This window comes from Lysinibacillus sp. GbtcB16 (assembly GCF_019091145.1).
In the GTDB taxonomy this organism is placed as follows: Bacteria; Bacillota; Bacilli; order Bacillales_A; family Planococcaceae; genus Lysinibacillus; species Lysinibacillus fusiformis.
Window position 1 is genome coordinate 1 of record NZ_JAGXJV010000003.1, and the last position, 57,671, is coordinate 57,671.

General features: G+C 38.2%; 59 protein-coding genes, 1 tRNA gene and 1 pseudogene (1 of these 61 running past the window's edge). 52 read left to right on the forward strand and 9 right to left on the reverse strand.

What is annotated here, in order from left to right; genetic code table 11:
* Both KVT27_RS14875 and KVT27_RS14880 read right to left on the reverse strand, forming a co-directional pair.
* Positions 1-1,459: pseudogene (locus KVT27_RS14875) on the reverse strand (collagen-like protein); the annotation flags it as partial.
* A 169-nt stretch (positions 1,460-1,628) separates the two neighbouring features.
* A complete protein-coding gene (locus tag KVT27_RS14880; protein WP_217581533.1) occupies positions 1,629-2,717 on the reverse strand; it encodes a glycosyltransferase family 2 protein in 1,089 nt (362 codons plus the stop codon).
* Between the two features lie 140 nt (positions 2,718-2,857).
* Here KVT27_RS14880 and KVT27_RS14885 point away from each other — a divergent pair, with 140 nt between their 5' ends.
* The 6 genes from KVT27_RS14885 (at position 2,858) to KVT27_RS14910 (ending at position 9,464) form a co-directional block, all read left to right on the forward strand.
* Complete coding sequence (locus KVT27_RS14885) at positions 2,858-3,853, forward strand: YncE family protein (protein ID WP_191967648.1); 996 nt, start codon at positions 2,858-2,860, stop codon at positions 3,851-3,853.
* Complete coding sequence (locus KVT27_RS14890; protein WP_008173305.1) at positions 3,850-4,533, forward strand: response regulator transcription factor; 684 nt, start codon at positions 3,850-3,852, stop codon at positions 4,531-4,533. The genes KVT27_RS14885 and KVT27_RS14890 overlap by 4 nt, the downstream gene beginning before the upstream one ends.
* A complete protein-coding gene (locus tag KVT27_RS14895; protein ID WP_008173302.1) occupies positions 4,530-5,918 on the forward strand; it encodes a sensor histidine kinase in 1,389 nt (462 codons plus the stop codon). Before KVT27_RS14890 ends, KVT27_RS14895 begins: the two co-directional genes overlap by 4 nt.
* Before the next feature lie 3 nt (positions 5,919-5,921).
* On the forward strand, positions 5,922-6,449 hold the full coding sequence (locus KVT27_RS14900) for a FixH family protein (protein WP_008173300.1): 528 nt from the start codon (positions 5,922-5,924) through the stop codon (positions 6,447-6,449).
* A gap of 121 nt (positions 6,450-6,570) precedes the next feature.
* Entirely contained in the window at positions 6,571-7,143 is a 573-nt protein-coding gene (locus KVT27_RS14905; protein ID WP_008173298.1) for a TetR/AcrR family transcriptional regulator, read from the forward strand.
* A gap of 131 nt (positions 7,144-7,274) precedes the next feature.
* Positions 7,275-9,464, forward strand: a complete 2,190-nt coding sequence (locus KVT27_RS14910; RefSeq protein ID WP_036120290.1) for a YhgE/Pip domain-containing protein — start codon at positions 7,275-7,277, stop codon at positions 9,462-9,464.
* Positions 9,465-9,661: 197 nt separating this feature from the next.
* Here the strand turns inward: KVT27_RS14910 and yhfH are convergent, their stop codons facing one another.
* Entirely contained in the window at positions 9,662-9,787 is a 126-nt protein-coding gene (yhfH, locus tag KVT27_RS14915; protein WP_008173294.1) for a protein YhfH, read from the reverse strand.
* A gap of 144 nt (positions 9,788-9,931) precedes the next feature.
* Between yhfH and lplA the strand changes: the two genes are divergently transcribed.
* The 15 genes from lplA (at position 9,932) to KVT27_RS14990 (ending at position 24,346) form a co-directional block, all read left to right on the forward strand.
* The gene (lplA, locus tag KVT27_RS14920) at positions 9,932-10,924 is read left to right on the forward strand and encodes a lipoate--protein ligase (protein ID WP_036145682.1); all 993 of its coding nucleotides are present in this window, start codon (positions 9,932-9,934) and stop codon (positions 10,922-10,924) included.
* 100 nt (positions 10,925-11,024) lie between these two features.
* Positions 11,025-11,729 (forward strand): response regulator transcription factor, encoded by a 705-nt coding sequence (locus KVT27_RS14925; protein WP_036120286.1) that lies wholly within the window; start codon positions 11,025-11,027, stop codon positions 11,727-11,729.
* Entirely contained in the window at positions 11,729-12,712 is a 984-nt protein-coding gene (locus KVT27_RS14930) for a sensor histidine kinase (RefSeq protein ID WP_036120285.1), read from the forward strand. Before KVT27_RS14925 ends, KVT27_RS14930 begins: the two co-directional genes overlap by 1 nt.
* 11 nt (positions 12,713-12,723) lie before the next feature.
* Complete coding sequence (locus KVT27_RS14935) at positions 12,724-13,149, forward strand: hypothetical protein (protein ID WP_208705211.1); 426 nt, start codon at positions 12,724-12,726, stop codon at positions 13,147-13,149.
* Between the two features lie 12 nt (positions 13,150-13,161).
* A complete protein-coding gene (locus KVT27_RS14940) occupies positions 13,162-13,938 on the forward strand; it encodes an ABC transporter ATP-binding protein (RefSeq protein ID WP_025116535.1) in 777 nt (258 codons plus the stop codon).
* The gene (locus tag KVT27_RS14945) at positions 13,910-15,844 is read left to right on the forward strand and encodes an FtsX-like permease family protein (protein ID WP_036120280.1); all 1,935 of its coding nucleotides are present in this window, start codon (positions 13,910-13,912) and stop codon (positions 15,842-15,844) included. The genes KVT27_RS14940 and KVT27_RS14945 overlap by 29 nt, the downstream gene beginning before the upstream one ends.
* 142 nt (positions 15,845-15,986) lie before the next feature.
* Positions 15,987-17,534: a fatty acid--CoA ligase family protein gene (locus KVT27_RS14950; protein ID WP_036145679.1), complete on the forward strand. Its 1,548-nt coding sequence runs from the start codon at positions 15,987-15,989 to the stop codon at positions 17,532-17,534.
* A gap of 255 nt (positions 17,535-17,789) precedes the next feature.
* Positions 17,790-18,434, forward strand: a complete 645-nt coding sequence (locus KVT27_RS14955) for a VTT domain-containing protein (protein WP_225316111.1) — start codon at positions 17,790-17,792, stop codon at positions 18,432-18,434.
* Between the two features lie 171 nt (positions 18,435-18,605).
* Entirely contained in the window at positions 18,606-19,835 is a 1,230-nt protein-coding gene (locus KVT27_RS14960) for an EAL and HDOD domain-containing protein (RefSeq protein WP_036120274.1), read from the forward strand.
* Positions 19,836-20,007: 172 nt separating this feature from the next.
* Positions 20,008-20,850, forward strand: coding sequence for a YitT family protein (locus KVT27_RS14965; protein WP_036120271.1), 843 nt, complete (start codon positions 20,008-20,010; stop codon positions 20,848-20,850).
* A 51-nt stretch (positions 20,851-20,901) separates the two neighbouring features.
* A complete protein-coding gene (cccB, locus tag KVT27_RS14970; RefSeq protein ID WP_008173280.1) occupies positions 20,902-21,219 on the forward strand; it encodes a cytochrome c551 in 318 nt (105 codons plus the stop codon).
* Between the two features lie 121 nt (positions 21,220-21,340).
* Entirely contained in the window at positions 21,341-22,276 is a 936-nt protein-coding gene (gene hprK / locus KVT27_RS14975) for an HPr(Ser) kinase/phosphatase (RefSeq protein WP_025116542.1), read from the forward strand.
* Between the two features lie 45 nt (positions 22,277-22,321).
* On the forward strand, positions 22,322-23,143 hold the full coding sequence (gene lgt / locus KVT27_RS14980; RefSeq protein WP_008173278.1) for a prolipoprotein diacylglyceryl transferase: 822 nt from the start codon (positions 22,322-22,324) through the stop codon (positions 23,141-23,143).
* A gap of 13 nt (positions 23,144-23,156) precedes the next feature.
* Positions 23,157-23,798, forward strand: a complete 642-nt coding sequence (ppaX, locus tag KVT27_RS14985; protein ID WP_150906913.1) for a pyrophosphatase PpaX — start codon at positions 23,157-23,159, stop codon at positions 23,796-23,798.
* A 5-nt stretch (positions 23,799-23,803) separates the two neighbouring features.
* A complete protein-coding gene (locus tag KVT27_RS14990; protein WP_036120261.1) occupies positions 23,804-24,346 on the forward strand; it encodes an acyltransferase in 543 nt (180 codons plus the stop codon).
* Between the two features lie 78 nt (positions 24,347-24,424).
* On the opposite strand, the gene KVT27_RS14995 is transcribed toward KVT27_RS14990, so the two are convergent.
* Positions 24,425-24,628 (reverse strand): hypothetical protein, encoded by a 204-nt coding sequence (locus tag KVT27_RS14995; RefSeq protein ID WP_036120258.1) that lies wholly within the window; start codon positions 24,626-24,628, stop codon positions 24,425-24,427.
* Between the two features lie 526 nt (positions 24,629-25,154).
* Between KVT27_RS14995 and KVT27_RS15000 the strand changes: the two genes are divergently transcribed.
* The 14 genes from KVT27_RS15000 (at position 25,155) to KVT27_RS15065 (ending at position 37,741) form a co-directional block, all read left to right on the forward strand.
* A complete protein-coding gene (locus KVT27_RS15000) occupies positions 25,155-26,327 on the forward strand; it encodes an ATP phosphoribosyltransferase regulatory subunit (protein ID WP_150906914.1) in 1,173 nt (390 codons plus the stop codon).
* The gene (gene hisG / locus KVT27_RS15005) at positions 26,320-26,949 is read left to right on the forward strand and encodes an ATP phosphoribosyltransferase (protein WP_036120252.1); all 630 of its coding nucleotides are present in this window, start codon (positions 26,320-26,322) and stop codon (positions 26,947-26,949) included. Before KVT27_RS15000 ends, hisG begins: the two co-directional genes overlap by 8 nt.
* Positions 26,950-26,996: 47 nt before the next feature.
* On the forward strand, positions 26,997-28,271 hold the full coding sequence (hisD, locus tag KVT27_RS15010; RefSeq protein WP_150906915.1) for a histidinol dehydrogenase: 1,275 nt from the start codon (positions 26,997-26,999) through the stop codon (positions 28,269-28,271).
* Positions 28,272-28,275: 4 nt separating this feature from the next.
* The gene (hisB, locus tag KVT27_RS15015; protein ID WP_150906916.1) at positions 28,276-28,875 is read left to right on the forward strand and encodes an imidazoleglycerol-phosphate dehydratase HisB; all 600 of its coding nucleotides are present in this window, start codon (positions 28,276-28,278) and stop codon (positions 28,873-28,875) included.
* On the forward strand, positions 28,872-29,504 hold the full coding sequence (gene hisH / locus KVT27_RS15020) for an imidazole glycerol phosphate synthase subunit HisH (RefSeq protein WP_036120240.1): 633 nt from the start codon (positions 28,872-28,874) through the stop codon (positions 29,502-29,504). Before hisB ends, hisH begins: the two co-directional genes overlap by 4 nt.
* Complete coding sequence (gene hisF, locus KVT27_RS15025; protein WP_036120237.1) at positions 29,498-30,259, forward strand: imidazole glycerol phosphate synthase subunit HisF; 762 nt, start codon at positions 29,498-29,500, stop codon at positions 30,257-30,259. The genes hisH and hisF overlap by 7 nt, the downstream gene beginning before the upstream one ends.
* On the forward strand, positions 30,256-30,873 hold the full coding sequence (gene hisIE, locus KVT27_RS15030) for a bifunctional phosphoribosyl-AMP cyclohydrolase/phosphoribosyl-ATP diphosphatase HisIE (RefSeq protein ID WP_036221127.1): 618 nt from the start codon (positions 30,256-30,258) through the stop codon (positions 30,871-30,873). Before hisF ends, hisIE begins: the two co-directional genes overlap by 4 nt.
* A 90-nt stretch (positions 30,874-30,963) precedes the next feature.
* Positions 30,964-32,487 (forward strand): tetratricopeptide repeat protein, encoded by a 1,524-nt coding sequence (locus KVT27_RS15035; protein WP_036120232.1) that lies wholly within the window; start codon positions 30,964-30,966, stop codon positions 32,485-32,487.
* Between the two features lie 231 nt (positions 32,488-32,718).
* The gene (trxB, locus tag KVT27_RS15040; protein ID WP_008173253.1) at positions 32,719-33,663 is read left to right on the forward strand and encodes a thioredoxin-disulfide reductase; all 945 of its coding nucleotides are present in this window, start codon (positions 32,719-32,721) and stop codon (positions 33,661-33,663) included.
* Between the two features lie 327 nt (positions 33,664-33,990).
* Positions 33,991-34,458 (forward strand): NUDIX hydrolase, encoded by a 468-nt coding sequence (locus KVT27_RS15045; RefSeq protein WP_036120228.1) that lies wholly within the window; start codon positions 33,991-33,993, stop codon positions 34,456-34,458.
* 9 nt (positions 34,459-34,467) lie between these two features.
* A complete protein-coding gene (gene rapZ, locus KVT27_RS15050) occupies positions 34,468-35,361 on the forward strand; it encodes an RNase adapter RapZ (RefSeq protein WP_029987075.1) in 894 nt (297 codons plus the stop codon).
* Between the two features lie 4 nt (positions 35,362-35,365).
* Positions 35,366-36,334, forward strand: a complete 969-nt coding sequence (locus tag KVT27_RS15055) for a gluconeogenesis factor YvcK family protein (protein WP_008173246.1) — start codon at positions 35,366-35,368, stop codon at positions 36,332-36,334.
* Between the two features lie 88 nt (positions 36,335-36,422).
* The gene (gene whiA, locus KVT27_RS15060) at positions 36,423-37,370 is read left to right on the forward strand and encodes a DNA-binding protein WhiA (protein ID WP_008173244.1); all 948 of its coding nucleotides are present in this window, start codon (positions 36,423-36,425) and stop codon (positions 37,368-37,370) included.
* Positions 37,371-37,483: 113 nt separating this feature from the next.
* Positions 37,484-37,741 (forward strand): HPr family phosphocarrier protein, encoded by a 258-nt coding sequence (locus tag KVT27_RS15065; RefSeq protein WP_004228023.1) that lies wholly within the window; start codon positions 37,484-37,486, stop codon positions 37,739-37,741.
* A 51-nt stretch (positions 37,742-37,792) separates the two neighbouring features.
* Here KVT27_RS15065 and clpP read toward each other — a convergent pair whose 3' ends face one another.
* On the reverse strand, positions 37,793-38,386 hold the full coding sequence (gene clpP / locus KVT27_RS15070; RefSeq protein ID WP_008173241.1) for an ATP-dependent Clp endopeptidase proteolytic subunit ClpP: 594 nt from the start codon (positions 38,384-38,386) through the stop codon (positions 37,793-37,795).
* Between the two features lie 317 nt (positions 38,387-38,703).
* On the opposite strand from clpP, the gene KVT27_RS15075 reads away from it, so the two are divergent.
* From KVT27_RS15075 to KVT27_RS15090, 4 genes are all read left to right on the forward strand, one after another.
* A tRNA-Arg gene (locus tag KVT27_RS15075) sits at positions 38,704-38,778 on the forward strand.
* A gap of 500 nt (positions 38,779-39,278) precedes the next feature.
* Positions 39,279-40,073 (forward strand): basic amino acid ABC transporter substrate-binding protein, encoded by a 795-nt coding sequence (locus tag KVT27_RS15080; RefSeq protein WP_036120222.1) that lies wholly within the window; start codon positions 39,279-39,281, stop codon positions 40,071-40,073.
* 80 nt (positions 40,074-40,153) lie between these two features.
* Positions 40,154-40,858, forward strand: coding sequence for an amino acid ABC transporter permease (locus tag KVT27_RS15085; protein WP_036120219.1), 705 nt, complete (start codon positions 40,154-40,156; stop codon positions 40,856-40,858).
* Complete coding sequence (locus tag KVT27_RS15090) at positions 40,855-41,577, forward strand: amino acid ABC transporter ATP-binding protein (protein WP_008173232.1); 723 nt, start codon at positions 40,855-40,857, stop codon at positions 41,575-41,577. Before KVT27_RS15085 ends, KVT27_RS15090 begins: the two co-directional genes overlap by 4 nt.
* A 54-nt stretch (positions 41,578-41,631) precedes the next feature.
* Here the strand turns inward: KVT27_RS15090 and KVT27_RS15095 are convergent, their stop codons facing one another.
* A complete protein-coding gene (locus KVT27_RS15095) occupies positions 41,632-42,249 on the reverse strand; it encodes a spore coat protein (RefSeq protein WP_008173231.1) in 618 nt (205 codons plus the stop codon).
* Positions 42,250-42,381: 132 nt separating this feature from the next.
* On the opposite strand from KVT27_RS15095, the gene KVT27_RS15100 reads away from it, so the two are divergent.
* The 13 genes from KVT27_RS15100 (at position 42,382) to KVT27_RS15155 (ending at position 55,841) form a co-directional block, all read left to right on the forward strand.
* Positions 42,382-42,963 (forward strand): LemA family protein, encoded by a 582-nt coding sequence (locus KVT27_RS15100; protein WP_036120214.1) that lies wholly within the window; start codon positions 42,382-42,384, stop codon positions 42,961-42,963.
* Positions 42,964-43,049: 86 nt separating this feature from the next.
* On the forward strand, positions 43,050-43,712 hold the full coding sequence (locus KVT27_RS15105) for a TPM domain-containing protein (protein ID WP_254636163.1): 663 nt from the start codon (positions 43,050-43,052) through the stop codon (positions 43,710-43,712).
* A 130-nt stretch (positions 43,713-43,842) separates the two neighbouring features.
* On the forward strand, positions 43,843-46,113 hold the full coding sequence (locus KVT27_RS15110; protein ID WP_036120208.1) for a S9 family peptidase: 2,271 nt from the start codon (positions 43,843-43,845) through the stop codon (positions 46,111-46,113).
* Between the two features lie 161 nt (positions 46,114-46,274).
* Entirely contained in the window at positions 46,275-46,508 is a 234-nt protein-coding gene (locus KVT27_RS15115; RefSeq protein WP_217581535.1) for a glutaredoxin family protein, read from the forward strand.
* Positions 46,509-46,764: 256 nt separating this feature from the next.
* On the forward strand, positions 46,765-46,887 hold the full coding sequence (locus tag KVT27_RS27090; protein WP_255250346.1) for a hypothetical protein: 123 nt from the start codon (positions 46,765-46,767) through the stop codon (positions 46,885-46,887).
* A 175-nt stretch (positions 46,888-47,062) separates the two neighbouring features.
* Positions 47,063-48,109 carry a sugar-binding transcriptional regulator gene (locus KVT27_RS15120; protein WP_036145657.1) on the forward strand — a complete coding sequence of 349 codons (1,047 nt, stop codon included), beginning with the start codon at positions 47,063-47,065 and terminating at the stop codon, positions 48,107-48,109.
* 128 nt (positions 48,110-48,237) lie between these two features.
* Positions 48,238-49,254 (forward strand): type I glyceraldehyde-3-phosphate dehydrogenase, encoded by a 1,017-nt coding sequence (gap, locus tag KVT27_RS15125; RefSeq protein ID WP_008173218.1) that lies wholly within the window; start codon positions 48,238-48,240, stop codon positions 49,252-49,254.
* A 518-nt stretch (positions 49,255-49,772) separates the two neighbouring features.
* Positions 49,773-50,957 (forward strand): phosphoglycerate kinase, encoded by a 1,185-nt coding sequence (locus tag KVT27_RS15130; protein WP_036221114.1) that lies wholly within the window; start codon positions 49,773-49,775, stop codon positions 50,955-50,957.
* Positions 50,958-50,984: 27 nt separating this feature from the next.
* Positions 50,985-51,746: a triose-phosphate isomerase gene (gene tpiA, locus KVT27_RS15135; RefSeq protein WP_217581536.1), complete on the forward strand. Its 762-nt coding sequence runs from the start codon at positions 50,985-50,987 to the stop codon at positions 51,744-51,746.
* The gene (gene gpmI / locus KVT27_RS15140) at positions 51,739-53,280 is read left to right on the forward strand and encodes a 2,3-bisphosphoglycerate-independent phosphoglycerate mutase (RefSeq protein ID WP_036145652.1); all 1,542 of its coding nucleotides are present in this window, start codon (positions 51,739-51,741) and stop codon (positions 53,278-53,280) included. The genes tpiA and gpmI overlap by 8 nt, the downstream gene beginning before the upstream one ends.
* Positions 53,281-53,282: 2 nt before the next feature.
* Positions 53,283-54,575, forward strand: coding sequence for a phosphopyruvate hydratase (gene eno / locus KVT27_RS15145; RefSeq protein ID WP_036145650.1), 1,293 nt, complete (start codon positions 53,283-53,285; stop codon positions 54,573-54,575).
* Positions 54,576-54,724: 149 nt separating this feature from the next.
* Entirely contained in the window at positions 54,725-55,336 is a 612-nt protein-coding gene (locus tag KVT27_RS15150) for a GNAT family N-acetyltransferase (protein WP_036120186.1), read from the forward strand.
* A complete protein-coding gene (locus KVT27_RS15155; protein ID WP_217581537.1) occupies positions 55,323-55,841 on the forward strand; it encodes a GNAT family N-acetyltransferase in 519 nt (172 codons plus the stop codon). Before KVT27_RS15150 ends, KVT27_RS15155 begins: the two co-directional genes overlap by 14 nt.
* 63 nt (positions 55,842-55,904) lie before the next feature.
* On the opposite strand, the gene dltD is transcribed toward KVT27_RS15155, so the two are convergent.
* The 3 genes in view from dltD to dltB are tightly spaced (at most 48 nt apart) and all read right to left on the reverse strand, a layout consistent with a single transcriptional unit that may run on beyond the window.
* On the reverse strand, positions 55,905-57,080 hold the full coding sequence (dltD, locus tag KVT27_RS15160) for a D-alanyl-lipoteichoic acid biosynthesis protein DltD (RefSeq protein ID WP_217581538.1): 1,176 nt from the start codon (positions 57,078-57,080) through the stop codon (positions 55,905-55,907).
* Positions 57,077-57,310: a D-alanine--poly(phosphoribitol) ligase subunit 2 gene (dltC, locus tag KVT27_RS15165; protein WP_217581539.1), complete on the reverse strand. Its 234-nt coding sequence runs from the start codon at positions 57,308-57,310 to the stop codon at positions 57,077-57,079. The genes dltD and dltC overlap by 4 nt, the downstream gene beginning before the upstream one ends.
* 48 nt (positions 57,311-57,358) lie before the next feature.
* A protein-coding gene (dltB, locus tag KVT27_RS15170; protein WP_036145642.1) for a D-alanyl-lipoteichoic acid biosynthesis protein DltB crosses the window boundary here: on the reverse strand, positions 57,359-57,671 show its final stretch. 851 nt of this gene lie beyond the right edge of the window; 313 of the gene's 1,164 nt are visible here — the last part of the coding sequence; the start codon falls outside the window, past its right edge — the gene reads right to left on this strand; it ends in the stop codon at positions 57,359-57,361.

The window sequence follows — 57,671 nt, forward strand, 5'->3', positions numbered from 1 at the left end:
TTCCAGTCACACCAGTAGTTCCAGTAGCCCCAGTCACACCAGTAGCTCCGGTAACGCCAGTAGAGCCAGTAGCTCCGATATCACCAGTAGCCCCAGTTACACCAGTAGTTCCAGTCACACCAGTCACACCAGTAGCCCCAGTTACACCAGTAGTTCCAGTAGCCCCAGTCACACCAGTAGTTCCAGTAGCTCCTGTAATACCTGTAGCGCCAGTTATACCCGTAGCGCCAGTAGAACCAGTAGCACCAGTAGTTCCAGTAACACCAGTCACACCAATAGTTCCAGTAGCCCCAGTTACACCAGTAGTTCCAGTAACACCCGTAGCTCCGGTAACGCCAGTAGAGCCAGTAGAACCGGTAGCCCCAGTTACACCAGTAGTTCCAGTAACACCCGTAGCTCCGGTAACGCCAGTAGAGCCAGTAGAGCCAGTAGAACCGGTAGCCCCAGTTACACCAGTAGTTCCAGTCACACCAGTAGCTCCGGTAACGCCAGTAGAGCCAGTAGCTCCGATATCACCAGTAGCGCCAGTCACACCAGTAGTTCCAGTAGCACCCGTAGCGCCAGTAGAACCGGTAGCCCCAGTAGAACCTGTGGTTCCAGTTACACCAGTAACACCCGTAGCCCCAGTAACACCCGTAGCGCCAGTAGAACCTGTGGTTCCAGTTACCCCCGTAGCGCCAGTAGAACCAGTAGTTCCAGTAACACCAGTAGCGCCAGTAGAACCAGTAGTTCCAGTAACACCAGTAGCGCCGATAGCCCCAGTAGTTCCAGTAGCACCAGTAGCTCCGGTAACGCCAGTAGAGCCAGTAGAGCCAGTAGCGCCGATGGCCCCAGTAACACCCGTAGCTCCAGTAGAGCCAGTAGCGCCGATGGCCCCAGTAACACCCGTAGCGCCAGTAGAACCAGTAGTTCCAGTAACACCCGTAGCCCCAGTAGAACCTGTGGTTCCAGTTACACCAGAAACACCCGTAGCGCCAGTAGCACCCGCAGTTCCAGTAGCCCCAGTAGAACCGGTAGCCCCAGAAACACCCGTAGCCCCAGTAGCACCAGTAGAACCAGTAGTTCCAGTAGCACCCGTAGCGCCAGTAGAACCTGTGGTTCCAGTTACACCAGAAACACCCGTAGCGCCAGTAGAACCGGTAGCCCCAGTAGAACCGGTAGCCCCAGAAACACCCGTAGCGCCAGTAGAACCAGTAGTTCCAGTAACACCCGTAGCTCCGGTAACACCAGTAGCGCCAGTAGCGCCAGTAGTGCCAGTAGCCCCAGTAACGCCTGTAGCGCCAGTAGAACCGGTAGTCCCAGTAACCCCCGTAGCGCCAGTAGCCCCAGTAATACCACCAGTAGTTCCGGTAGGTTTTACAGGCCAAACTGGACAACTTGGAATAGGCCCAGTTCTACAACAACAAGGAAAAGAATTACATTTACTACATACTCGTTTTAGATAATTTCCAAAATGCAAAGTCTCACCTCCTCTCTCAAATATCGTATTCCGAGAATTGATAGAGGAGGTAGACACATAACTATTTACTAATAGTAAATAGTAGGTTTGTTAATAAAGCTTGAAGATTCATAATGTCCTGCTAAATACTAATGGGTAATTTTTTGTCCTATTTATTCTAGCGATAGAATTACTGGCAATCAGTCTGATTAGACTTTAAGGTTTGCTCGAAATACTTTTTATTGTGTAAAACCTTTGCGTCGTTTGGGATAAAGGAGCCGGCTAATTCATTGTGTGCGTTTGCGAGTTCGTATTGTTGAAGACGGTCAAATAGAACACAAAGCTGTAGGTGAGGAAGCCAAGTTGAGAAGCTTTTATTTTGAAAAGGAGCGTTAGGATTTTGTTTAATGATAAGTGCTTGTTCGTACCAGAAAATAGCTTCATAATTCTTATATTGCTCCATGAAATGATAACCTAGTCGACAACAGGCCTCAGGGCGGGGTACATCATATTCAAAGCTTCTTAATATAGCACTAAAATTGTTTTCTGGATCATTTAAATTTGAATAGCAATCCGCTAATTTAAAGCAAGCACGAATATTATCTTCCACCCAGCCTAGCTTTGACGTTAAAAATAATTCGTAATAGTAAATGGCTTCTTCAAATTGACTATGATCTAGTAACTCATTGGCAAAATAAAATGTATCTCGTGGTGATAATGTTTCACCAGATTCAACTAATGTCTTATAAATCGTAATATTACGTGAATGGTCATGACTTAATGGTAAGTGACTAACCGCTATATCGCTATCGATTAATTCGCCACCTACTTCCAAATATTCGTGGACAGCACCAATCCATTGGAAGCTTTTTTCTTTCTTTACTAGTCGGTTTCTTCTTATTAAAGCATCTACATTTCCTTCACTATCGAAGCTAAGATTGTAATTCATTGAAACGGCATCAATAGTAGGGGAAAGAGAATTCTTTAACGCCTTAAATTTTTCTTGATCTTCTTCTAAAAAAACATCGTCTGCATCTAACCAAAGAATGTAATCCATCGTTGCTTGCTGAAAGGCATAGTTTCTGGCAGCGGCAAAATGATGGATCCATTCAAAATCAAAAATTCTATCTGTAAATTGAGCAACAATTTGTTTTGTTCGATCTGTTGAACCAGTATCTACAATATTGATTTCATCTACTAAACCTTTAACAGATTCAAGACATCTTCCGATGACATCTTCTTCATTTTTCACAATCATACATAAGCTGATGGAAACCACATTTTATTCCTCCTTACCATTATCCTTGTAATATATGTATAGAAGGAAGTATTGGCTGGATGAATACAATTGAATTGTGAAATGTATTTTTATGGTTTGTCATAAATTTACCTTTCAAGTTTCACCCGAATTTCACAATTGTGAAGTATAGTAAAGGGGCAGAGGTGATAACGTTGAAAAAATGGGCATTCTTCATTTTTTCTTTACTACAAATAGTTTGGTTAGCGGGTTGTACTGAAAAATCGTATGAATCGATTGAGCGTGATCGAAATTTTATAGCTTCATTAAATATTCAAGAGCCATCATTGGACTTTATTGATGAAAATGGGCATGTATTAGCGAAGTGGTTATTTGATAGAGCTTACTCAGGAGCAACATTGCTAGGGGATGATCAAGTTCTCTTATACGGACACCAATTAAATACCATCGACGTCTATACACTATCTACTGGAGAAAAGCTCTATTCTCAAAAAGTAGAGGTTGGTACAACGAATGTGTATTATGATGATAATATCAAGCAATTTTTTATAACGAATAGTAAAACTAATACAGTGACAAGCTTTGATCATGAAGGAAACGTGCTGGCCTCCAAGCGGGTAGGTAATTATCCTATGTCAATGGCATCGTATAAGGATAAGCTGTATGTGATAAATTTCAAAGATACAAAATTATCTGTTTTAAATATGAAGGATTTACAAATTGAACAGGAGTGGCCGATACAAAAATCTTCACATGGAATAGCCATTGTAGACGAGACTCATGAACTTTGGATAGGTGGCCATGGAGAAGGAAGTAAGCCAAATAGTTCGGTTAAAAAATATGATTTGAGCAGTGGTCAATTGCATGGTGAAATAAACATGCCATTGATGCCAGTAGGGTTAAAAAAAACAAAGGATGCTGTACTTGTTGTCAGTCATGGTCATAATGAGTTATATGTTGCTGACTTTGATGGTCATATAAAATGGCAACAGGAAGTAGGGGCAAACCCTTTTGTGGTCAATCAATTTAAAGACTATATTGTTGTCGCCGGCTATGACGATCACAAATTGCACTTTATAAAAGATGGCCAGAAGGAAAAAACAGTTGATGTCGGGAAAGGTGCTTTTCAGCTGTTAGTAAGGGAGGAAAAACAATGACAACTGTATTAATAGTTGATGATGAGCAAGATATGCGGAACCTAATAGAAATGATGCTCAATAACTCTGATATTGAAACATTTACTGCTGCGAGTGGTACTGAGGCATACGATATAATTGTACGTGAGAAAATTGATTTAGTGCTGCTTGATGTAATGATGCCGCATGAGGATGGCTTTGTTGTGTGTCAAAGTATACGGGCTATGTCCAATGTTCCGATTATATTCCTGACAGCACGTGACGCCAATGATGACAAAGTGAAGGGTCTTACACTTGGTGGTGATGATTATATTGTTAAACCATTTACACATGATGAACTAGTCGCTAGAATTTACGCAGTATTAAGAAGAAGTGGTGCAAATATTGCAGAGCTACAGCAAAAATATGTTGTATTTGGCCCCATTAAAATAGATGAAATAGCACGTAAAGTATCGGTCGATGGAAAAAGTATCCCCCTTACTTTAAAAGAATTTGAACTACTCCATTTATTTATGAAAAATCCGGGAAATGCCTATACACGTGAGCAATTATTAGAACGCATTTGGGATATTGATTATGTAGGTGGGACTCGAACTGTCGACACTCATATAAAAACCTTACGCATCAAGCTTGGAAAGGAAGCGGCTGCACATATTCAAACGGTCTGGGGAGTCGGCTACCGCTTTGATCCTGGCGAATGAAAAAGATAGCCACACGTATTTGGTTGTTAATTTTTGCATTTTTAATTATTACTGTTGTTTTTATGTATGTCCTCACGAATTTTTTATACCAACGCTTATATGTACAAGATACCGAAGATACAATGGTTGAGGTTGGCCTAAAGCTACAGACAATGTATAACAATGGAAAGGTAACGGATGAATTTATTGCAGACATTGAACGTTTTAACGATTATTCAAATTTAAATATATTTGCGGTAAGAAATCCACGTGAATTAAGTGCCTGTGTTCCATTTGATATAGATTATGAAACATTAATTGGACCTGAAGAAAGACAGAAATTACTTTCTGGTAGTTATGTGCAAAAAATAGGCTATGAACCTCGTTTCGATCGACAGCTAATTTCTGTCGTCTTGCCCCTTGTCGATCAAAATAGATTAGAAGGAATCATTTACATTTATTTCCCTCTAGCCAAAATTAGTGAATTAGCTAATAGTGGGGTGATTCTGTTATTTATTAGTGCTTTCATTTTTTTAGTGGTTGTAAGCTATTTAATTTATAAAGGTATTCGGCATATTATGCGACCATTAAACGATTTGCAACTTGCGGTGGAACAGATGTCCTACGGGAATTATGAGACACGTGTACCTGTAAATTCGCGAGATGAAATCGGTAAATTATCAAGCACCTTTAATAAAATGGCAGAGGCAATCCAGCAAGAGGATGAAGCACAAAAAACATTTTTAGCGACTGTTTCTCATGAGTTACGAACACCAATTAGCTATGTAAAGGGCTATAGTGAAGCAATGCAAAATGGCATCATCACAGAAAATCAAAAAGAGGAAACGATTCAGCTTATTGTTCGTGAGGCTAATCGAATGGAGAGGTTGACGAACGAATTACTTCAACTTGCCAGAACTGAAAATGAACAAACAGACATTGTAGTGTATCCAATTCCTCTGGGAGAGACTTTACGAGAGGTTCAAAAAATCTTAACACATCAAGCTGATAAAAAGAACATAACATTACATTTAGATGTGGACGATGCTTTAATTATTCAAGCAGATGAGGTAAAGCTTAAACAAATTTTCATAAATATTATTGAAAATGCTATTAATTACTCGTATGAAAATTCGAAGGTTGAAATGGTTGCTCTTGAAAAGAATGGAAGTGCACAAATCACCATCAAAGATTATGGAATCGGCATCCCACAAGAGGATATATCACACGTAACAGAGCGATTCTACCGTGTTAACAAGGCGCGGAGTCGAGCAGATGGCGGTAGTGGACTAGGTTTATCGATTGTAGAGCAATTATTAAAACAGCTACAGGGAAGATTGGAAATAAAAAGTATTATTGAAAAAGGCACAATCGTTAAAATTACATTGCCATTAATGGAGGATTAAAAAATGAAAAAATGGTTATTTGCACTAATTGCGGTTCCTGCCTTATTGGTAGGCTGTGGAGAAAAAAAAGAAGAGGCTTTACCGGAGCCAGAAGTTCCACAAATACCGGAAGTTGAAATTTTAACACCAAAAGAAGTACCACTTAATGAAACAATTGAGCTAGCGGCCCATGTTGAGCAGGGTGGTAAAAATGTTGATGACGCTGTAGTAGAGTTTGAGGTGTGGGAATCAGGGAAACGTGATGAAGGACAAATGATTGATGGAAAATTAGACAAAGATGGCGTATATAAAGCGACAACTACATTTGATCATGATGGGGTTTATTATATGTATGCGCATACAACAGCAAATGGTGTTCATAACATGCCTAAGCAAGAAATTCTTGCAGGAAGTCCCGATATGACACAAGTTTTGCCAGAAGATGAAAAGAGCAATAACAGTATGGATAATAACATGATGAACCATGATAATGGCACTTCTGACGATACTGATCAGACTGAAGAAAAAAAAGATGAAGAAAATCATCATTAAACACTTGCAATTTTTTTAAAATAGGAATATGATAATGACCAGATGACCGGAATGGTTTTCTGGTCATTTTTATGAAAGTGTACTTTTGATGTACATAACCTAACAAGAAAGGGTGTTACTAATGGATCGTAGGCAGGAAATTCTTGAAGCAGCTGCAAAATCTTTCACATTGTTTGGCTACAAAGCAACAACAATGGAGCAAGTGGCAAAGATAGCTAATGTCGGTAAAGGTACGATTTATACATTCTTTGCAAATAAAGAGATTTTATTTCAGGAAATCGCTATGTCACTAGTTCGAGAGATGAAGGGTGAAGCGGATGCAGTGTTGGATGCATCAGCAAGCTTTATGGATAATGCACATAATGCTTTAATGAAAATGCTACAGTTCCGTGAAAAACATCTTTTATTTGCGAAGTTAATAGAGGAAGAAAAAGAACTACGTACACCAGCTGTTAAACAGGTGCTCCTACGCATCGAGACAGAAATTTTATCGTATGTTGCAGAGTTAATTCAGCGACGTATTAATAAAGGTGAAATTAGAGATTGTGATGCAGAGCTGGTTAGTTACTTACTATTAAAGGCCTATCTTGCATTTGTTGTCGATTGGCATGAGTTACACGGTGATGTGATCCCTGAAGAGAAGATTCTTAATCTTTTCAAGGAGACAATCTTTCGAGGTTTAATTCTAACTTGATTCGATTTCGATATTCACTAAAGTGTCGAATCAAGTGTTCTTTTTGCAAAGGTTGAAGGGTTTATATTTTTTTTGAACAAAAATGACTGAATGACGTTTTCGGTCAAATAGTTTAGGAGTGAGGATATTATATGATTAAAGCTGAGTGGCTGAAGATCTTTAAAACAAGAAAAATGCTTGTTTCCATCATTGCTGTATTATTTATTCCAGTAATGTATGCGGGTATGTTTTTATGGGCGTTTTGGGATCCTTATGCAGGGCTTCCTAATCTTCCAGTAGCTGTTGTTAATGAGGATACTGGTGCTGAGATGGATGACGTAAAATTAGACTTAGGGGATACCTTAGTTGATAAGTTGATAGATAGCGAGCAGTTTAACTTTATAGAGGTCTCAAAAGAAGAAGCCGAAAAAGGTTTAAATAGCCGTGATTATTATATGATTCTAGAAATTCCAACAAATTTCTCTGAGCATGCTACAACATTATTAGATGACAAACCATCAAAATTGGTTATGAATTACATTCCAAACGAAGGGCTTAACTTCCTTGGTGCACAAATTGGTGAGACTGCAATGGATCGTGTCCGTGCAGAAGTGAATTCACAAGTTTCAGCAACTTACGCTGAAAAATTATTTGATTCTATCGCAACACTTGGTGATGGCTTTACAGAAGCCGCTGATGGCTCTAATAAGCTTGATGAAGGTGCCCAAAAAGTTGCGAACGGTGCAAAAGATTTAAAAGGTTATCTTGAACAGCTAGCATCAAGTACAGTTGAACTATCAAATGGTACAGATAAATTAACAAAAGGTGCTGGAGATGCTGCAAAAGGTGCGAATGATTTATCTAGTGGTTTAGTTAAACTTCAAGATGGTACAGTACAATTACAACAAGGTGCTCAGCAAGCTGCCAATGGTGCAACTAGCCTTGAGCAAGGATTATCACAATATACACAAGGTGTTGCTAAAGTTGGCGCAGGTTTAAACACTTTAAATGATAAACAGCAACAAATTAGTGCAGGTGCAGCTTCTATTGCTGAAAATGCAGGTGCATTAAATGGTGCAGCCAACCAATTAACCGCTGGTTCTGCTAAGGTAGAAGCAGGTATTACAGCGTTATCCAACCAGTTACAAACAATGATGGCTTCAATGCCAGAGGAACAAGCAGCGGCATTAAAGCAAACATTAGCAGAGCTACAAGCAGGTAGTGCTAGTGTGCACAACGGTTTAACATCATTATCTACAGGTACAGAAAAATTACAAGCTGGTGCTAATCAAGTAAGCTCAGGTGCAGGTCAAATTGCAGCAGGGCAAGCTGAGGTGCTAGCAGGTGCTAATGCTCTAACAGCAAAAAGTAATGCTTTAGTGGAAGGTGCCAAAGGTCTACAAGCAGGTAATGCAACATTAGCTGCAAAATTAGGGGAACTAAATGCGGGTGTGAATACAGCTGTAACAGGCTCTAAAACATTGGCATCTGGTTTAAATGAGTTAGCGAATGGTACAACGACATTAAATCAAGGTACATCTACCCTTGCTTCAAAATCTGGTGAGCTAGCACAAGGTTCTGCAACACTTGCAGATGGTTCTACAGAACTTGCTGACGGTACGTCTACATTATCAGGCAAATTAGGTGAGGCAAGTGAAAAAGCAAATGAAGTAAAAGCTAATCAAGACACTTACGACATGGTAGGTAGTCCAGTTGAAGTTGAAAAAGAATCAGTCAACCATGTTCCTAACTATGGTACAGGTTTTGCACCATACTTTATTTCTCTAGGTTTATTCGTAGGTGCATTATTAATTTCAATTGTGTTCCCACTTGTTGAACCAGCTATTCGACCAAAAAATGGTGCATCTTGGTTCACAAGTAAAGTGACTGTTTTAGCAGTCGTAGGTTTAGTGCAAACAGTACTAACAGTAGTTATTGTTAAATGGGGTCTAGGACTTGAAGTCAATAACATGGGCTACTTTATCTTAACAGCATTATTAACAAGCTATGTATTTTTAGCATTAATCCAAATGCTTGTTTCGATCTTTGGTGATCCAGGACGTTTCATGGCAATTGTTGTATTGATTTTACAATTAACAACAAGTGCAGGTACTTTCCCACTTGAATTAATTCCATCACCATTACAAGTATTTAACAAACTATTACCGATGACTTATACGGTTCAAGCATTTAAATCAAGCATTTCTACTGGCGATACGTCATTCTTAATGCAAAACTATGGAGTTTTAGCTGGCTTCTTAGTAGCATTCTTAGCCATCACATTCGGTTATTTCATGCTACTGCATAACAAACGTTACTCTAAAATAGCTGAGGAAAACTAAAATAGTTGAAGCACTCACCAACTGAGGTGGGTGCTTTATTTGATTTTAAACGCCAAAAAACAACAGCTGATATGAGCGTATCAGCTGTTGTTTTGTAAGTGTAAGAGATTTAATTAAAGGTTCATCATAATATGATGAAGTTGTCATTATGACTACGTGTGGGGCACGTAAATGACAATTACAGAATAGGCAAATGCTTATAGGTGGTTACATTTTTCACAAGTGTTGCAGTAGCATTCACTTTGTTCTTCAATTTTTTCACCGCACTCTGTACATTGCTTAGCAGGTAAATTCTTGAAAAATTCAACTACGTTTTCTAACATTGTGGACTCCTCCTTTAAGTTCATCTGTACTATTACTGTTCTGATATTTTCTAGTGTATTATAACAGATGCTTTTCGTCAACACAAAATGCCTAATTTGCGTTAAAATAAATATGGATATTTTGTGAAGGAGGAAACGTAAACTATGATTTTCGTTGATAATAAAGGGATCCATGATCCGCGTGTTAACCTTGCTATTGAGGAGTATTTACTTAAAACAATGGATGTTGAAAAGGAGCCAGTGCTACTTTTCTATATTAACCAGCCGTCCATCATTATTGGTAAAAATCAAAATACCATTGAAGAAATTAATACGGATTATGTAGAGGATAATGACATTATTGTTGTTCGCCGTTTGTCTGGTGGTGGAGCCGTGTACCATGATTTAGGAAATCTTAATTTCAGTTTTATTACAAACGATGATGGCGATAGCTTTATGAATTATAAAAAATTCACGCAGCCAGTAGTAGATGCTTTGGCAAAAATGGGTGTGAATGCAGAGCTTTCAGGACGTAATGATATTCTTGCAGAGGGGCGTAAAGTTTCTGGAAATGCCCAGTTTTCTACACGAGGCCGTATGTTCAGCCATGGTACGTTGATGTTTGATACTGAAATAGATGCCGTTGTGTCAGCCTTGAAAGTCAAAAAGGATAAGATTGAATCTAAAGGAATTAAATCCATTCGTTCTCGAGTTGCAAACATTTCGGAGTTTTTAAAAGAGAAGATGTCGATTGAAGAATTTCGTCTTGAAATTTTAAAATCCATTTTCGGTGGCGAAGCAAACATTCGTTATTATGAACTGACGGATCAAGATTGGGAAAATATTCATAAGCTTTCAGCAGAACGCTATCAAACATGGGAATGGAATTATGGTAAATCACCGCGCTTTAATATTCAAAAGACGCACCGTTTCCCAACAGGAGGCATTGATATTCGCCTTGAAGTTAATCATGGTGTCATTGAAGAGGCACATATTTTTGGTGATTTCTTTGGTGTAGGGGATATGACTGATATAGAACAACGCTTAGTTGGGACAAACCATGATAGAACGGCTATAGCAGAAGCATTAGCAGATATTGATATTCCTACATATTTTGGTGGAATTTCAACAGAAGACTTTTTACAATTAATTTATTAAGAAAAATTCGATTTCATGTAATGATTTAGCCTAAAGGTTCGCTGACAATTATGTCGTCGAACCTTTTTTTGATACAATATAGTTAGAAAGGAGTGTTGATATGGAAAAGCATCGAATATTCATAGTTGAAGATGATGTGAAGATTGCATCATTACTAGCGGAAACGCTTAGAAAATATCAATACGAAGTTGAAACCATTCAAGAATTTGATCATCTTATAGAAGAATTTACAGCATTTAATCCACATATGGTGCTGCTTGATATAAATTTACCTTCATATGATGGCTACTATTGGTGCCGTCAGCTACGTCAACATACAACGTGTCCGATTATTTTTATTTCTGCTCGCTCAGGGGAAATGGACCAAATTTTTGCACTTGAAAATGGGGGCGATGATTTTATTACAAAGCCCTTTAATTATGAAATTGTCTTGGCTAAAATTCGTAGTCATTTGCGTCGTACATATGGTGAGTATGCTACAAGGCAAGAGGAGCGGACAATTAAGCAAGGGCAGCTTATTCTTCATTTAGAGAGGATGGAGCTGCATAAAAATGATTTAGAAATCCCACTCCAGAAAAAAGAGTGCATTATTTTAGAATTGCTTATGGGGAATGCCCCGAAAGTAGTAACACGGGAGCAACTATTAGAGGAACTTTGGGATGATCAAGCATTTGTCGATGAAAATACGTTGAATGTGAATATGACTCGCGTCCGTAAAAAATTAGCGGATTATCAAATTGCATCAACTATTGAAACTGTGCGTGGCGCAGGCTATCGATTCATATTGAGTGCAGGTGAATTATAGTGGGCTGGAAATTATTTTTACGTGATTATGCATCATTTATTGTATTTCAGCTCTTATTAGTTGGCTTCATCATGGTCTTATATGGACTAGATGGATTCAGAAATATCGATACAGCTATATATTCCTTTTGTATCAGTCTTGTGCTGCTCTGTTCATTTTTACTTGTTCGCTATTTAATGCGGCAACGTTATTTGTTGAAAATATCCCAGCTACCAACAGCCATGGAGGATGTGTTACAAAAAAACGCCAAAACGCCAGAAGCAATGCAATCAGAGAAATATATGCATGAGCTATATCGACTCTATCAACATGAGCTGCATTCATTATACGCTAGTCAAAAACGTCATGATCAATTTATGAATCAGTGGGTGCATCAGATGAAAACACCCATATCTGTTATAGAGTTACTGCTGCAGGATGATCGTCCTCTTGATAAGAAAAATGTACAGGAGGAAATTGATCGTTTACGTAGAGGCTTAGACATGGTGCTTGTAAATGCACGATTAGAAAACTTCGAAGATGATATGCAAGTAGAACAGGTTGCATTAAAGTCCATAGTGACTGCAACTGTTAATGAGAATAAACGTTTATTTATTACGAAAAGAGTATTCCCTGAAATTCATATTGAAGATGATCTTATTGTGGCGAGTGATTCGAAATGGCTTCGCTTCATTCTCGGTCAGTTTGTAACCAATGCAGTGAAATACACATTTGAAGCCAATAAAAAAATAGTCATTTCTGCTATTAAAAAGGATGATTATGTACAGCTAGCCATTTGCGATGAGGGAATTGGTATTCCAGCTTCTGACCTTTCACGTGTTACGAAGGCCTTTTTTACTGGTGAAAATGGGCGGAAAACAGGAGAGTCTACTGGGATGGGCCTTTATTTAGCCAAGGAAATTTGCGAGAAGCTTGGACATGAATTGGCTATTTCATCAGAGGTAGGAAAAGGGACGATTGTTACAGTGACTTTTACAAATTAGGGGGAGCTAGGATGACAGAAGTAAGCATTGAAGGCTGGCTATTAAATATCGATAAAGAGAAAACAAAGTCTCTTTTTATGACACATTTGCAAGAGGGCGATCAAGTATCTTATCAAAATTTCGTCATGGCAAATGAAGTGCTAAATGAAGATCTACTGCATTTTTCAAATATCCTTGGGTTAAACTTACAACAACCAACATTATTAAATGCGTTTCCTGTTGATGGTCAACAGATTATGTATAGTGGACATTACACTGTATATGGTGACATTCTCGAGGGAGAAATGGATGCCTGGGATGTCATTATAGGAGAGTATTGTTTTAGTTTGGTAGCGGAAGAGTCCGTTTTAGGATTAACAGAGCCCCATTTTCAAATCGGCTTTGAAGTTGTATTACAGTGGCTTTTACCGCAATCATTAGAATTAATGAAGAAATAAGGTGAATTTAGCATGCCTATATTACAAATTAAAGATGTGACAAAAGTTTATGAAGGCAAGGTCACACATCGTGCCTTAAATCAATTGAGCTTTGAGGTGGAAGAAGGCGAATTTTTAGCAGTTATGGGCCCTTCCGGAAGTGGTAAAACAACATTATTGAATATTATTTCTACTATTGATGAACCAACGAGTGGAGAGATAATTTTAGATGGCATGAATCCTCATAAGCTTAATGCAACGGAGCTAGCCTACTTTAGAAGAAGGCAGCTAGGCTTTGTCTTTCAGGACTTCAATCTTCTGCATATGCTAACAGTTGAGGAGAATATTGTGTTGCCGTTAACATTGGACCAGCAACCATTAGAGGTAATGGAGGAACGGCTGGCTAATATTGTCGATAAGTTAGATTTGACACCCTTCTTGCACAAGCGTCCAAATGAAATTTCGGGTGGACAAGCACAGAGAACAGCCATAGGTCGAGCACTTATTCATAACCCAAGTCTCATTTTAGCAGATGAGCCAACAGGGAATTTAGATTCGAATTCTTCACGAGATGTACTTGAACTTTTAACGAAAGTAAATAAAGATAAACGCACGACGATTGTGATGGTCACGCATGATCCAATTGCAGCAAGTTACTGTGATCGAGTGCTATTCATAAAAGATGGCGAATTTTTCAATGAAATTTATCGAGATGACCGTCGTCAAATGTTTTTCCAACGTATATTAAATGTTTTGAGCTTACTAGGAGGAGGGCAAGTAGGTGACCTTTCGACAATTCGCTTACCGTAATGTCGTACGGAACAGCCGGATATATGGTGCCTTTTTCATGGCGAGCTTTTTTTCTGTGGCTGTATTTTTTATCTATTCAATGCTGATGTTTCATCCTGATATTGAACGCGGAATATTAGGAGAAGTATCACTTATTGGCATGGTGGGTGCTGAAATTGTACTCGTCCTTTTTACGTTATTCTTTTTATACTATTCTATGAGTGCCTTTTTAGAGGCTAGATCACATGAATTTGCGATGTTATTGCATCTAGGAATGGAAAAGCGTCAGATGAATAAACTTGTCTTTCTTGAGACAATGATTATTGGGGCAGGCTCCATTATTGTAGGAATTGTTTTTGGCTTTTCTTTTTCAAAATTCTTTTTCATGATTGTACGGGAAATTTTACATTTGGATGAGTTACCATTGTATGTTTCTTGGCAGCCATTCCTACTGACAATAGGCGTATTCACAAGTGCCTTTGTCGTCATTTCTTTTATTAGTGTATATTTTACACGAGAGAGGAAATTACGAGATCTAATTAAAGGTAGCGATTATTTAAATAGTTTAACAACCTATTCCAAAATTCGGGCTATATACGGTATTACTTTAATTTTAGGGACGTATATTCTCGCGTTTGTTGTAGGACATACGTCTTTAATAGGACTCACGCTATTAATACCATTTTCAGCAACATTTGGTACTTATTATTTTTTCAGCGATTCCGTTCCGTGTTTTTTAGACTTAGCACGAGGTAAACGTAAATTTCATTGGCAACGCTATCGTCTGCTCTCACTAGCTGAGCAAACTCATATTATGATGGATAATGTGAAAATGTTTTTTGTTGTTACTATGGTTTCCACACTCGCATTTTTATCTGTAGGTGTATTAGCGACAATGTCTTCTTACACAACCCAATATGATCGTTTAAATCCATTGGGTTTAGTTTATAAGGGCGATATTGATAATCCTTTTGAGCGAGAGCATATAAATTCTTTGCGTCTGCAATTAGAAGAGAAGGGGTTATCCTATCAGCTGTCCCGCTTTGTTGTTGTTAAGCAAACATCTTCTTTCACGCAAAATGAAGTAGAGGTTTTTCGTGAGTCTGATATGAATGTCTTGCTATCTTCCTATAGCTATCCACTTCTAAATCTTGATTCCGGTGAAGCGGTATTTATTCCTTATTCAGAGGATTCACTAAAAAAATTAAAAAATAGAGTTGTGCATACAGTGCTTGAAGAAAATTCGATACCAATTACGATTGATAGTGTTTATCCTAAGATTGTATTTCCTGGTTCAATTGTAAGCGTCAACTCGATCGTTATTAGTGATGAAGATTTTGCAAAGCTTATTCTTCCTATTTCTGAGAAAAACATTATTCAACCAAGCTATCATTTATTTACATTTGTTATTCCACAGTGGATGGAAACGAAGGAAGTCGGTAAGGACATCGATTATTTAGAATCCAATTTATATTTTCTTAAAAAGGATAAATTCAGTCCATTTTACTTTGAAAATGCCGGTTTAAATTATTCTTATATATTAGCTACCTACTCATTATTTACATTAGTGGGAGTTCTAGTGGCTACCGTATTCTTACTGGCTGCAGGAAGCTTTATCTATTTTAAATTGCATACATCACTAGAGAGAGAAAAGCGTAAATTTGATGTTTTAATGCGTATGGGTTTAACGGATATAGAGTTAAAGAAGCTTGTTAACCGCCATTTATTTCCTCAATTTTTCTTACCATGGGGCGTTGCTATGATGCACAGTGCCTTTGCGTTTCTAATGGTACAGGGCATTTTGAAAGATATCGCGAATATTTCTATTGTAAAAGAAGTATTCTTTGCTTTTGGCTTTTTTGTATTAATTCAAGTAGTGTATTTTTATTTAATTCGTTGGCGATACATTTCTCATATTCGTTCGTAATGTATTTGTTTAAAAGAGAAAAAAATGAATTATTTAACGTAATTTATGACATGAAATAAAAAGACTGATTGTTTTTTACATATATTTCTTATATAATATTACTGAATAACGATTCATTTTATACGATAAGGGGATGGTGTAATTGAATTTAGTTTCACGTGTTCGTCAACAGGCAACAGAACAGCCGGAAAAAGTTGCGTATCATTTTATGGGGAAAGATACGACATACGGAGAATTCGAGCAAACAGTGGGTCGTTTCGCAAAGGGATTACAAGATTTAGGTGTTGAAAAAGGGGATCATGTGGCGTTTTTACTCGGCAATACACCACATTATTTAATTGCTTTGTATGCAACAATGCGTTTAGGGGCAACGGCAATCCCTGTTAACCCAATCTATACACCAGATGAAATTTCTTATATTTTGCATAATGGCGATGTAAAAGCAGTTATTGCGCTGGATCTTTTACTACCATTGGTGGAGAAAGGTGTACAAGCATTTCCGCAGGTAAAAGCATTTGTAGTTTGTGAAACAACGGCAGATATAGCGGAAAAAATAGCTACTTTATCACCAAGTGCGCAAGAAAAAACTCATTTATTTACACAAATTGTCGCGAATACTTCTCAATCTTTACAACCTGTAGAAGTGGCAGATGATGACAATGCTATTATTTTATATACTTCGGGTACTACTGGCACGCCAAAAGGAGCGATGCTTACGCATGAAAATGTCTATTCAAATGCGCGTGATGTTGCCCATTATTTAGGTATCCAAGAAAAGGATCGTGTCATTGCCACATTACCTGTATTCCATGTCTTTGCTTTAACAGTTGTTGTAAACGCGCCATTATTAAGTGGAGCAACAGTTTTACTAGCACCTAGATTTAGCCCTACAGAAATTTTTGCTTTAGCGCGAGAGCAAAAAGCAACAGTCTTTGCTGGGGTACCAACTATGTATAATTTCTTATACCAATTACCTGAGGGCAATCCTGAAGATTTCTCGACAATTCGTTTAGCTATTTCAGGAGGAGCATCTTTACCAGTTGCACTATTACATAATTTCGAGCAGAAATTTAATGTGCGTGTGTCAGAAGGATATGGCTTATCAGAGGCATCACCTGTGACGTGCTTTAATCCTTTGGATCGTGACCGTAAAGCTGGATCTATTGGTACATCGATTAGCAATGTGGAAAATAGAGTTGTCGATGTAAACGGTCAGGAAGTACCTGTTGGCGAGGTTGGGGAGTTAATAGTACGTGGCCCTAACGTAATGAAGGGATATTATAAAATGCCGGAGGAAACGGCTATGACAATCCGGGATGGCTGGCTCTATACAGGCGATTTAGCAAGAGTGGATGACGAAGGCTATTTTTATATTGTCGATCGTAAAAAGGATATGATCATTGTAGGAGGCTTTAATGTCTATCCTAGAGAGGTCGAGGAAGTATTGTTTGCCCATAATAACATTGTAGAGGCAGCGGTAGTTGGATTCCCTGATCCTAACTTAGGAGAGGCAGTTCACGCATATGTTGTATTAAAAGAGGTGGCGGCCACTACGACGGAAGAACTTCTATCGTATTGTGGTAAGCATATGGTGAAATATAAGGTGCCTAAGGTCATTGAAATTATGGATGAATTGCCTAAAAATACGACTGGAAAAATACTTCGCCGTTCCTTAAAAGAAAAAGTATAAAACGAAAAAAGCTACTATTGAAAAATGGTAGCTCTTTTTTTGTGTACATTATTCGTATAATAGTAAAATCAGTTGAGGTAAGTTATCTGGAAGTGATAAAATCAAACTTGTGAAATCTTCTACATACTTTTCAATAGCTTGTCATATAGTGAGGAAGTAATGTAAAAAGACGTACAAAACTGGAACCCTTTGATGTAAGGCTACGTCAAAGCTTTTAGGTAAAAATACTATTGAAAGAGAGCATACAAAAACATGATAGAACTCATTCAGGAGTTAATAAGCTTTATTGTGCATATCGATGTGCATTTAGAAGAAATCATTCGTGATTTTGGCAATTGGAGTTATCTTATTTTATTTGCCATTGTTTTTGTAGAAACAGGCGTCGTTATTTTCCCATTCTTACCAGGTGATTCATTACTATTTGCAAGTGGTACATTGGCTGCTGCAATGGGAGCCTTTGATATGTGGATATTAATACCAGTATTTTTAGCAGCGGCCATTTTAGGTGATACAATGAATTATCATATTGGTCATAAAGTTGGAACGTCGATTCCTCCAAAGAGCCTTCTCGGAAGAGTTGTGAAAAAAGAACGTATGGAAGCAGCTGAAAAATTCTTCAATACACATGGTGGAAAAACAATAGTAATAGCTCGTTTTATGCCGTTTATTCGTACATTTATCCCATTCGTAGCGGGAGCAAGTAAAATGAATTATAGCTACTTCTTACTTTATAATATTTTAGGTGCTATTTTATGGGTATTTAGCTGTACATTACTTGGTTATTTCTTTGGTAATATTCCTATTATTAAAGATAACTTCTCAGTTGTACTTATATTGATTATTTTTATCTCTGTCGTTCCTGCTGTGATTGGTGCGATAAAAGCCAAAGTTAGCAAATAATTTAGACAGTCCTAACGTGATGCCACATCACTGGGACTGTCTATTTTTAGGTAGAAAAAAGCACTAGTAAATCTATAATGGTGATGATAAATTATATGGAAGTATAAGCATCAGGTCGTAAAAAATGCTATACTATTAATTACTAGAATGTGGAGAAATGGGGGCAACGAAATGGAAGTATTTATTGGCAGGCAGCCTATTTTTAATCTTCACGAACAGGTCGTTGCGTATGAATTATTATATCGTGGCAAAAATGTTAATGCCTTTCCAATGGTTGATTCAGATGCAGCAACTATTGATGTACTGGTGAACTCATTTCTTTCAATTGGTTTTGAAGAAGTCACAAAAGGTAAGCCAGGTTTTGTTAATTTTACTGATAATTTATTAATGAGCTCCATTCATGAATTTTTAAATCCTTCACAAGTTGTCATTGAAATTTTAGAGGATGTTCCACTGACATCACAATTAGTGAAACGCGTGGTGGAGCTAAAAAAATATGGATTTCAAATTGCATTAGATGATTTTATTATGGATGAACATGTTGAAATCTATGATGAATTATTTGAACAAGTTGATTATATAAAAGTAGATTTTCTAGCAACATCGATGGTTAAAAGAATGGAGATTGAAAATAAAGTAAAGGGAAATTATCCACATATTCAATTGCTCGCTGAAAAAGTAGAGACTCGGCATCAATTTGAAGTGGCTAAATCTTCTGGATACGTCTTATTTCAAGGCTATTTCTTTGAACAACCTCAAATTATAAAAGCAACAGATATACCTGCAAATACGATTCAGTATATTCATATCATTTCATTGCTAAAAGAAGAAGAACCTAATATTCAATTATTAGCAGAAAATATCGAACGAGATATTTCTTTGACGTATAAATTATTACAAATGATCAATAATTCTTCTAAGCGTTCAAAATCTAAAGTACGCTCCATTAAACAAGCAATTGTGTTATTAGGTATATCCAATTTGCGAAAATGGATTTATCTATTAGCGATGCGAGAAATTGATATTGATGCGGATTCAGATCTTTTCAAAGAAGTGATGTGTATGTCCTTGTTTCGAGCAAAAGTTTGTGAGAAGTTAGCGAAGCTCTCTTACAAAAAGAATTTTTCGGAATATTTCCTTGTAGGTATGTTTTCACTCATTGATACATTACTGCAAAGACCTATGAGTAGCATATTGTATCAGCTACCGTTTTCAGAAGATATTACAAATACAATTTTAGGCCACGAAACAGAGATGACGCCATTTCTAGAATTTAGTATCGCTCTAGGTAAATTAGATTGGGAGCGTTTAGAGGAGCTAGGTGCTCAATTAAATATACCGCTCAATGATATGGATCTTCTATATTATGAGGCAATGGAATGGGCAGAAAAATCATTTTAAGTAAGTGCCAATATTTCGAACAAAAAGCTATCTTACATTCGTATAAGATAGCTTATTTTTATCCTCCACAATCGCTAATCTCTTCATCAAGATGAAGTTCTCAATGTGTAAAGTATTTGCTATAATCATCTCGTCTTAAAAAAATTCTGATAGTTGAAGTGGGCGTGGGGAAATGAAACATGATGTTAGGGAAAACATTGTGGACTATGTGTATGTTATTGTAGGAGCAGCAGTGATTGCTATTGGTTTTAATGTATTTTTATTACCAAATCAAGTTGCCTCCGGAGGGGTAAGTGGAATTAGTACGATTTTGCATGGGTTATTTGGCTGGAATCCAGGTATTGTACAGTATGCTTTTAATATTCCACTATTTATTGCTGGTGTTTTATTACTCGGCAAAAAATTTGGCATAAAATCATTTATTGGTACGATTACATTACCGTTTATTGTCTTGCTAACAAATAGCTGGGAGCCATGGACGGACAATCCTTTGCTTGGAGCTCTTTTTGGCGGAATTGTAGTGGGATTAGGAATAGGACTGGTCTTTAAAGGGAATGCTTCTACTGGTGGCACTGATTTACTAGCGCAAATCATTACGAAGTATACTGGATTAACGCTTGGTACAAGTGTACTGTTAATAGATGGAATCATAGCGATTAGTGCAGCAGTTGTTTTCGATTTAGAGAAAGGTTTGTATGCCCTAATTGGACTTTATGTAACAACCAAAACGATTGATATTATTCAGCTAGGTTTTAGCCAATCCAAAATGGTCTATATTATTACGTTGAAACAAGACGAAGTACGTGAAGCCATTTATGCAGAAGTCAATCGGGGTGTAACGAAGTTACAAGCATTTGGGGGCTATACAGGAGAGGCACGACCAGTTCTTATGGTTGTTGTTTATCAGACAGAATTCACAAAGCTGAAACAACTCATTAAAAGCGTTGACCCATCAGCGTTTGTCATCGTTTCGGATGCTTATGAGGTATTAGGAGAAGGTTTCAAACGTGCATAATTTTGGTATAATGGCGGCGTAAGGTATTATCGATTATGAGGAGGGGTACTAATGAAAAAAGCAATGTTAACATTAGTGTTCGGTTCAGCAATTTTCTTAGCAGCTTGTGGAGGCGGAGATAAAGAGGCAACTAACAATGAAGGTGCCACTGCTCCAGATGGAGAAGCTATCGCAATGAAATCATGTGTGACATGTCATGGTGGCGAGCTACAAGGTGCCAATGGACCAGCATTAAACGATGTAGGTTCTCGTTTATCGGAATCGGAAATTTTAGATATTATTAATAATGGTAAAGGTGGCATGCCTGGAGGAATTGTAAAAGGCGCAGATGCTGAAGCAGTTGCTAAATGGTTAGCTACTAAAAAATAATACTTCAAAAACTAGCGGACTGGAGAGCCGCTAGTTTTTTTGTGAAGAGTAAATACATTTCTTTTATACATAGACATGCTAAAATAAGGAGAACCTTATCCATTGATTGGAGGCTTTTTCATTGGTCGTAGTATTAACGAGAGATGTTATGGAGAAATTTAAGTTAGAGTTATTAGCAGGTGAGGAAGGAATCGGCAGAACGATCGTGACAAGTGATATTTCAAGACCAGGACTTGAAATGGCAGGGTATTTTACACATTATCCAGCCAATCGAGTACAATTGCTTGGCAAAACAGAGCTGTCATTTTTTGAAATGTTACCAACAGATATCAAGCTTGAGCGGATGCGCTTACTTTGTTCCCAGGATACACCTGCCATTATTATTTCTCGGGATTTAGAAGTACCTGAGGAGCTGATTCAAGCTTCCAACGAAAAGCATGTTCCAGTTTTTAAAACACATATGACAACAACCAAGTTTTCAAGTAGATTGACGAACTATTTAGAGGGGCGTTTAGCACCAATGACAGCTGCACATGGTGTCCTTGTTGATGTGTATGGCATTGGTATACTGATTATTGGTAAAAGTGGCGTAGGTAAAAGTGAAACAGCTCTTGAGCTTGTCAAAAAAGGTCACCGTTTAGTAGCCGACGATTGTGTCGAGATTCGACAAGAATCAGAAAATTTATTAATTGGTAGTCCACCTCCTCTTTTAGAGCATTTACTGGAAATACGAGGCATCGGCATTATTGATATTATGACACTATTTGGTGCAAGTGCAGTCCGCCCGTATAAACGTATTACACTTATTATTGAGCTGGAAATTTGGGACCCTCAAAAAGTGTATGATCGATTAGGCTTAGAAGAAGAAAAGATGAAAATCATTGATACGGAATTGACGAAACTAACAATTCCTGTAAGGCCAGGACGAAATGTATCTGTAATTATCGAAGTGGCAGCGATGAATTATCGATTGAAGAAAATGGGCGTAAATGCGGCTGAAGAATTTTCAAGACGTTTAGATGAAGTTATTTCGTCAAACGATGTATTAGATGATTAAAAGTTAACCGTTCTTTGGTAATAGATAGTTGGAGAGGAGCAAAAGATGGATTTATTACTTTTACAAATTAACCCGATTGCCTTTCACTTAGGGCCAATTCCAGTTCGTTGGTATGGATTGCTTATCGTATCGGGTATTATTTTAGCGTATGTGGTGGGCCAACGAGAGGCCGTAAAACGAGGACTGCCTGAAGATTTTTTGGCAGACTTATTATTGTGGGCGGTTCCGATTTCCATCATTTGTGCGCGCATTTATTATGTGTCAATGCGCTGGGATTACTATAGTGAAAATCCAGGTAAAATCATTGAGATATGGAATGGCGGTATTGCTATACACGGTGCGTTAATTGGCGCATTTGTGACGGCTTACATATTTACTCGTATTAAAAATGTAAGCTTTTTACGAGTAGCGGATATTGCAGCGCCTAGTATTTTAATTGGACAAATTATCGGTCGCTGGGGCAACTTTATGAATCAAGAGGCTTATGGTGGTCCTGTATCAAAGGAATTTTTAGAAAATTTAATGTTACCAGATTGGATTATCAATCAAATGTACATTGAAGAATTAGGTACTTATGTACATCCTACGTTTTTGTATGAATCCGTGTGGAATCTAATTGGGCTCATTATCTTACTAGTATTACGGAAGGTAAATTTAAATCGTGGGGAAATTTTCTTCAGTTATTTAATATGGTATTCTATTGGTCGTTTCTTCATTGAAGGAATGCGTACAGATAGTCTTTACCTAGTTGGCGATTTACGCTCAGCGCAGATTGTATCTATTATAAGTATTGTAGTAGGTCTTGGGGCCATTATTTATCGTCGAATAAAGGTTAAACCAGCCATGAAATACTTAGATAATAAATAAGGGGATGTAACATATGGCTGTAAAGGCACTACTATTTGATTTTGATGGAACTTTACTGAATACAAATGAACTAATCATTCAAACATTTATGCATGTTTTAAATGAGAGATTTCCCGGGCAATTTTCGCCAAAAGATTGCTTGAAATTCATTGGTCCATCCCTTAAGCAGACATTTAATGACATTGCACCAGGTGAAGAGGAAGCTTTAATAGCCAAATATCGAGCTTGGAATTTAGAGCATCATGATGAACTTGTTAGTCAATACCCTGATGTTGTTTCGACATTAGAGCAATTAAAAGCGCAAGGAATATTATTGGCGATTGTTTCGACAAAACGGAATGATACAATTGATCGTGGGCTATCTATCCTTGGAGCAACACACCTATTTGATGTCCGTATTGGAACAGATAATGTGAAAAATGTGAAACCCGATCCTGAACCAGTATTACTTGCATTGGAACGTTTAGGTGTCAGCAAAGATGATGCCATTATGATTGGGGATAATTCGCATGATATAGAAGCCGGGCATCGTGCAGGAGTCAGAGCAGCTGGTGTCGCTTGGGCGATTAAAGGAGAGGCGTACTTACAGCAGTATCAACCGGAATATATTTTGCATCATATGACGGATTTATTGGATATTGTGAAAGAGGGGTAAGTTAGATGGCGCGTAAAACAGAACGTTACCGTGTCGAAGGGGCGAATTCTCTTTGGAAAATCTACGATACGGTGTCCTTTTGGAAGGTGATGAAGTGTTTCATTATCATTCAAATTGGACGCTTCACACCATTTTTACGTGTGAAAAACTGGCTTTATCGAACATTTTTAAGAATGACCATTGGTGAAAAAACATCACTAGCCTTAATGGTTATGCCAGACACTATGTATCCTGAACGTATTTTTATTGGAGATAATACAGTGATTGGCTTTAATACGACCATTTTAGCCCATGAATATTTAATAGAGGAATATCGTTTAGGGGATGTCCATATTGGTCATGAAGTAATGGTTGGTGCGAATTCTACCATTTTACCTGGTGTGACAATTGGAGATGGCGCCATTGTTTCGGCCGCTACTCTTGTACATAAGGATGTGCCGGCTGGCTGCCTAGCAGGAGGAAATCCAATGCAAATTATTTATACAGCAGAGCAAATGGCAGAGCGTAAGCGTCATGAAATTGTGCAATGGTGTACACCTAAAAAATAATAAACGTTCAAAAAGTTTAAAAAGCTACTCCCAACAATTTTTGGGAGTAGCTTTTGTTTTTGGTATTATGAAGCCGATTTATGCGTGTACAGCATCATATTCTGATTTGAATTCACAATTACTATGATCGCCTAAGCAAGTTGATTCAACGAAAGTTGATTTAATTGCAGTACCATCAATGTCTTCGGTTGTATGTAATGTAATTTTATCACCAGGATAAAAATCTCCCTTACAAATACTAACGATCATTTGCTCACTAAGTTGTACGAATGGACATGCCATCATAAATCCCTCCAATGTGTATTATAACTGTTGTTTTATTTATTAATGCTATTCTATATTAAGGATTTTGAATTGTAAAAGTAAAAGTAGAATGAGAGTAATAATCATCGTAAATACTGATAGTATAATATTTTTGTTGATAATGAGATTGAGAATCATTTTAATTACACCTGGCAATTAAATTATACTAATATAATCTTATGATAGACCGTATTGAGAATAGCTGATGGAATGGTCTATACTTCCGTCCACTCGAGAATCATTATCAATTTTTTACAGACATGTTAACAGTGACTATGATTTACTTGTCACATTTTAGACACATTCTCATTCTCAATCTTTAAGTTTTGTAGATTTTCTTCAACTTGCACTTGCCTCTCTATATTATTCAAATGAAAAGTAAATTAAAGATTTAGATAATTAAGGGAAATTACGTTGACTGTTGAAAAGAAATAAGTTAGAATTCTTTCATAATCTAATTCTCTAATACTCTAGTGAATTAAAGTGAATGTGAGGAAGTGTTCATATGTCGTCAATAAAAATGTTTGAAAAACCACTTGGAATGCGTGATACATTTCCGCAGATCTTTGAAAAAGTTGAAGCAGTAAGACAGTCTGGCAAAGATTTCTTATGTAAAAGAGGATATGAGTTTATCAAAACACCAGCTGTTGAATATTTTGATACAGTCGGAAAAGCCTCCGCGATTGCTGATACTCATTTATTTAAACTTGTGGATAGTCAAGGAAATACATTAGTGCTACGACCGGATATGACGACCCCCATTGCTCGGGTGGCCACTTCAAAATTATTGAAAGAAATGATTCCTCAACGTTTAGCGTACTTCGCAAGTGTTTTTCGTGCACAAGAAGCAGAGGGTGGGAGACCAGCAGAATTCGATCAAATGGGCATTGAATTAATAGGCGACCAATCCGTATTTGCTGATGCAGAAGTCATAGTGACAGCTATGGAACTTTTGAGACACTTACAATTAGAAGCGTTTAAAGTGACGATTGGGCATGCAGGAATTCTAAACTGCATTTTACAAGATTACACAGAGAGTATTGAACAGCAAGCTACACTTAGAACTTTACTTGTCCAGCGAAATTATGTTGGATTTGAAGAAGCGGTAGAGTCATTTAATTTACCGAAAGCTAAAGCGGATGCTCTTCTCCAGTTTATTGAAGAAGCAATGGATGTGAAGGACATTCGTGATATTGAACAATATGTTCGCAAAAATGATGCATTAGAATATATGCAACAGCTTGCTCAGCTATTGGAGATGGCTGACTTAGCTGATTATGTTACGTTTGATTTTACACTTTCGAGTCATATGAGTTACTACACAGGTATGCTTTTTGAAATATTTGCCTTAGGTAGTGGTTTTCCATTAGGGAATGGTGGTCGTTACGATGGATTGTTAGAGGTGTTTGGATCAAAAGCTGGTGCGACAGGCTTTAGCATTCGTGTCGATCGTTTATTGGAAACATTAAGTGGGCAATCAGAGGGGCAGCAAGAAGCAACTGTTGTGCTGTTTGAGGAAGAACAATTTGAGGCAGCTTTATTACAGGTAAACACATTACGAGGAGCGGGGAAATTTGCTACCTTACAGTTGCGTAGTAGCCTAGTCGATGAAGAAGCCTTTTTAGCACACTTTACTGAAGTAGTTGTAGTTGGACAGGAGGAAGTTGGCAGTGAATGAATTAACAATTGCAATGCCAAAGGGGCGAATCTTTGAAGAAGCCTACCAAATGCTATTAGAGGCAGGATTTAATTTACCAGAAGAGGTCGAAATGTCGCGTAAATTAATGATTGAAATACCAGAAGAGAAAATTCGCTTTATCTTATCAAAGCCAATGGATGTGCCTGTTTACGTTGAACATGGTGTAGCGGATATCGGTATTGCAGGAAAGGATGTTTTGTTAGAGCAGCAGAGAGAGGTACATGAATTACTGGATTTGAAAATTAGTAATTGCTATATCGCATCAGCGGGTTTACCCCATACAGAGATGAATGAGATTGCTCCTAGGATTGCTACGAAATATCCGAATATTGCGATGAAATATTATAAAGGCATTGGGGAGCAAGTTGAAATCATTGAGCTTAATGGATCTATTGAATTAGCCCCTATGATTGGCTTAGCTGATCGAATTGTCGATATTGTTTCTACAGGACGCACATTAAAAGAGAACGGCTTAGTGGAATATGAATTTATTTCAGCTGTCTCATCTCGGTTAATTGCCAATCCAGTCAGTTATCGCATGAAGGGTGAGCGCATTATTGACCTTGTAAGACGACTAAAGAAGTGTGTGAATGAACAATAAAGTAATCATATAGCGCTACATATGAGTAACTGAAGGGGTTTAATTGTATGAAAATAACAAAACTAGCAAAGGGTATTTCCTTAAAAAGACCACTAGAAGGAGGAAATGAGGAACAGTTAACAGTTGTAAGACAGGTGCTAGCGGATGTCAAGACACAGGGAGACGTAGCGTTACGTGCCTATACAGAACGGTGGGACGGATATATGCCTGTAAGCTTGCGGGTCACAAAGAAAGAGATACAAGAGGCCATAAATGCTCTTGACCAACAACTCTATCAGGATTTGGCGGAAGCGGCCAATAATATTCGACTTTATCATGAACAACAGTCACGACATGGCTATCGCATAGAGCTTGGAGACGGTTCTTGGCTAGGACAACGTGTAACAGCTCTAGATGCAGTAGGGTTATATGTTCCTGGCGGTACTGCAGCATACCCATCATCCGTGCTAATGAATGTGATTCCAGCACAGGTAGCTGGTGTTAATCGAATCGTGATTGCTTCACCGGCAGGCCGTGATGGAAAAATACCTGCAGGTGTCCTAGTGGCGGCTCATCTTTTAGGGATTGATGAAATCTATAAAATTGGTGGGGCACAAGCAATTGCTGCTCTTGCATATGGCACAGAGACCATCGCCCCAGTCGATAAAATTACAGGCCCAGGAAATATTTTTGTAGCCCTTGCTAAACGGGAGGTATTTGGAGAGGTTGCAATTGATATGATTGCGGGACCAAGCGAAATTGCAGTACTAGCTGATGACACTGCATTTCCGGACGAAATTGCTGCAGATCTATTATCACAAGCAGAGCATGACCCTTTAGCATGTGCTATTCTCGTCACGACCTCAGAGCAATTGGCCAAAAATGTAGCTGAAGAAGTTGAAAAGCAATTGGAGATTTTACCACGTCAAGAAGTAGCGCGTGCTTCAATCGAAAATTTTGGGGTCATTTATGTAGCTGAAACGGTATCAGATGCAGTAGAAGCGATTAATTCATTAGCACCGGAGCATTTAGAAATTATGACAAATAATGCTGAGGTGATCGCTGAACAAATAAAGCATGCAGGTGGTATTTTTATTGGTCGTTATAGTTCAGAGCCTGTTGGTGATTATTTTGCGGGGACCAATCATGTATTACCAACCAATAGCACAGCTCGTTTTGCTAGTGGCTTAAACGTAGATGATTTTGTGAAAAAATCAAGTATTGTTTATTACAGTGAAAAAACTTGGCAAGACAATGCACCAAAAATTGCCCGTCTCGCACGTATGGAAGGTTTAGAGGGGCATGCACGTGCGGTGGAATCTCGTGGATGGAAGAAGGAATAATACAATGACGGAAAAGAAACGATTTGCACAAGTAGAGCGAACAACTAATGAAACGCAAATTTCAGTAGCTATCAATTTAGATGGAGAAGGGAAGGCAAACATTAAAACAGGCGTAGGTTTTATGGACCATATGCTGGATTTATTTATCAAGCATGGTCTTTTTGACGGGACCATCCATGCGAATGGGGATACCTATATCGATGATCACCATACTACGGAGGATCTTGGTATTGTGTTAGGGCAAGCAATTCGAGAAGCACTTGGCGATAAGAAGGGCATTAAACGCTATGGAACGGCATTTGTGCCAATGGATGATGCACTTGCGCAGGTGGTGGTTGATTGCTCGAATCGTCCACACTTAGAATACCGTGTGCCCGCTTTAAAAGAAAAGGTGGGAACTTTTGATACAGAATTAGTGCATGAGTTTTTGTGGAAATTTACCTTGGAGGCAAGAATGAATGTACATGTGATTGTACCCTATGGACATAATACGCACCATATCATCGAGGCGATTTTTAAAGCATTAGCTAGAGCGATTGATGCTGCCGTAGAAATTGATCCACGTGTTAAAGGAGTACCATCGACTAAGGGGCTGTTAACGTGAAAATAGGTGTGATTGATTATGGTATGGGGAATTTATTTAGCGTGGTACAAGCATTAAATCGACTGGGCTGTGAGGTGGTTGTGACAGCTGATGAACAGACGCTAGATGCTACAGATGCATTACTATTACCAGGAGTTGGGGCATTCCCGGATGCTAGAAAGCGTTTAGCTGAGACTAAATTAGATCGTTATCTAATAAAAGCCCAAAGCCAAAATCGCCCTCTTTTAGGCATTTGTTTAGGGATGCAATTATTATTTGAACAAAGTGATGAGGTCACATCAACAAATGGCTTAGGTTTCTTTAAAGGACAAATTAAGCGATTTAGTGGAACAAATGAGGGGCGGGCATATCGAGTGCCCCATATGGGCTGGAACGAATTGGTGATGGCGAATCGTCCTGCTTGGTTAGAAAATAGTGCCCCTGCAAAGCATGTCTATTTCGTTCATTCGTTTTATGCCACTCATATTGAGGAGTCTGAACTTGTTGCTTATGCAGACTATTGTGGCATACGAGTTCCCGGTATTGTAACGAAAGGTTCCGTGACAGGTATGCAATTTCACCCTGAAAAATCAGGTGAGCTGGGCGTATATTTATTGGAGCAATGGCTGAAAGGTGTGAAAGCATGCTAACGAAACGAATTATTCCCTGTCTAGATGTCAAGGAGGGACGTGTTGTAAAAGGGATACAATTTGTATCCATTCGTGATGCTGGTGACCCAGTGGAACTAGCAAAATTCTATGATGAACAAGGCGCAGATGAGCTCGTATTTTTAGATATATCTGCTTCACATGAAGGTCGAGAAACAATGATAGATGTAGTTCGACAAAGTGCTGCCACATTAGCGATTCCTTTTACAGTTGGTGGAGGTATTCGGACGTTGGATGATATGAAGCGTATTTTACGCGCTGGTGCGGATAAAGTTTCTGTTAATACTTCCGCTTTAGAGCGTCCTGCCCTAATTCAAGAAGGCTCCGATTTCTTTGGTGCCCAATGCATCGTCGTGGCCATCGATGCTCGCTATAGTGAAGAGGACGGTACATGGATGGTTTATACCCATGGCGGGCGCAACAAAACTACTTGGTCAGCTATGGACTGGGCAAGGGAAGCGGTGCGCTTAGGAGCAGGTGAGATTTTATTAACTAGTATGAATCAAGATGGAGAAAAATCTGGCTTTGATTTGGGATTAACAAAAGCAGTACGAGAGGCTGTGACAGTCCCTGTAATTGCAAGTGGTGGAGCAGGAAATGCCGAACATTTTTACGAAGTATTAGCAGAGGAAGTTGATGCAGATGCAGCACTTGCAGCTTCCATCTTCCATTATAAAGAAACAAGCGTAGCCCAAGTGAAAGAATACTTACGTGAAAAAGGAGTGGCAGTACGATGATAGAACGTATTCGATTTGATGAGAAAGGTCTTGTACCGGCAGTTGTACAGGATGCCCATACGAAAGAAGTACTAACAGTGGCTTATATGAATAAAGAGTCATTAGTGAAAACGATAGAGTCAGGTGAAACTTGGTTTTATTCTCGTTCACGTCAAGAGCTTTGGCATAAGGGCGCGACAAGTGGTCATACACAAAAGGTTGTCGCCATTAAAACAGACTGCGATCAAGATGCATTAGTTGTGGAGGTTTTACCAGATGGCCCAGCTTGTCATAATGGTACGACTACTTGCTTTACGGAGGTGGTACAGCAAAATGCTGAAGTCGGCTCTGTAGAAATGATTGCAAAACTTGTAAGTGTTATTGAAAAGAGAGAACAGGAAATGCCTGTGGGAGCTTATACTACATATCTATTTGACAAGGGTATCGATAAAATCTGTAAAAAGGTTGGTGAGGAAGCGACAGAGGTTGTTATTGGGGCCAAAAATCGGGATGCAGAAGAAGTAAAGTGGGAGGCTGCTGATTTAATTTATCACCTACTAGTATTACTGCAAGAACAAAAGGTAAGTATATATGATGTTCTTCATGTGTTGAAAAAACGTCACGAGGAGAAATAACAGCATATTATTAATTGTATGGTATAATAGGGTTTACTGTGTAAAGGAACGTTTAATACGTTCCTTATTTCTTGTTTCGGAGGAAATGTATTGGAAAAGAAACGTCAAAATAAGAACCAATCAAATATAGTGTCGTTCATTCCAACAGGCGACTATTATTATAAAAAATCAATTCAAGCTATGAACAGTGGACAAATGAATAAAGCCTATAAATATTTGCAGCGTGCAGTTGATCTTAGCCCAGATGATCCTATGATAATCTTGCAGCTTGCTATTGTAGAGTTAGAGGGTCAACGTTTTGAAGAAGCGTATGATCTGCTTCGTCGTGCCTATCAAATTGACCCCGATAATCCGGAAATTATTTTTTACATGGCGGAAGTGTCAGGTTGTGTAGGAATCATGCAGGATGCAAAACGCTTTGCTGAAGAGTATTTGCAGCTAGAGCCTGAAGGTGCATATGCAGATGAAGCAGCAGAAATTTTAGAATTTGTCGCATTCGAGCAGGATGAATTTGAGGAGCTTGAAGGATCTGGTGAGGATTTATATCGTCAGGAACAGGCTCGCCGTCATATGGAGAAGGGCGACTTTCCTGAAGCTATTACTATTTTAGAAGATTTAATTGAAGATCGACCAGCCTTTTGGTCGGCCTATAATAATCTTGCACTTGCTTATTTTTATGTTGGAGAAGAGGAACAGGCGAAGGCTCTCTTACATACAGTACTACGTGAAAATAAGGGAAACTTACATGCACTTTGTAACTTAACGGTGATTGCGTATTATGAAAAGAATGAAGAAGATTTGCAAGAGCTATTAAATATCCTTGTTAAAATTCAGCCATATACATGGGAGCATCGTTATAAACTAGGTGCTACATTAGCTTTAATAGGGCAATATGAATTAGCCTATAAATGGTTGCGCAGTATGCAAAAAAGAGGCTATGTAGGCGACGCAGGTTTTTATTTCTGGCTATCCCATGCTGCTTATTTTTCAGGGCATGAAGAGGTTTCGAAAAGTGCTTGGGGTCAACTGCTAGAGGTAGACCCAGATAAAGAGGGCTTTGAACCTTGGCGCCAACATGACAATGAATTTGCACTGGACGCGTTGGAACATGATCGAAATTTTATCGTTGAAAAATTAGAAAGTAGCTATTCAAGTGAGCGTATCTTTGGATTGTTTTTATTGAAGGATACGGCTCATAAGCAAGAAATAATCGCCCATCCTAAATGGGTCAATATCGAGCAATTCGGTGCGTTTGAGAAATTATTTTTAGCCTATGCACTTGGTCATGAATTTGATAAGAAAAACAAAGTAGAGGCCAGCTTTTTACGTGCTGTAAATGTGCCGGAAATTTTATTAGAGCAGTATGGCAAATTATCATCATTGATTGTACCTATGTTTCAAATGTGGTTTGTCTTATGTGAACAAGCTTTAATTCAAAATTATCGTTTTACAAATCCTGTAGCGATTGCAGGAGCAAATGATTATTTATTTAGATCTTCTCAAATGCTTAAGGTGACAAAAAAAGAAATAGCTCAACAATATGGAGTATCTGTTGCCACTTTATCGAAGTATATTGAAGAAATTTTAGCTTTTTTACCAGACAGTCATAATTAGTGTGTGAGCAACATAGTTGAATAACTTTATACTTTCACATACGATGAACATACTAACGTTATCAAGAATTTGCCCTGGCAACATTGCGTTTGAGTGTTACTCCTTGCTAGTTGCCAATGGTTTATCTTCATCCCCTCTATTGTAAGTTGGGATCATATGTAGGTGACGTTACACTTTCACTACTATTTGTTGAATGAAGATAAAAAGTATTCTGTTTAGGGGGAAGTATTTATGTCGGAAGAAAAAATTTATGATGTGGTCATTATTGGTGCAGGTCCTGCTGGGATGACTGCTGCTGTTTATACATCACGTGCTAATTTGGCAACGCTTATGATTGAACGAGGAATCCCTGGTGGACAAATGGCCAACACTGAAGAAGTAGAAAACTATCCTGGTTTCGATACAATTTTAGGACCTGAGCTCTCTACAAAAATGTTTGACCATGCTAAAAAATTCGGTGCTGAATATGCCTATGGCGATGTAACAGAAATCATCGACGGGGAAGAATTTAAAACCATTAAATCAGGTACAAAAGAATATAAAACACGTGCCATTATTATTACAACTGGTGCAGAGTATAAAAAAATGGGTGTGCCTGGTGAAAAAGAACTTGGCGGCCGTGGTGTCAGCTACTGTGCAGTTTGTGATGGCGCGTTCTTTAAACAAAAAAATCTTGTAGTTGTTGGCGGAGGAGATTCAGCTGTAGAAGAGGGCGTATATTTAACACGCTTTGCTGATAAAGTAACAATTGTCCACCGTCGTGATAAATTACGTGCACAAAAAATCCTCCAAGATCGTGCATTTGCAAATGACAAAATTGATTTCATTTGGAATGCTACAGTAAAAGAAATTAATGAAGCTAATGGTAAAGTGGGTAGTGTTACACTACAATCAACTGTGGATGGAACTGAATCAGAGTTTACAACAGATGGTGTGTTTGTGTATATCGGTATGCTACCTTTAACAAAGCCATTTGAATCTTTAGGTATTTTAAATGATGCTGGTTATATTTTGACAAATGATAATATGGAAACAACAATTCCAGGTATCTTTGCAGCTGGAGATGTACGTGAAAAATCACTACGTCAAATTGTTACAGCAACTGGTGATGGCAGTATTGCAGCTCAAGCTGTACAGCATTATGTAGAAGAGCTATTAGAGAAAATTAATGCATAACTTGGCTATTTTAAGGAAAAAAATACAATTTTAATGTGGTTTTAATATTGTTGTAACTTGAATGACATATAAAAGGTGTATGATTAAAAGTGTAATTAGCAATCCCCCTTTTATTTTGTTTAGTAGGTTGTTTCCGCCTCAATTAGGTGGGAACAACCTACTTTTTTATTTGTATAGATCATGAAAAGAGCATAAGCTTTTTTTAATAAATTCTTCGATAAAACTAAATTGTTAAATGTCTACGTATGAGAGTTGTAAATGAGGACAAATCTTGCTGTGTCTTGCTATAATGGAGAGTAGAATGCAAAAGTGATTAGAGGTGTGCCTATGCAAAGAATTGCAAATTTAATTGCCGTAAAAGACGGTAAAGTATTATTACTTCAAAAACCAAGACGAGGTTGGTACGTTGCTCCGGGTGGAAAAATGGAAAGCGGTGAGTCCATCTTTGAGGCTGCTGTTCGTGAATTTCAGGAAGAGACAAATGTTATACCTTTACATGTACACCTAAAGGGTGTTTATACGATGGTCATTAAAGAAAATGATGAAGTCGTAGATGAATGGATGCTTTATACATTTGTTGCCAAGGATGTAGACGGTGTACCGTTTGTAGAAACTAGAGAAGGTAAACTTGCATGGCACCCAGTAGAGGATTTAGCACATTTGCCAATGGCTGAAGGAGATCGCACTAATTTACAATTTGCTATTTCGCAATCAGGTATTCAGTATGGCACGTTTGACTATACAACGAATTTTGAATTACTTCATCAGAAAATACAAATATCAAAAGAACAATAAAGGAGTTGCATGACAGTGGTGGTTGAAGGCCAACAAAGTACACATGAATTGGTTATTATTACAGGAATGTCTGGAGCTGGGAAGACCGTAGCTATTCAAAGCTTTGAAGATTTAGGGTATTACTGTATTGATAATTTACCACCTGCGTTACTTACAACTTTTTTAACTCTGCTAAGAGATTCTGGCAAGAATAGTACACGTATTGCGGCAGTGATGGATATGCGTGGAGGTAACTTTTTTGATGCGCTTATTGGGGCGTTAGACCATATACTAAAAGAAGGCGACATTGTAGCTCGTATTTTATTTTTAGATGCAGATGATGCCACATTAGTAAGACGCTATAAAGAAACAAGAAGAGCCCATCCATTGGCAGTAAGTGGCTTACCTTTAGATGGTATAAAGCAAGAGCGAGCGCTTTTATCGGAAGTAAAAGGCCGTGCTAATTTTGTTTATAACACATCTAACATGAAACCAAAGCAATTACGTGAAAAGATCGTTAAAGAATTTGCCAGTGAAGCAGATACTATTTTTACCGTAAACATCATGTCTTTTGGCTTCAAGCATGGTATGCCAATTGATGCAGACTTAGTGTTCGATGTTCGTTTTCTTAAAAATCCGTATTATGTAGAAGAGCTACGCCCAAAGACGGGACTTCAAACAGAAGTATCCTCCTATGTTTTAGCCTTGGAAGATACGCAAATACTTATACAAAAACTAACGGATTTGTTCGACTTTATGATTCCTCTTTATCGACAAGAAGGTAAATCACAACTCGTTATCGCTTTTGGTTGTACGGGTGGTCAGCATCGTTCAGTAACTTTAGCAGAGTTTTTTGGGGCTTATTTAGCCAGCAAAGAGAATACGGTTATTACGCATCGTGATATTAATCGTAGAAAGGAATGAGTGAATGGGGAAAAAGCAAACAAAGCTTGTGGTAATTGGTGGTGGAACAGGACTATCTACATTACTTCGTGGGCTCAAGCACCATCCATTTGATATTACTGCTATTGTGACGGTAGCAGACGATGGCGGCTCTTCAGGACGTTTACGAGATGATTATGATATTCCACCACCAGGTGATGTTCGTAATGTCATTGCGGCATTATCAGATATTGAACCGCTAGTGGAGCAAATGTTTCAATACCGTTTTTCAGCGTCAGAGGATTTACGTGGACATTCCTTAGGGAACTTAATGCTAACAGCACTTACTGATATTACTGGTGATTTTAACCATGCTATAAGTGAGATGGGGAAGGTATTAAAAGTACATGGCCGTGTAATACCAGCAGCCAATAAAAAAATTAACTTACATGCTGTGTTAGAGGATGGTTCAATCATTGAAGGTGAATCAAAAGTCCCGACAGCGACAAAACGCATTGATCGCGTTTTTTTAGTACCCGAAAACGTGCAACCGTTACCAGAAGCTATTCGGGCAATTCAGCGTGCAGACTATATATTAATTGGCCCAGGAAGCTTATACACAAGTATTATTCCAAATCTCCTTGTCAAAGAGATAGGGGAAGCTGTTGTGAAAGCAAAAGGAAGAAAAATATATGTTTGTAATTTAATGACACAAAAAGGTGAAACCATTTCTTATACAGCAGGTGATCATGTATCGGCCATACATAAGCATGTTGGCGCATCCTTTATTGATTCGATTTTAGTTAATGATGAAGAATTGCCGAATCCTGTAAAAGAATTGTATAAAGAAGAAAGAGCAGAGCCAGTGACATTTGATGTGGCAAAGCTTGAAAGTATGGGATTAGAGGTTATAAGGCGCGATATTGCTACAATTCGATCAGATGGTACGGTTCGACATAATGCTACGAATGTTGCAGAGTGGCTGGTAGATTATGCCGGTATTTATGATCGGTAAGAGAACCGATAATAGAAACATAAAGTGTTTATTGTATATGGTAAGATGAACATATACATAGAAATTATGATTGAAAGGGGGGCGTGATATGTCTTTTGCTTCTGAAACGAAAAAGGAGTTAACCCAAATAGAAGCGGACAATCATTGTATGAAAGCAGAAGTTTCTGCCCTAATTCGTATGAATGGTTCATTATCCTTTGCGAATAAACAACTAAGCTTGGACGTGCAAACTGAAAACGCTGCAATTGCAAGAAGACTATATACGATTATGAAAAAATTGTATCCGTACAATGTGGAATTACTAGTTCGTAAGAAAATGCGATTGAAAAAAAATAACGTATATATTTGCCGTGTAAGAGAAGGAGCGCGCGAGCTGTTAATTGATTTAGAAATCATCTCAGACGACTTTCAATTTAATCATACGATCTCAAGAAAGCTCATTAAAAAAAATGGTCAAAAAAGAGCCTATTTAAGAGGTGCATTTTTAGCAGGAGGCTCTGTCAATAACCCAGAAACGTCCGCCTACCATTTAGAAATTTATTCTTTATATAAAGAACATGGTGAGGCATTGATGGATTTAATGAATGAATTTGAACTCAATGCCAAAACAATTGAACGTAAAAAAGGCTTTGTTACTTATTTAAAGGAAGCCGAAAAAATTTCTGATTTCCTTAATATTGTAGGCGCCCATCAGGCAATGATGAAATTTGAGGACGTTCGGATATTGCGAGACATGCGCAATAGTGTCAATCGTATTGTGAACTGTGAAACAGCCAACCTAAACAAAACAATTGGAGCAGCATTACGGCAGGTAGAGAATATTCGATTTATTGAAAATTCTATTGGTCTTGACCAGCTACCAGAAAAGCTTCGTGAAATTGCACGATTACGAGTAGAGTATCAAGATGTTACGTTAAAAGAACTTGGTGAAATGGTATCCAGTGGTACCGTCAGCAAATCAGGTGTCAACCATCGTTTAAGAAAAATAGACGAAATAGCAGATGCATTAAGACGCGGTGAAAAAATAGGTGGTTAAGTTTTCATACTTTTCAGGTATGAATGTCATGCGTAATCGCTTATTGTTCTTTTGCTAGTAAGTAAGGTAAGATAAAACTAATAGATGAACGGTAGTGAAGGGGAGTTTTGAGAATGATCGAGAGAAGAGTCCAGGTTAAATTAAAATTAGGACTACAAGCTAGACAAGCAGCACTATTTGTGCAAGAGGCCAATCGTTTCAGTGCGGATATCTTTCTAGAAAAAGATGAAAAAAAAGTGAATGCCAAATCGATAATGGGTGTCATGAGCTTAGCGGTGGCGAAAGGTACCGAAGTAACGTTAAGTAGTGAAGGCAATGATGCTGAGCAAGCGGTTACAGCATTAGCTACAATTATTGAAAATGAAGATTAACAAACAAATAAAAATGCCTCTCAGAGTAATTTTCTGGGAGGCTTTTTTGTATTATTTATTATCCGTACTACGGTGCATAATGTGATCGATTAAACCATATTCTTTTGCACGTTCAGCTGTCATGAAGTTATCACGATCTGTGTCTCTTGCAATGACTTCAAGTGGTTGACCAGTGCGCTCAGATAAAATGCCGTTTAATTTTTCACGTAAGAATAAAATACGTTTAGCAGCAATTTCAATTTCTGTCGCTTGACCTTGTGCGCCACCTAGTGGTTGGTGAATCATTACTTCCGCATTTGGTAATGCAAAACGTTTACCAGGTTCACCCGCAGCAAGTAAGAAAGCTCCCATTGATGCAGCCATACCAATACAAATCGTTTGAACTTTTGGCTTAATAATTTGCATTGTGTCATAAATAGCCATACCAGCCGTAATTGATCCACCTGGCGAATTAATGTAAAGAGAAATGTCTTTGTCTGGATCTTCTGCTTGTAGGAAAAGTAGCTGTGCGACAATTGAGTTCGCCACATTGTCATCAATAGCACTTCCTAAAAGGATAATGCGGTCTTTAAGTAGACGTGAATAAATGTCATATGCACGCTCACCACGGCTTGTTTGTTCAATAACTGTAGGAATTAAATTCATGTTAAATCCTCCTTCAAAAAACTAAATTCGATTACCTTTGCTGAAATCTACATTGTTTATTTCAGCTGTAACCTTATCATACACATTATAGTCAGGGAAGGTCAAATATTAACCCTGCTAAAGTGAAATTAATTAAAATAAAAAAAATAAATTCTTTTTGCATTCTATGGTTGAAATATATGTGATACGTTTGTATAATAGGTAAGGTTATAAGTTTGAAAGTACAGGACACTATTTTGCAGGTATGCTTCAAATGAGGATTATCTACATCATGCTTTTCGTAAGCCTAGGGTGAGTACTTTTTTTTTGTGTTTTTTGCCCTCGTGGTGTAATGGATAACACGTAAGATTCCGGTTCTTGCACTGGGGGTTCGATTCCCTCCGAGGGCGCCATTTTACTGAATATTGATATACTGTAATAGCTCAATCTCCTAATAAGTAGTTTAGCAGCCTGCTTAGTGGAGATAGAGAGGAAAAGTAATGGGAATACTGTCCTAGTTGGCATTATTCCCCTATTTATGCCTTTCAAACCTTCAAGAAAGCAACAACTCCAAATTATTTTTTAGTGAACATACTGTCCGTGAAGGCTAGTAATAGCCGAAAAAAAGAATCCTTTCTGAGGGGATTCTTTTTTTTTTGTTTAAATTTATCGAAATTTGGCATTGCTTCTATTGTATATATATTAGTTTTAGTTTCGTTTTCTTGTTATTAATGCTTATTTTTTCTATTTAATTGGGTTTTCCATTAATTAATATGAAAAAATATTTAGTTTTATGCGAAAAGTTGTTGTGCAAATACTATAATGTTAATATAATTGACCTAATAGTCTAACATTTCCGAATTGCGAAAAATAATACGCAGGATGGAAAATTATCGAAATAGGGGGAAATGCAATGAAAAAAACAGCTTGGATGTTACTTATGGTTATAGCAGCGCTAACTTTAGCACTTGCAGGATGTGGCACAAAGGACAATGCCTCTTCTGGTAGCACACCTTCAGAAGGTGCGGATGGCAAGAAAGTATATAAAGTAGGTACAGAAGCAACTTTTGCACCGTTTGAATCTGTTGACGATAAAGGGAAAATTGTGGGGATTGATGTCGATATTTTAAAAGCAATTGCTGATGAAATGGATTTCGAAGTAGAGTGGAATAATATTGGTTGGGAACCCGTTTTCCAAACAATTAAAAACGGTGAAACACATATTGGTGCTTCAGGGATTACAATTACAGATGAGCGCAAAGAATCATTTGATTTTACTGAGCCATACTATGAATCTCAATTATTAATTGTTGTGAAAGAAGATTCAAAGATTAAATCATTAGATGAATTAAAAGATAAAAAGGTGTCCGTACAAATTAATGCTACTGGCCATATGGCAGCTAAAAAGCTACAAGGTGAAGCAAGTACAAATATTATGGCTTTTGAAAGTCAGCCAATCGCAATTCAAGAAATGCTAAATGGTAATGTTGACGCAGCTATTGGAGACAATGCGGTAGTATACGAATATATTAAAGCGCATCCAGATCAAAAAATTAAAGTCATTCAAGATGACGCATTCGAAAAAGAATATTATGGCTTTATGGTTCAAAAGGGGAATAAAGAGCTATTAGATAAATTAAATGAAGGTCTGAAAAAGATTAAAGAAAACGGTAAATTAAAAGAAATTACAGGTACTGATTTCGAATAATAGGGTAATGCCACTCGCCAAGCAGTATGCTAGCGACTCATTTAATTGATGTGACTTTAAAGGGGAAATGGGGTTTTCGGATGGACATCTTTGACCTACGCTGGGACATTGTCTGGAACTACCGAGATATGTTTATACGAGGTATTGGCGTAACACTTATTTTGACACTTAGTGGTTATTTTGGCGGTATTCTTTTAGGACTATTTTTAGGACTAGGGAAATTATCAAGTAAAAAATGGATATATTGGCCATCAAAATTATATGTGGATTTATTCCGCGGAACACCAATGCTTGTTCAAATTTTATTAATACACTTAGCCGTTATTCCAACCATTTTTGGACATTCTTTAGGGTATATGGTTTCAGGGATTACAGCGCTTATTTTAAACTGTGCTGCCTACAACGCAGAAATTTTCCGTGCAGGTATCCAGAGTATTGCAAAGGGGCAAATGGAGGCTGCTCGTTCACTTGGACTTACACATAACCAAGCGATGCGTAAGGTTATTTTACCGCAGGCCTTTAGACGCATGATCCCGCCATTAGGGAATGAATTCATAGCATTATTAAAGGATTCCTCACTAGTAACAGTCATTGCTGCACCAGATATTTTATATGCTAGTAAAGTTGTTGCAGGTGCAAGCTTCCGTTTCTGGGAACCGTATATTGTTGCTGCATTACTATATTTAATATTAACGTATGGTGTAACGAAGATTGTTGCATTTATTGAGAAACGATTTAGCAATAGTTATGTCCCTCGTAAGGCAGAAGGGCGGGAAGCAAGATGATAAGAATTGAGAACCTACACAAATATTTTGGTAAGCTAGAAGTATTAAAAGGGATTGATTATGAAATCCAAGAAAAACAAGTTGTTTGTGTCATTGGGCCTTCTGGTTCAGGAAAAAGTACTTTTTTACGTTGCATTAATATGCTAGAGGAAGTAACGGACGGTGCTATTTATATTGAAGATGTGAAGATCAATGATCCGAAAACGAATATCAATGAAATTCGAGCAGAGGTGGGGATGGTGTTTCAACAATTTAACTTATTCCCTCATATGAACGTCATCGATAATGTCACGATGGCACCCATGCAAATTCGTAAAATGAGTCGTCCAGAAGCTGAAGAGCTTGGGCATGAGCTGTTAAAAAAGGTCGGTCTCGACAGTAAAGCCTATAATTATCCTGAACAGCTATCAGGTGGACAACAGCAACGTGTAGCTATTGCACGTGCGTTAGCAATGAAGCCAAAGGCCATTCTATTTGATGAGCCTACTTCAGCTCTTGATCCTGAAATGGTAAAAGAGGTGTTAGATGTTATGAAAAATCTAGCGGCTGAAGGGATGACAATGATTGTAGTCACACATGAAATGGGCTTTGCTCGGGAGGTTGGTGATCGAGTAGTCTTTATGGATGGTGGCTATATTGTGGAAGAGGGGTTGCCTGAGGAATTATTCGGAAACCCACAAAGTGAACGTACAAAAGCATTTTTAGGAAAAGTACTATAATGAGAAAAGGCAGTCCATGATGAGAATTCATCACTATGGACTGCCTTTTGATTTTTAATGAAGGGGATTAGAGGTTGTATCGTATGCATTAAGCATCGTTTGCATATCTTGTTGAGAGTACTGAGGCACTTGATAATAGCCATGTTTATTTTGGTAAATGGATAATTCATAGGCCATTTCTATGCAGTTGGGAATACTATCAGCAACAACACGACGAACAACAGGGTTTGTCGTTTCTGTTGCAGCAGCCGTCATACATTTTGCTGCTCCCTTTTGAGCGCCTAATAAGAAACCAGAAATGGCTTCATCATTAATTTCATTAGCGTTTTGCATTGGTTTTTTGGGTTGGCCTGGAGTTAAGCCATATTTAAAGTCATTGCCTGTTTCCATTTGGTAACGTCCCGTAGGAACAGATGGATCATGACCTGTTTTAAAGGACTCAACAATCGTATTATACATACCCAATGTAAAATTATATTGGCGATCCAAAATGCTGAGTAATTCTTGATCCTTTACTTGTGGACGTAAAATGATCGCTTGGTTCATACCAGCGATAATTTCACCAATTGCTTCATGCATGTCCATCATTTCGTGTCCACCATGATTTAGACTATGTTGTTGATTGAAATTGGTTTGATTGGATGATGATTCATTGTAAAACGATTGTGACAAAAAAAACGCCTCCTCATATAATTTTTGATGCAGTATTTAGTATGTCAAGCCAAATGAATTTCATACGGTATAAATGCAAAGGCAAAAATGTAGACTAACAAAAGGAAATGCAAGTCAAGGAGGTTTTAGAAAATGAAGAAATGGTTTGGACCAATTGGGATAATTGTTATCATTCTTATCGTGCTAGCCTTAGTATTGATTCCTAAATATAACAGTTTAGTAACAGCTGAGGAAAATGTAGATTCCAAATGGGCGCAAGTTGAAAACCAGCTCCAACGCCGCTATGATTTAATTCCCAATTTGGTTGAATCTGTGAAAGGGTATGCGAATCACGAGCAACAGATCATTGCGGATATTACTAACGCACGTGCTCAAATGAGCAATGCTAATACTCCCGCGCAGCAAGCTGTTGCGAATGATGCTTTAACGGGTGCACTTAGTCGTTTACTAGTAGTCGTGGAAAACTACCCGAACTTAAAGGCAGACGCAAATTTTCGTCAGTTAATGGATGAGCTTGCTGGCACAGAAAATCGCTTGGCAGTTGCGCGCGAGGATTATAATAATGAAGTACAACAATTTAATAAACATGTTAAACGCTTTCCTGGCAATTTAATGGCAGGAATGTTTGGATTTGAACAAAAAGAATACTTTAAAGCCGCAGCGGGTGCCGAACAAGCACCGTCTATTGATTTTAGTCAATCAGGTACACAGTGATGAAGCGTTGTATTATACAGCTGATTATCGTTTGCTCAGTGCTTCTTTTTAGCATGACTATGACGAAAGCAGCAATGCCTTCACCAATGAAAAATACGTATATTCATGATTTTGCGAATGTTTTATCTTTGGATGTAAAACAAGAGCTAAACCATTATTCAGAGCAATTAGATAAGGGAACAGGTGCTGAAATCATGGTCGTAACCGTTGATAGCCTTCATGGGCAGGAGGCGAAAATGTATGCGACAAAGATGATTCGTTCCTGGGGTATTGGGGACAAAGAGAAAAATAATGGTGTCCTTATACTTGCTACATTTGGACAGGGCAAAGGCCAAAATGATGTAGTGATAGCTGTCGGTCAAGGCTTAGAGGGACCATTACCAGATGGTAAATTAGGGCGTATTTTAGATAATGCATTTTATCCCTTTGCAAGTGAAGGTGATAATGATCAAGCCTTTCTAGCTACATATGCTGAGGTCTTTCGTGCTGTAGCTGAAGAGTATAATTGGAATGGTGAATTACCTGCAGGTGCAAATGAAGAGGAAGGAATGCCCATCTGGCTCATTATTGTCATCGTTATTATAGTCCTCATTTTTTCTTCTTTTTCAAAAGGCGGAAGAGGCGGACCTCGTGGGAGAGGCTACGGCGGTTACCCTGGTGGCTTTGGTGGCGGACGTTCAGGTGGTGGCGATTTTGGAGGGTTTGGTGGCGGATCTTCAGCAGGTGGAGGGGCAAGCCGAAAATTTTAATACTAACCGAAAGCGAGCTAATTATTTAGTTCGCTTTTATTATGAAAATATTGACAAAAATACAAATAATGGTATAATTTGTATATATCGACTATCGATATAACGTAAACTGATATAGGGAGGAATCATTTTGAAAAAAAGATTTTTAACTGCATCATTAGCAATTATTTTAACAACTGCTACGGTTATCCCTGCAACATTGCAAGAAGTACGTGCTGCCAATGAAACAAATGTTGTATTAGCACAAGAGGAACATCTTTCAGCACAGGAATTTCTAGATTTAGCAGTAACAGCTTTAACATTCCAGCATGGCTCCGATTCAATGCGTCAACAAATTAAGGATCAATGGGTAAAGGCTGGAGAGATTTCAGACTTAAGCGCTACTATTAAACGTGATCAAGCAGCTAGGATTTTAGTTAGAGCTGCCAATAAAGAAGGAAAAGAAAAGTCACTAGCAGAGTATTTAAAAAAGGCCAATAAGCTTGGTTTCTTTAAGGGAGTATCTTCAAGTACAGATTTTATTACGAAACAAGATGCTGGTAAACTCCTTAACAATGTTAAACATATAAAAAATGGTTCCAACAATAAAGGAGTAAAAGAAATTTCTGTGGAAGATTTTATGAAAAATCCAGGGAATTTTGGCTACGAACTGTCCCCTGATGGTAATTACATTACATTTGCCTCTGCATGGGAGAACCGCTCGAATGTATTCGTGAAAAAAATGAATGATAATAGTGAGCCTGTTCGTGTATCAAGCTCAAAGGATCGAGATATTGCAGGTTTTTTCTGGAAGGATGATGCTTTACTTTATTTAAAAGATAAAGGTGGAGATGAAAACTTTCATATTTATTCTACAACATTTAACGGTTCTGTGGAAAAAGATTTAACGCCATATCCTAACGTGACTGTAGGGATATTGGATAGCTTACAGGGTGTAAAAGACGAAATTCTTATTATGATGAACAAAGAGGATGCTACCGTTTTTGATGTGTACAAGCTAAATGTAAAGACGGGTAAAACGACTCACGTCGCTAAAAATCCTGGCAATATTACGAACTGGTTAGCAGATCGTAACGGCAATGTACGTATAGCTGTGGCTACTGATGGGGTGGAAGGTGCTGTCCTTTATCGAGATTCAGAAAAGGATGAATTCAGACCATTTATTAAAATCGGTGCTGGGGATGAAGTGATGCCGCTAGCTTTCTCGAAGGACAATAAGTTTATTTATGCTACATCCAATAAAGGCCGGGATAAAGTAGAAGTGGTAAAGTATGACTTACAAGGTAAAGAAGAAGTAATCATGTCCAATGATGAAGTGGATGTTTCGGGTGTATTGTATAATGCTGAAAAAGATAAATTATTGTATGGTGCGTATGCTACGGATAAAATCCATTATCAATTCTTTGATAAAGACTTTGAAAAGTTATTCCGTAAAATTCAAAACAAGCTTGGTGTTCAAGAAAGCCAATTGGGCATAAACGATTACAATAAAGAGATGACAAAATTTATTGTAAGTGTATCGAGTGACACCATCTATGGAAAGTATTATTACTATGATTCAACAAAAGATGAATTAACAGAATTAGCAACATTGAGCCCATGGCTGAAATCTTCAGAACTTGCAGAAATGCATCCTATCTCTTATAAGAGTCGTGATGGATTAATTATCAATGGTTATTTAACGTTGCCGAAAAATAAAAATGCTAAAGATCTACCTCTTATTGTAAACCCACATGGTGGACCGTGGGCTCGTGATATGTGGGGATTCAATCCAGAAGTACAGCTATTAGCAAATCGTGGCTATGCAGTGCTACAAGTAAACTTCCGTTCCTCGACTGGATATGGCAAGGAATTCCTTCAAGCTGGTAATAAGCAATGGGGCTTGAAAATTCAAGATGATATAACGGATGGCGTTCAATGGGCGATTGACCAAGGTATTGCAGATCCTAAACGTATCGGTATTTACGGTGCTTCATTTGGTGGTTATGCTACATTAGCTGGCATTACGTATACACCAGATTTATATGCGGCAGCAGTTGATTATGTTGGTGTATCTAATATTTTCACACTATTAGATACAATTCCACCATACTGGGAAACGATGCGAGACATGTTTTATGAACGAGTAGGTCATCCAGAGAAAGATAAAGAATTATTAACAGCGGTTTCTCCGGTCTTCCATGCAGATAAAATTAAAACACCTTTATTTGTTGCACAAGGCGCAAATGATCCACGTGTCAACAAAGCGGAATCCGACCAAATTGTAGAAGCTTTACGTGCTAGAGGTGTGGATGTAGAGTATATGTTAAAGGATAATGAAGGCCATGGCTTCTCGAATGAAGAAAATAGAATCGAATTCTATAATGCCATGTTGAAATTCCTTGATCATCATTTAAAATAACATAATAGCCAAAAGGCATTGAAGTGCTTGTTATTCGCACTCAATGCCTTTCATTTTTCTAGTAAGCTTTTGAATGAATCCACTACATAGTTTACAATCGTTGTAGCTAACATTGTCATCGTTCAACGATGAAGAAATAATAGAAACAGGAGGTGCCATCCATGATTATTCAATTTTTTAGTCGAGCTAATTGTCCATTATGTGTAGAGGGCTTACATACATTAAAGCTTGTACAGGAAGATGTAGTGTTCGATATTGAAATAGTTAATATTGAAGATGATGATCTCATACACGAAAAATATATGTTAATGATACCTGTAGTAGAAAAGGATGGGGTCGTTATCCAATACGGCAATCTGGATTATGCCACATTGATGGAGTACTTGGGCAGTTAAGTACTATGTCTTTAAAAAGATAATAACGGCGTAAATCGCTCTATTGTTAGTTGGCATTCATACAATTCACAAATTGTTCAATGAAAGCGGTTTGAATTTGAACAGTTTGTGAAGACCTTCACATTAGTCTTTTATTTTATAAAAATCGGAGTAGAATAGGTATCAAGTAAGACGTTGTTATAAAACAGATAATAAAAAGTATCACAAATTTTAGTGGTTGTTATATTACAAAAGCGATGTGAAGGGAGATTGTACAATGTGGGTTATTACAGTATTTGAAAAAAAGGACGTTCGTATTTTTGAATTTACAAATAAAAATGAAGCAACAAAAGCTTTAGAAGGATTTAAGAAAAACGCAATTTTATCTTTCACAAAATAAGCAAACCCAAGTCTCGTAGCTAATGACAAAGCTATGGGGCTTTTTTTTAATCCAAAACTATACAATTACTTGCACTTTCCAAATATGCGTATTATAATAAAATCATAAGTGGGACACAAAATAATATAGTGGGACTGAATTAATCCCACCTCTATTAACAAGGGAGTAGATAAATATGTTCACTATTCCAGAGGCACAGCAAAGGCTACTTCCTGAAATGTATCCGCTTCTGCAATCTAGATATCGTATTTTGCAAGCCGTTCAACTCATGCAACCTATCGGGCGTCGAACACTCGCAGATTCATTGAAAATGACAGAGAGAGAAATTCGTAAAGAAACTGACATTTTACGTGAACAAGGGTTATTAGATTCACAAAAGTCGGGTATGGTATGTACAGATGATGGTGAAGAAGTCATTGAAAAACTGAGAGCCATCGTTTATGAATGGTCTGGTTTAACCCAGCTTGCAAAATTGCTTGAAAATCATTTTGGTATACAACATGTTGTTGTTGTACCAGGTGACTATAGTGAAGACAATACAATCCTAACCTTGCTTGGCAAGGAAGCAGCATTGCAATTTATGTCTACTGCTTTTGATGAACAAGTTGTAGCGGTCACTGGTGGAAAATCAGTTGCCTCTCTAGCTCAATTTTTACATCCATTAGAGGGACAAAAAGATATTACCTTTGTTGCCGCACGCGGAGGAATAGGTCATGAAATGCAAATGCAGGCGAATACGCTTGTTGCAACATTTGCCATGCAGATGGAGGAACAATACCGTACATTATTTTTACCTGAGCATTTAAGTGAGCAAGCTTATCAAGCAATGTTAACAGAGCCGATGGTAACTGAAATGATGGCGTATTATGATCGAGCAGATTGCGTGATCCATGGCATTGGATCGGCAGAGGAAATGGCGATTCGACGTAATTCATCTTCTGAGGATTTGCGAATTCTTGAGGAGAAGGGCGCGGTAAGTGAGGCATTTGGCTATTACTTTAATGCCGATGGTGAAATCGTACATCGTATCCGCACGATTGGTATTCAGCTTGAACAGGTAAAAAATAGCCAGCAAGTTATTGCTGTGGCAGCAGGAAAACAAAAGGTCAATGCGATGCTTTCATATTTTAAAGTAGCGCCAAAGCAAACGATTTTTATTACAGATGAAGCAGCCGCAAAAGCAATTGCCGCTACTTTATCTTCTGACAGCCATTTTGATTGATGGGTGTGAGCATTACCATGTCACTCGATCTCAAAAAGTGTTGAAGCACTTTTTGAATGAGCATAAAAGCAATTTAACGTCTCTATTTCAATAGAGGCAGACATTACACATTATTGGAGGAATTAACAATGGCATTAAAATTAGCAATTAATGGATTTGGACGTATTGGACGTTTAGTATTTCGTGAGGCAATGAAGCAAAATGAATTTGAAGTAGTAGCTGTAAACGACTTAACAGACGCAGGTCAGCTTGCACACTTATTGAAATATGATTCAGTCCACGGTATCTATGATGCTGAAGTCAATGCAGATGAAGATTCTTTCGTAGTGAATGGTCAACGTATAAAAGTATATGCTGAAAAAGATCCTTCACAATTACCATGGGGTGAATTAGGTGTAGACGTAGTTCTTGAATGTACTGGTCATTTCCGTTCAGTGGAAGAAGTAGGGAAGCATATTGAAGCAGGAGCTAAAAAAGCTATCCTTTCTGCACCAGCAAAAGGAGCAATGCCTACATTTGTGATGGGTGTTAACCATACAGACTATAACCCAGCAACAGATGATGTTATCTCAAATGCTTCATGTACAACAAACTGTCTTGCGCCAGTAGCGAAAGTACTTGATGAGAAATTTGGCATTGAACGCGGTATGATGACAACAATCCACTCTTATACAAACGATCAACGAATCTTAGACTTCCCACACTCTGATCCACGTCGTGCGCGTGCAGGAGCGGTATCTATGATTCCAACAACAACGGGGGCAGCGGTAGCCGTTTCTAAAGTATTACCACAATTAAAAGGTAAATTAGATGGCTTCTCTATGCGTGTACCAACACCTAACGTATCATGTGTAGACTTAGTTGTAGAATTAAAAGCAGATGTAACGAAAGAAGCAATTAATGCGGTATTAAAAGAAGCATCTGAAAATGAATTAAAAGGCATTTTAGACTACAATGAACTACCATTAGTTTCTATTGATTATAACGGTAACCACCATTCTTCTACTGTTGATGGTCTTTCAACAATGGTATTAGAAAACAAAATGGTGAAGGTTCTAGCTTGGTACGATAACGAAATTGGTTACTCTACTCGCTTAATGGACTTAGCTTTATACATTGCTGAACAAGGGTTAAACAATAAATAAGTATCATATTTCAACATTTTGAGTAAAAAGTGTGACATAATACTGCTTTTTATGCACAAAAAGTATAGCCTTTATAATATCGAATAGATATAATATACAAGGGTAATGGGAGTAAGGGATAACCCTTACTCCCTTTTTGTCTAAATTCAGCAGGAAATACCCACCTCTATAGGTAATGAGATGAATACACAAATGACTCTCTTTAATGGAGTGGGAGTGGGTGTCCAAACACCACCAACTACATCAAGATAATAGCCCGGTGGATGTCACAGATTTTGTTAGGGCTCCAACACAGGCGTAATTGATACATGGTGTTTGCAAGACATAAAAGGGTATTTTTGCTACTATAAAAACAAGTATTAGGGTTCATTATCAAAAGTTGGAGAATCATATGCATACTAGATGGTGACCCCGAAAAAGTACCAAGATGACTTTTCAATTTAGGAAGCATGGTGTGGAGCCAAGATGGGTAAAACACAAGGATGTAAGACTAAAACAACTTTGAAGGGAGTTTCTTCATGTTAAATAAGAAGACAATGAAAGATATTGATGTAAAAGGTAAACGCGTTTTTGTACGTGTTGATTTTAATGTTCCAATGGCGGATGGGGCCATTACAGATGAAACACGTATTCGAGCAGCTATTCCAACAATTGAATATTTAGTAGAGCAAGGTGCAAAAGTCATTTTAGCTTCTCATTTAGGTCGTCCAAAAGGTGAAGTAAAAGAGGACATGCGTCTAACAGCAGTTGGTATCCGCTTAGCGGAGCTAATGAGCAAACCAGTTACGAAGCTAGATGAATCCATTGGGCAAGCAGTGGAAGAAGCTGTTGCAAGCATGCAGAATGGAGACATTTTACTTCTTGAAAACGTTCGTTTCCATGCAGGCGAAGAAAAAAATGAGCCAGCTTTAGCACAGCAATTTGCTCAGCTAGCAGATATTTATGTCAATGATGCTTTCGGTGCAGCTCACCGTGCACATGCTTCTACAGAAGGAATCGCCAAGCACATTCCTGCAGTATCAGGTTTCCTGATGCAAACGGAATTAGATGTACTTGGTAAAGCGCTATCGAATCCTGAACATCCATTTACAGCGATTATCGGTGGTGCCAAAGTTAAAGATAAAATTGGTGTAATTGAAAGTTTATTAGAAAAAGTAGACCACTTAATTATTGGTGGTGGATTATCATTCACGTTCATTAAGGCACAAGGCTACGATATTGGGAAATCTTTATTAGAAGAAGATAAAATTGAGCTAGCAAAATCATTTATTGAAAAGGCGAAAGCAAAAGGCGTGCAATTACATATGCCAATTGATGCGGTAGTGGCTAATGAATTTTCACAAGATGCGGAAACAAAAGTTGTGGATGTGGATGCTATACCTGCCGATTGGATGGGGCTAGACATTGGGCCAAAAACAGCTGCTCACTATGCAGAGGTCATTAAGAATTCTAAATTGATTATTTGGAACGGACCAATGGGTGTCTTTGAAATGGATAAATTTGCGAATGGCACAAAAACAGTGGCTGACGCAATGGCAACTACATCCGGTTATACTGTAATCGGTGGTGGTGACTCTGCAGCGGCAGTTGAAAAGTTTGAAGTAGCTACTAAAATGGATCACATTTCTACAGGTGGCGGTGCTTCACTAGAGCTAATGGAAGGTAAAGAGCTTCCAGGAATCGTTGCACTAAACGATAAATAAGCCAAATAAAAAATCGGAGGCAAGACGATGCGTAAACCAATTATTGCAGGTAACTGGAAGATGTTTAAGACATTTGAAGAAGCTATACAATTTGTAGATGCCCTACAGGATAAACTTCCTTCTAATGAGAAAGTAGACGCTGTAATTTGCGCACCAGCACTTTACCTACCTACTCTTGTGCAAGTTGCTAGTGAATCAGAGCTAGCTATTGGTGCCCAAACGATGCACTATGAAAATGAAGGTGCCTTTACTGGTGAAATTAGTCCTGCACAGCTAGCAAGTGTGGACGTGGACTATGTTATATTAGGACACTCAGAACGTCGCGAGTACTACAATGAAACAGATGAGGCTATTAATAAAAAAGTAGCAGCAGCACTTGCACATAATATTGTACCGATTATTTGCTGTGGTGAAACGCTAGAGGAACGAGAAGCGGGAACGACAGAGCAAAAGGTTGCGGGCCAAATTAAAGCGGCACTTGCTGGATTTGAAGCGCAGCAAGTAGAGCATATGGTCATTGCCTATGAACCAATTTGGGCAATCGGTACAGGTAAAACGGCTACAGCCGATGATGCCAATCAAGTTTGCGGAGCGATTCGTTCGGTCGTTGAAGAATTATTTGATGCTGAAACGGCCAATGCAGTTCGCATCCAATACGGTGGCAGCGTTAAGCCTGACAACGTTCATGAGCTTTTATCAAAAGAGCATATTGATGGAGCATTAGTAGGTGGAGCAAGCTTACAACCAGAATCTTATTTAACATTATTGGAGGCGGCAGCAAATGCCTAAAAAGCCAGTAGCTTTAATTATTTTAGATGGCTTTGCATTTCGTGATGAAACATTCGGAAATGCAGTAGCACAGGCTAAAAAGCCAAATTTTGATCGATATTGGAGCCAATTCCCACACGCTACATTAACAGCATCTGGAGAAGCCGTAGGGCTACCAGAAGGCCAAATGGGTAATTCCGAGGTGGGTCACTTAAACATTGGTGCTGGTCGTATTGTTTATCAAAGCTTAACACGCTTAAATAAATCGATACGTGAAGGAGACTTCTTTACAAATCAAGCATTTTTAGATGCGGTGGCACATGTGAAAGCCCATAATTCTAAACTGCATATTATGGGGTTGTTATCAGATGGTGGTGTTCATAGTCATTATGAGCATATGTTTGCTCTATTAAAGCTTGCAAAGCAGCAAGATGTAACGGACGTTTTCGTTCATGGCTTCTTAGATGGTCGAGATGTTGGACCTACAACAGCTTTAGACTATATTGAAGAAGCCGAAAAACAAATGACTGAAATGGGAGTAGGTCAATTTGCATCTATCCACGGTCGTTACTATGCAATGGACCGCGATAAACGATGGGATCGTGTTGCGCTTACTTATAATGTACTGGTAGATGGCGTTGGTCAAACAGCGGAAAGTGCAAAAGGTGGTGTAGCAGCATCCTATGAGCGTGAAGTGACAGATGAATTTGTCATTCCATTTAGCATTCAAGAGCATGGAGAGCCAGTGGCAACAATTGGTGATAACGATGCAGTCATTTTCTTTAACTTCCGTCCGGACCGTGCTATACAGTTGTCAAAAGTATTCACAAATGAAGGCTTTGATGGTTTTGCAGTATCTGCCAAGCATCCAAAAAATTTAAAATTTGTGTCCTTTACTCATTATAGTGATGAAGTTAATGCACAGGTTGCTTATGAAAATGACAACCTGAAAAATACAATCGGTGAAGTGTTAGCGATGAATGGTAAAACACAGCTACGCATTGCTGAAACCGAAAAATATCCACATGTTACTTTCTTTATGAGCGGTGGACGTGAGGAAAAATTCTTAGGTGAAGAACGTTTATTAATCGCATCTCCAAAGGTTGCCACATACGATTTAAAACCTGAAATGTCTGCTTATGAGGTTACAGAAGCCTTACTTGCAGAAATTGAGGCTGAAAAATTCGATGGTATTCTACTTAACTTTGCCAACCCTGATATGGTAGGTCATAGTGGAATGCTTGAACCAACAATTAAAGCCATTGAAGTAGTGGATGAATGCTTAGGGAAAGTAGTAGATGCGCTTCTTGCAAAAGGTGGTGCAGCTATTATTACAGCTGACCATGGGAACTCAGATGAAGTGGTAACACTAGCAGGGGAGCCTATGACAGCTCATACAACAAATCCTGTTCCAGTAATTGTGACAAAACCAAATGTTGTTTTACGAAATGGTGGTATTTTAGCCGATTTGGCTCCAACCATGTTAGAATTATTACAGGTGTCACAGCCTACTGAAATGACAGGTCAATCATTAATTGAAAAAGAGGAGAATTAATTATGCCATTTATTACACAAGTTTATGCTCGCGAAGTTTTAGATTCACGTGGGAACCCAACAGTAGAGGTTGAAGTATTTACAGAATCAGGCGCTTTCGGACGCTCAATCGTACCATCAGGTGCATCAACAGGTGAATACGAAGCTGTAGAATTACGCGATGGTGACAACTCTCGTTACCTAGGCAAAGGTGTATTAAAAGCAGTTGAAAATGTTAACACAATTATTGCGCAAGAATTAGAAGGTAACTATTCTGTTCTTGACCAAGTTGTCATTGACAAAGCTTTAATAGAGCTTGATGGCACAGAAAATAAAGGCAAGCTAGGTGCTAACGCAATTCTAGGTGTATCCATGGCAGTTGCACATGCTGCGGCAGATTATTTAGATGTACCTCTTTATCAATATCTTGGTGGGTTTAATTCTAAACAATTACCAGTACCAATGATGAACATTTTAAATGGTGGAGCACACGCAGATAACAATGTAGACATTCAAGAGTTTATGGTTATGCCTGTTGGTGCAGAATCTTTCCGTCATGCACTACGTATGGGTGCTGAAATTTTCCACCACTTAAAGGCCGTATTAAAAGCTAAAGGCTATAATACAGCAGTAGGTGACGAGGGTGGTTTCGCACCAAACCTTGGCTCTAACGAAGAAGCAATTACTGTCATTTTAGAAGCGATTGAAAAAGCAGGCTACAAATCAGGTGAAGAAGTGAAGCTTGCAATGGATGTAGCTTCATCAGAGCTTTTCAATAAAGAAGATGGTAAATACCACTTAGATGGTGAAGGTGTTGTTAAAACTTCAGAAGAAATGGTTGATTGGTACGAAGAATTAACAAACAAATACCCAATCATTTCAATTGAAGACGGCTTAGATGAAAATGACTGGGCTGGACACAAGCTATTAACTGAACGTATTGGTAGTCGTGTTCAATTAGTAGGTGATGATTTATTTGTAACAAATACAAAAAAATTATCTGCAGGTATTGAGCAAGGAGTAGGAAATTCAATCCTTATCAAAGTGAACCAAATCGGTACATTAACAGAAACATTTGAAGCGATTGAAATGGCGAAACGTGCAGGCTACACAGCAGTTATCTCTCACCGCTCTGGTGAATCAGAGGATGCAACAATTGCTGATATCGCCGTAGCAACAAATGCAGGCCAAATTAAAACCGGTGCGCCATCACGTACAGACCGCGTAGCTAAATACAACCAACTTCTTCGCATCGAAGATCAACTTGGTTCAACAGCTGAGTACCTTGGTTTAAAATCATTCTATAATTTAAAATAAGCGACTAATACGTATATCGTCCCAAAAGTTAAACATACTTTTGGGGCGATTTTTTTATGGATGATGTCATGAAAAATGAACAAAGCATCCATTGTTTAAAATGATTATAATAATATATAAGGAAAAAAAGTTACGAAAGGGAAAATATTATGGAGAAAAATATGGAAGTATTTGCTGGAACAGATCGTCTTCTATTAAGAAAATTTCAGACAGATGATATTGAAAGTTTTTATACATATCGGGCTGATCCTGAAATTGCTAAATATCAATCGTGGCAGAATTATCAATATCACGAAGCAAAAACGTTCGTTCATCACCAAATAAACCATGTTCCTCATCAGCCAGGGACATGGTACCAATTCGCCATTGCTTTGAAGGAAACGAATGAGCTTATTGGAGATTGCGCACTTCACACGCCTTTAAGTGAACCACGCATTGTAGAAATTGGATTTACTCTTTCTCCGGAACATCAAGGGAAGGGATATGCAAAGGAAGCGGTTTGCGCGTTAATAAATTATCTTTTCCATTCATTCAAGAAACATAAAGTCATTGCCTTTACGGATGTGAGAAATAACAATTCTATTGCCGTACTTGAACGTGTAGGGATGAGACGCGAAGGTCATTTTTTACAAAACTATATGTCCAAGGGACAATGGGTGGATGAATATCAATATTCTATTTTAGCGTCTGAATGGGAGAGCAGTAAATTTGACTGTAAGCTTCAGACGAAAGGAGAGCAGCGTGACAATGAACATTCTTGAAACAGAACGACTAATATTGCGCTTACAAACAACGGATGATGCGCCATTTATTCTTGAGCTAGTGAATGATCCCTCGTGGATACAATTTATCGGTGACCGCGGTGTGAAGACCGTAGAGGAGGCGGCTCGTTATATAGAAAATGGTGCAATACGGATGTATGAGCAATTCGGATTTTGCCTATATGTAGTGGAAAAAACGGAAGATCAAACCCCGATAGGAATATGCGGTTTCGTCAAAAGAGATAATTTAGAGGATGTAGATATTGGTTTCGCGTTTCTCCCTGATTATTGGGGAAAGGGATACGCCTATGAAGCAGCATCAGCCGTTTTAGCCTATGGTCTAGATACACTAGGATTTAATCGAATTGTGGCTATTACTACCCAAAATAATCACGCGTCAGCTAAGTTACTCGAAAGAATAGGCTTGCAGTTTGAAAAGGTCATCCAATTTTCCAATGATTCTGAGGAACTTAGACTGTTCTCATTAGATGATGAAAGTTCATGAACATAAAAAAGGTCAGTCTGAAGTGTTAGCTCACTACAGACTGACTCTCCATTTGCTATTACATTACTGCTGTGCCCAGTATTTATCCATACTCTGGTCTAAATAAACCCAGCCCTTCCAGCCAATATGAATCGTATCCATTATAAAATAAGGGTCGTACTCATGGTCTGTAAAATCAACATAGTCGACATTGGCATCCTTTAATAGTTGTGCCATCTTCTCATAATATTGTTGACGTCGTTCTTTAGGATAGCCATTATAATCATACCAATAGCCGTTAACGGGAATAGAGACGAATAATGGCTTAGCACCAGCATCCTTTAACACATCCATAACTAACTGAAAATCCTTGTACTCAGGAGATTTCGTATAATCTTCATGCTTTCGCATATTCTTAAACTTTGAAAAATTAGCGTTAACCAGTCGTTTGTAAGCTCTATTTTCAATCATATATTCATTGGAGACACGTTTCTCCCCATAGGCTTCAGCATGCTGTATTTGCTGTTCAAAGCTTTGGTCCGCAACGAGCTTATCATTATTTTTTAATGAATGCCCCTTGCGAGGGAATAGCGAATAGTAGAGATCCTTTTTTTCTAGTAATTCCTTGTGAAAGCGGCCCGCTACCATTGCCATACGTCCTGTAACAGGATGTTTTTTGCCATTAGACATTTGATATTGATACATCGTTTTTAAGAGACGATCTCGCTCAACGGTATCAAATTCTAACAGGCGCTCCATAGCCTGTTTACGGAGATTAGCATCCATGTCACGATTAAACGCTAAGTCATAGGCATGTAACATAGAATAATTCGGTGAAAAATGGAATTCACCCATGCCTTTTTCCGTAAACCATTGAGGTGAAATAATAAAAACTAATTTTTTGCCCTCTAAATTTTTCTCTTGTGCAGCAAAATTTAAGAAATGCGTAATGGACTGCATCCCACCACGACCAATCATAAATGTCGTATACGGGGCATCTGTTGCTCTTGCATAATTATAAGGGTGAAACGGGTCAAATCGATTTAATTCAGAGGAACCATATAAAGGCATGGAAGTAGGTTCCTGTAACATTCGTTCCTGTAAATACGTGCCTTGAAAGACGAGTGGAGACATATTTGTTTTGGCCTGCTCCACATCATCTTCTGATATCCATGCTTTGATCCAAGAATTTGGAAAGAAGACAAAGCCGGAGAACAGGGCTAAGGCAATAAATACTGATAGAAAGCCTTTTTTTATCATTGTCTTTCAGCTAATTTCCCTGCAATACGATTCGGCGTGTTCCATTCTTCACGATTAAAATCAGTAATAGGTACAGAAATATTAAAAAGGTTCTCAATTTCTACCAATAAATTAATGGTACCAAAAGAATCGAGAAGACCTTCCTCGAATAGATCGATATCTGGGTTTTCTACAATAATTTCATCTTCACATAACTCCACTAGCATTTCTAAAACTTGTTGTTTATCCATTAATAATTCTCCTTTATTGAACAGGCTTTATTTGTAGAAAGCCTTTAGTTAAAATAATTTCCCTGAAAAGATATAGAAGCCAAAACATACGGCATTGAACGTGATAAATATGCCAATGGCATGCGTCCATTTATTTTTTGGCCAAAGCTTATGCTTTTTATTCCAGCGTTCGAATTTATCGAAGCTAATGATTAATAAGGCATGATAGAGACCGTAAACGACAAAATGCCATTCGAGGCCATGCCAAATGCCCATTAAAAAGAATAGTAAAAAGAACCCAATATATGAAATGGCGAATTTATTTTTCAGCCATTTTTTCTTCGTCATCCAAAGAACAAAGCGCATATACACATAATCTCTG

Coding starts and splice junctions, on each gene's coding strand:
- KVT27_RS14890 (WP_008173305.1), top strand. CDS start 3,850: ATGACAACTGTATTAATAGTTGATGATGAGCAAGATATGCGGAACCTA.
- rapZ (WP_029987075.1), top strand. CDS start 34,468: ATGACAGTGGTGGTTGAAGGCCAACAAAGTACACATGAATTGGTTATT.
- KVT27_RS15085 (WP_036120219.1), top strand. CDS start 40,154: ATGGACATCTTTGACCTACGCTGGGACATTGTCTGGAACTACCGAGAT.
- KVT27_RS15120 (WP_036145657.1), top strand. CDS start 47,063: ATGTTCACTATTCCAGAGGCACAGCAAAGGCTACTTCCTGAAATGTAT.
- hisD (WP_150906915.1), top strand. CDS start 26,997: ATGAAAATAACAAAACTAGCAAAGGGTATTTCCTTAAAAAGACCACTA.
- KVT27_RS14910 (WP_036120290.1), top strand. CDS start 7,275: ATGATTAAAGCTGAGTGGCTGAAGATCTTTAAAACAAGAAAAATGCTT.
- KVT27_RS15150 (WP_036120186.1), top strand. CDS start 54,725: ATGGAGAAAAATATGGAAGTATTTGCTGGAACAGATCGTCTTCTATTA.
- KVT27_RS14935 (WP_208705211.1), top strand. CDS start 12,724: ATGACAGAAGTAAGCATTGAAGGCTGGCTATTAAATATCGATAAAGAG.
- eno (WP_036145650.1), top strand. CDS start 53,283: ATGCCATTTATTACACAAGTTTATGCTCGCGAAGTTTTAGATTCACGT.
- KVT27_RS15155 (WP_217581537.1), top strand. CDS start 55,323: ATGAACATTCTTGAAACAGAACGACTAATATTGCGCTTACAAACAACG.
- KVT27_RS15000 (WP_150906914.1), top strand. CDS start 25,155: ATGTCGTCAATAAAAATGTTTGAAAAACCACTTGGAATGCGTGATACA.
- KVT27_RS15100 (WP_036120214.1), top strand. CDS start 42,382: ATGAAGAAATGGTTTGGACCAATTGGGATAATTGTTATCATTCTTATC.
- yhfH (WP_008173294.1), bottom strand. CDS start 9,787: ATGTTAGAAAACGTAGTTGAATTTTTCAAGAATTTACCTGCTAAGCAA.
- KVT27_RS15065 (WP_004228023.1), top strand. CDS start 37,484: ATGATCGAGAGAAGAGTCCAGGTTAAATTAAAATTAGGACTACAAGCT.
- KVT27_RS14895 (WP_008173302.1), top strand. CDS start 4,530: ATGAAAAAGATAGCCACACGTATTTGGTTGTTAATTTTTGCATTTTTA.
- KVT27_RS14960 (WP_036120274.1), top strand. CDS start 18,606: ATGGAAGTATTTATTGGCAGGCAGCCTATTTTTAATCTTCACGAACAG.
- KVT27_RS15090 (WP_008173232.1), top strand. CDS start 40,855: ATGATAAGAATTGAGAACCTACACAAATATTTTGGTAAGCTAGAAGTA.
- lplA (WP_036145682.1), top strand. CDS start 9,932: ATGATTTTCGTTGATAATAAAGGGATCCATGATCCGCGTGTTAACCTT.
- KVT27_RS15130 (WP_036221114.1), top strand. CDS start 49,773: ATGTTAAATAAGAAGACAATGAAAGATATTGATGTAAAAGGTAAACGC.
- KVT27_RS14965 (WP_036120271.1), top strand. CDS start 20,008: ATGAAACATGATGTTAGGGAAAACATTGTGGACTATGTGTATGTTATT.
- whiA (WP_008173244.1), top strand. CDS start 36,423: ATGTCTTTTGCTTCTGAAACGAAAAAGGAGTTAACCCAAATAGAAGCG.
- KVT27_RS14925 (WP_036120286.1), top strand. CDS start 11,025: ATGGAAAAGCATCGAATATTCATAGTTGAAGATGATGTGAAGATTGCA.
- KVT27_RS15055 (WP_008173246.1), top strand. CDS start 35,366: ATGGGGAAAAAGCAAACAAAGCTTGTGGTAATTGGTGGTGGAACAGGA.
- cccB (WP_008173280.1), top strand. CDS start 20,902: ATGAAAAAAGCAATGTTAACATTAGTGTTCGGTTCAGCAATTTTCTTA.
- KVT27_RS27090 (WP_255250346.1), top strand. CDS start 46,765: ATGTGGGTTATTACAGTATTTGAAAAAAAGGACGTTCGTATTTTTGAA.
- KVT27_RS14940 (WP_025116535.1), top strand. CDS start 13,162: ATGCCTATATTACAAATTAAAGATGTGACAAAAGTTTATGAAGGCAAG.
- hisF (WP_036120237.1), top strand. CDS start 29,498: ATGCTAACGAAACGAATTATTCCCTGTCTAGATGTCAAGGAGGGACGT.
- tpiA (WP_217581536.1), top strand. CDS start 50,985: ATGCGTAAACCAATTATTGCAGGTAACTGGAAGATGTTTAAGACATTT.
- KVT27_RS15105 (WP_254636163.1), top strand. CDS start 43,050: ATGAAAAATACGTATATTCATGATTTTGCGAATGTTTTATCTTTGGAT.
- dltD (WP_217581538.1), bottom strand. CDS start 57,080: ATGATAAAAAAAGGCTTTCTATCAGTATTTATTGCCTTAGCCCTGTTC.
- dltC (WP_217581539.1), bottom strand. CDS start 57,310: ATGGATAAACAACAAGTTTTAGAAATGCTAGTGGAGTTATGTGAAGAT.
- KVT27_RS15115 (WP_217581535.1), top strand. CDS start 46,275: ATGATTATTCAATTTTTTAGTCGAGCTAATTGTCCATTATGTGTAGAG.
- lgt (WP_008173278.1), top strand. CDS start 22,322: ATGGATTTATTACTTTTACAAATTAACCCGATTGCCTTTCACTTAGGG.
- KVT27_RS15080 (WP_036120222.1), top strand. CDS start 39,279: ATGAAAAAAACAGCTTGGATGTTACTTATGGTTATAGCAGCGCTAACT.
- KVT27_RS14900 (WP_008173300.1), top strand. CDS start 5,922: ATGAAAAAATGGTTATTTGCACTAATTGCGGTTCCTGCCTTATTGGTA.
- KVT27_RS15045 (WP_036120228.1), top strand. CDS start 33,991: ATGCAAAGAATTGCAAATTTAATTGCCGTAAAAGACGGTAAAGTATTA.
- hisIE (WP_036221127.1), top strand. CDS start 30,256: ATGATAGAACGTATTCGATTTGATGAGAAAGGTCTTGTACCGGCAGTT.
- gap (WP_008173218.1), top strand. CDS start 48,238: ATGGCATTAAAATTAGCAATTAATGGATTTGGACGTATTGGACGTTTA.
- hisB (WP_150906916.1), top strand. CDS start 28,276: ATGACGGAAAAGAAACGATTTGCACAAGTAGAGCGAACAACTAATGAA.
- trxB (WP_008173253.1), top strand. CDS start 32,719: ATGTCGGAAGAAAAAATTTATGATGTGGTCATTATTGGTGCAGGTCCT.
- gpmI (WP_036145652.1), top strand. CDS start 51,739: ATGCCTAAAAAGCCAGTAGCTTTAATTATTTTAGATGGCTTTGCATTT.
- KVT27_RS14990 (WP_036120261.1), top strand. CDS start 23,804: ATGGCGCGTAAAACAGAACGTTACCGTGTCGAAGGGGCGAATTCTCTT.
- ppaX (WP_150906913.1), top strand. CDS start 23,157: ATGGCTGTAAAGGCACTACTATTTGATTTTGATGGAACTTTACTGAAT.
- KVT27_RS14995 (WP_036120258.1), bottom strand. CDS start 24,628: ATGGCATGTCCATTCGTACAACTTAGTGAGCAAATGATCGTTAGTATT.
- clpP (WP_008173241.1), bottom strand. CDS start 38,386: ATGAATTTAATTCCTACAGTTATTGAACAAACAAGCCGTGGTGAGCGT.
- KVT27_RS14905 (WP_008173298.1), top strand. CDS start 6,571: ATGGATCGTAGGCAGGAAATTCTTGAAGCAGCTGCAAAATCTTTCACA.